Raw genomic sequence first — 49,693 nt, forward strand, 5'->3', positions numbered from 1 at the left:
CTGCTTCGCAAGGAGTACGACGCGCACGTCCGCAGGTACCTGTGGGGCGGACACTTCTGGTCCGGCTCCTACTTCGCCGGAAGCTGCGGCGGGGCGCCCCTGACCGTTGTGAAGCAGTACATCGAGAACCACAAGCGCCCCGTGGGCTGAGCTGAACACTGCGGACCCATACTCACGCGCGGGTCAGAGCAGTTCTGAGATGGCCTTCACCCCCGGCGTAAACGCCGGAGCACTGGCCAAGATCAAAGGTAGAAGACCGTCGACCCGGTATGGGCCACGGTCGGCGGGTTCTTCGCCGGCCGCAGCAGGTCCTCGCGGAGCTCCGCGCGCGGGAAGGCGTACAGCGGCACGGGTACGCCGGGCTCCCACACGAGTACGGGGCGGCGGCTGTCGACCACGGTGACATCGCCCTGCCGGCCGCGCACCCAGCGCTCACTGGGCTCCCAGAGAAGGCCTTCCGCAGTGGTGCGCAACGACTGGTCAGTGCTCAGCTTGGTCATGGCCGCATCTCCTTCTCCCCCGACCGCCCCGGGAGGCGGTTCTGGGCGGTGAGTGGCGGCTCCATGCTCGCGCAGACGGGGGTGGCCAGGCCAGGGGGATGGCTCATGGGAGCTGATGCAGGCGCGCGCAGTACGGCGGCGCCGGTCTCGGCTGCCGGCCCGCCAGGGCGATGACCTGGACCGGCTCGTCCAGCCGGAGACTCCGCGTCTTTTGTGGCAGCCCCCGGTGCGCATGCCGGCCCGTCGCGCTGCGCGGGGTGCGGGGCGGCGGTCTCGATCCGGCCCACCGGGCGAAGGGGGACTGTGGTGCGGCGGGTCGGCAGCGCGGCCGGCGTCGGCGGCTGGCGGGCCGAGGGGTCGAGAGAAGGGAATGGGCCGGTTGTGGGGCCGGGAGGGAGTGGAAGGGGCCGGTTGTGGAGCCGGGGGAGGGGACCGGTTGAGCCGGGGGAGGGGACCGGCTGTGGGCCGGTTGCGGGGTCGGGCTATGCATGGGCATGCGTAATGATGCATACTCTTCCTATGTCCAAGGTCCTCACTTCCCTTCCGGTCGGCGAGCGCGTCGGTATCGCCTTCTCCGGCGGTCTCGACACCTCGGTCGCCGTCGCGTGGATGCGCGACAAGGGCGCCGTCCCGTGCACCTACACCGCTGACATCGGCCAGTACGACGAGCCCGACATCGCCTCGGTACCCGGCCGTGCGACGACCTACGGTGCCGAGATCGCGCGCCTGGTCGACTGCCGTGCGGCCCTGGTCGAGGAGGGGCTGGCCGCGCTCACCTGCGGCGCGTTCCACATCCGCTCGGGCGGCCGTGCCTACTTCAACACCACGCCCCTCGGCCGCGCCGTCACCGGCACTCTGCTGGTCCGGGCGATGCTCGAGGACGACGTGCAGATCTGGGGCGACGGCTCCACCTTCAAGGGCAACGACATCGAGCGGTTCTACCGCTACGGCCTGCTCGCCAACCCGCACCTGCGGATCTACAAGCCCTGGCTGGACTCCGACTTCGTGACCGAGCTGGGCGGCCGCAAGGAGATGTCCGAGTGGCTGCTCGCGCACGGGCTGCCGTACCGCGACAGCACGGAGAAGGCGTACTCGACCGACGCCAACGTCTGGGGCGCCACCCACGAGGCGAAGACCCTGGAGCACCTGGACACCGGCATCGAGACCGTCGAGCCGATCATGGGCGTACGGTTCTGGGACCCCTCGGTGGAGATCGCCCCCGAGGACGTGACGATCGGCTTCGACCAGGGCCGCCCGGTGACGATCAACGGCAAGGAGTTCGCCTCGCCGGTCGAGCTGGTCATGGAGGCGAACGCCATCGGCGGCCGGCACGGCCTCGGCATGTCGGACCAGATCGAGAACCGGATCATCGAGGCCAAGAGCCGCGGCATCTACGAGGCCCCCGGCATGGCCCTGCTGCACGCGGCGTACGAGCGCCTCGTCAACGCGATCCACAACGAGGACACCCTCGCCCAGTACCACATCGAGGGCCGCAAGCTCGGCCGCCTCATGTACGAGGGCCGCTGGCTGGACCCGCAGGCGCTGATGATCCGCGAGTCGCTGCAGCGCTGGGTCGGCGCCGCGGTCACCGGCGAGGTGACCCTGCGGCTGCGGCGCGGTGAGGACTACTCGATCCTCGACACCACGGGCCCGGCGTTCAGCTACCACCCGGACAAGCTGTCCATGGAGCGCACCGAGGACTCCGCGTTCGGCCCCTCGGACCGGATCGGCCAGCTCACCATGCGCAACCTCGACATCGCCGACTCCCGTGCCCGCCTGGAGCAGTACGCGGGCCTCGGTATGGTCGGCACCGAGCACCCGGCCCTGATCGGCGCGGCCCAGGCAGCCTCCACCGGCCTGATCGGCGCCATGCCGCAGGGCGGCGCCGAGGCGATCGCCTCCCGCGGCGAGGTCTCGGAGGAGGACGAGGCCCTGGACCGCGCCGCGATGGAGTCCGGCACGGACTGACTCCGCTCACCGGCCGCACATCCTTGGGCAGCGGGCCCCGTCGGTTCACCTCCGACGGGGCCCGCCGTCGTACGCCGGCCGTCCGGGAACCTGACGGCGAGCCGGGGAGTCGCCACGACACGACCGCCTTGCCGGGGTTCGTGGCCAGGCCGCACGGGCAGCGGGGGTCGGAGCGGTGACCTACAGCAGGGACGGGCAGAAGTGCGAACTCGTCACACTCGACTCCGTGCGGCAGGGCGTCGGCGTGGGGACCGCGCTCGTCGATGCCGTGGTGCGGGCGGCGCGTACCGTGAGCCGGCACTCGAACTCCGCCACTCCTGCGTCAATCCCGACAGCGTCTCCTGAGCCTCTCGTACCCTGTGTCCGTGCCGTCCCCGTCCCCCCGTCTGCATCGCGTCGCCGTCCTGGTTCTCGAAGGCGCCAAGCCGCTCGATGTCGGGATCCCCGCGCAGGTGTTCACGACGCGGGCGAGCATGCCGTACGAGGTGCGGGTGTGCGGGGCGGAGCCCGGGCTCGTCGCGGGCGGTGACGGGCTGTCGTATCACGTCGCCCATGGGCTGGACGCACTCGCGTGGGCGGACATCGTCTTCATCCCCGGATACCGGTTTCCGGACCGCGAGGATCCGCCGCGGTCCGTCGTCGACGCGCTGCTCGCCGCCCACGCCCGGGGCACCAGGCTCGCCGCCATTTCGACGGGGGCCTTCGCGCTCGCGGCCACGGGACTGCTCGACGGCAAGCGGGCGACGACACACTGGCATTACACGCGGGCCCTCGCCGCGAAGCATCCGCTGGTCCGGGTCGACGAGAACGTGCTCTTCGTCGACGAGGGCTGCGTGCTCACGTCGGCCGGCGCCGCCTCCGGTATCGATCTGTGCCTGCACATCCTGCGCAAGGACCTCGGGGTCGCCGTGTCCAACCACGCGGCGCGGCGCCTGGTCGCCGCCCCCTACCGCAGCGGAGGCCAGGCCCAGTACGTGCCGCGCAGTGTGCCCGAGCCCCTCGGCGAGCGGTTCGCCGCGACCCGGGAGTGGGCGCTGCACCGCCTCGGCGAGCCCCTCACCCTGACGGTGCTCGCCCGGCACGCCGCGGTCTCGCCCCGCACGTTCTCCCGGCGCTTCGTCGAGGACACCGGATACACGCCCATGCAGTGGGTGATGCGCGCCCGCATCGACCTGGCCCGGGAACTGCTCGAACGTTCCGAGCGCAGCATCGAGCAGATCGCCGCCGACGTCGGCCTCGGCACCGGCACGAATCTGCGGACCCACTTCCAGCAGATCCTCGGCACCACCCCGAGCGAATACCGGCGCACTTTCACCCAGGGCGAATAGCCCTTGGCGCCCCCTGGCGCGATCCTTGCGAACCATGGCGCTCACGACACGGTCATGCGCGGCCGCGGCACGCGACGCTGGTGGGGAACCGAGGGGAACTGAAGGGACACCACTCGTGACTCGCATTGCCATCAACGGATTTGGCCGTATCGGACGGAACGTGCTGCGCGCACTGCTGGAACGCGACAGCGCCCTCGAAGTCGTCGCCGTGAACGACCTCACCGAGCCCGCGACCCTCGCACGGCTGCTGGCCTACGACACCACGGCCGGCCGGCTCGGCCGACCCGTGACCGTCGACGGGGACGCCCTCGTCGTGGACGGCCGTCGTATCACCGTCCTCGCCGAGCGCGAGCCGTCCCAGCTGCCGTGGGCGGACCTCGGTGTGGACATCGTCCTGGAGGCGACCGGCCGCTTCACCTCGGCGAAGGCCGCCCGGGCACACCTCGACGCTGGCGCGAGGAAGGTGCTCGTGAGCGCGCCGTCCGACGGAGCCGACGTCACCCTCGCCTACGGGGTCAACACCGGCGCCTACGACCCGGACCTGCACACGATCGTCTCCAACGCCTCCTGCACCACCAACGCGCTCGCACCGCTGGCCGCCGTGCTGGACGAACTCGCCGGGATCGAGCACGGCTTCATGACGACCGTGCACGCCTACACGCAGGAGCAGAACCTGCAGGACGGCCCCCACCGCGACGCCCGCCGTGCCCGCGCCGCGGCGGTCAACATCGTGCCGACGACGACGGGCGCGGCCAAGGCGATCGGCCTGGTCCTGCCGAACCTCGACGGCAAGCTGTCGGGCGACTCGATCCGCGTGCCCGTTCCGGTGGGCTCGATCGTCGAACTCAACACGACCGTCGCACGTGACGTGACCCGCGACGACGTACTGGCCGCGTACCGCGCCGCGGCACAGGGCCCGCTCGCCGGCGTCCTGGAGTACTCGGACGACCCGCTCGTGTCCTCCGACATCACCGGCAATCCGGCCTCGTCGATCTTCGACTCGGCCCTGACCCGCGTCGACGGCCGGCACATCAAGGTGGTCGCCTGGTACGACAACGAGTGGGGCTTCTCCAACCGCGTGATCGACACGCTCGAACTCCTCGCCGGGCACTGACCGAAGACCGGGAGCGGGCCTGCCGTCCGCTCCCGGTGCCCTGCCTCTCGAGAGAAGGTGCAGGTCAGCGGCTTGGACTGGTGGCAGCACCCTGGGCCGCCGTAGGGAAAGCCCCCCATCCCGTCCGGTGACTGACCGGCTGTTGCGGCCGAACGGGTGCGCACAGACTCGACGGCATGACGATCTCCACTCATGCCTTGGCCGCCGCCGAGGCGTCCTCCGTGCGTGCCCGTACGTCCGGCCCCGAAGCCGGCAGCGACTTCGCCCGGCTGTCCCGGCGTATCGCCGACGCGGGTCTGATGAAGCGGCGCCCCGGCTACTACACGGCACGGCTCACTCTGGTGACCGCGCTGCTGGCGGCGGGCTGGGGCGCCTTCCTCGTACTCGGCGACACCTGGTGGCAGCTGGCGGTGGCCGCCTTCCTGGCCTTCGTGTTCGGTCAAGTCGCCCTGGTCGCTCATGACTTGGCACACCGCCAGGTCTTCCGGCGCGGCCGGCCCAGCCAGACATGGGGCCGGCTCTTCGGAAATCTCGGCATCGGCATGAGTTACGGCTGGTGGATGAACAAGCACACCCGCCACCACGCCAACCCCAACCACGAGGAGCTCGACCCGGACGTCGCCCCGGACATCCTGGTGTGGTCCACCGCCCAGGCTCGCGAAAGCCGTGGCCTCGCGCGTCTCATCGGGGGACACCAGGCGTGGCTGTTCTTCCCCCTGCTGACGCTGGAGGGCTTCAACCTGCACGTCGCGGGCGTGCGGGCGCTGCGCTCGCCCGCCATGAAGCACCGGGTCCTGGAAGGCGGCCTGCTCCTCCTTCACCTCGCGGCCTATGTGTCCGCGCTGTTCCTGGTGCTCCCGCCCGGCAAGGCGGTCGCGTTCCTCTTCGTGCACCAGTGCCTCTTCGGTGTCTACCTCGGCTGCACCTTCGCCCCGAACCACAAGGGCATGCCCACCTTCAGCGGCGACGAACGGCCCGACTTCCTGCGCCGCCAGGTCCTGACCTCCCGCAACGTGCGCGGCGCTCGGCTCACCGATGTAATGCTCGGCGGGCTCAACTACCAGATCGAGCACCACCTGTTCCCGAGCATGCCCACACCCCATCTGCGCCGGGCCCGGGCCATCGTGCGCGAGTACTGCGCGGAGATCGGCGTGCCATACCACGAGACCGGCCTGATCCAGTCCTACCGTGAGGCCCTCACCCATATGCACCGGGTGGGAGAACCCATCAGGCGGCAGCGCGGGGCAAGTTGACGACAGCGCCCCGACGCCTCTCCGCCCGCCTCAGCCCGCGAACAGCATCGCGACCTCCACCACGCCGAGCAGCGCGAGGTAGGTCCAGGCGTAGATGCGGTCCGGGATCCGGGGCGGGCAGCGGCGCAGTACCGCGATGACGGGCAGGGCACCGACGAGCAGCTCCCCGGCGGCGCGGAGGTCGACCAGGCCGACCAGATGCGGGTGTGTGTCCGCGGCGAGCACACCCCTGTCGCCGCCCAGGGCGAGCGCGGTGGCGGGAAGGGCGATGGCGAGGGTGAGGGGATTGGCGAGTGCGGTAGCCATGCGCATGGGGTGTCCGGCGCGGCGTAGTGCGGGGACGGTCATCACGCTGCCGCCCACGCCCAGGAAGGCCGCCACCGCTCCGATCGGAGCGCCGAGGGCGGCGGGCAGCGGACGGGCCACCTCGCGGGACTCCTCGTCCGCTCCCTCGCCGCGCTCTCCCGCCTTGCCGCGCGGTCGCAGGAAGCCGGGGCGCAGGAGCAGATCGACGATGGTCAGAGCGACGTACCCGACAAACCCCCAGTGGGCCTGACCGGGCGGGATGTGGCGGGTGGCGAGCGCACCGCCCGCCGCGCCGGCCGCCAGCAGGAGCAGGAGCGTGCCGCTGCCGCGCAGGGCGGCCAGGACGCGCCGGGGTGTGACGGCCGTGGCGAACGCCGCGTTCACCAGCATCACCAGGGCCGAGGTGGCCGTCGCCACCCGCATGGCGTCCGCGCCGAGGGCCGCGTTCGCCCAGACCACCACCGGGACCGCGACGAAGCCGCCGCCGAACCCGAACAAGACGGTGGTCACCCCGGTCAGGAGGCCGATACCGAGAAGTGCCAAGAAGTCCACGGGGCAACCTCACCAGCCGCGACGATCTTCCCGCATGCGATGCCCGGCACCATTCCTTCGAGATCCGGCCACCTACAGTGGCCGCGTGAAGAACGTCTCCCTGGACGACCTCGACCATGTGGACCGCGCCGTCCTGCCCATCGGCACCGACTACCCGCCCGGCCGGGTCCTCGACTGGCACGCGCACCGGCGCGCGCAGTTCCTCTACGGCGCCACCGGCGTCATGGTCGTCGACACGCCCGAGGGCACCTGGACCGTCCCGCCGGAGCGAGCCGTGCTCATCCCGCCCATCACCCGGCACCGGGTCCGCATGCTGGAGGTGAGCACCCGCAGCCTGTACGTCGAGCCGGATGCCGTGCCCTGGTGGCCCGGCACCTGCACGGTCGTGGACGTTCCGCCCCTGCTGCGCGAACTGCTCCTGGCGGCCGTCGAGTTCGAGGCCGACTACGACCTCTCCGGCCGCGAAGGCTGCGTCGCGGCGCTCTTGCTGCACGAGATCGCCGCGCTCACCCCGCTGCCGTTCCATGTGGCGATCCCCGCCGCTGCCGGCCTCGCGGCGCTCTGCCGTGCGTATCTGGCCGCCCCGGACGCAGGAGCCACCAACGCGGAATGGGCCGCACGGACGGCCATGAGCGAACGGGCCTTCACCCGGCGGTTCCGCGCCGAGACCGGCGAGAGCCCGGCGGTCTGGCGCACCCGCGCGCGCCTGCTCGTCGCGGTGCCGCTGCTGCGTAAGGCGTCGGTCACCGAGGTCTCCGGGCGCCTCGGCTATGCCTCACCCGCCGCGCTGACCGCCGCCTTCACCCGCGCGTTCGGCATGCCCCCCTCCCGCTTCACGACGAGCGGAGCGCTCCGCCTCGAACAGTCCTGACAGGCGGGGCCGTAGCGGGCCCTCGGGGTGGTCGGTCCGCCTCTCCTGCTTCCTCTCCTGCGTCCCGGTCGGAAGGCTGCCTCAGCCCGCCAGATCCTCCTCGATGCCCCGCGCGGCAGCGCGCAGCATCGCCACCAGCTCCTGCAGCCGACCGGAGTCGTACCGGGCACCCGGCATGGACACCGACACCCCCGCCGGCACACCCCCCTCAGGGCCCCGCACCGGCACCCCGACCGCGACGAGACCCCGCTCGGAGCGGTTCTGGTTCACCGCGAACCCGGAGCGCCGGACCCGTGCCAGATCCTTCCGCAGTGCCACCTGGTCGGGACGCTCTCCCGGCCGGTCGCGATAGCGCTCGGCGGCGTACAGCGCCGTCAGCTCCTCCTCGTCCAGCTCGGCGAGCAGCAGCAGCCCGGCCGTCGTCCGGTGGGCCGGGAACACCATGCCCTCGCGGGAGCTCACCCGCAGCGCCTGCTCGCACTCGACGCTGACGATGAACCGGGCCGTGTCCCCGGTGCGGATCGTGAGATTCGCCGTCTCGTCCAGCGTGTCGACCAGCCGGCGCAGATGCGGCAGCGCGGCGGCGCGCAGCCGTGACACCAGTGACTGGGAGTGCGCGGCGAGTTCCAGGACGGGGCCGGCCCGGTAGACACGGTCGTCGTCCTGCACGGCGAAGTCCCGGTACACGAGCATCGCCAGCAGCCGGTGCGCGGTCGACCGGGCCACACCGAGGCGCTCGGCGACCTGCGAGACGGTCAGCCCGCCCTCCAGCTGGAGCATCGACGCAGCCCGCAGGGCGTGGTCCACGCTGGCGATGGCGTACGCCGGGGGGTTCTTCAGCGGCTTGTCCACGGCGCCCTCACCTCTCCCTACCGCAAGGGTTCTGCTCTCCAGAATCTACCTGCCCTCATGGTGAACACGAAGCCCCACCCCTGGGTGATCAACGACCGTACGGCGCTCAGCTCCACGGCGTGACCAGCCCCGCCTCGTACGCGGTGATCACGAGCTGCACCCGGTCCCTGGCATCGAGTTTGGTGAGCAGCCGGGAGACATGTGACTTGGCGGTGGCCACCGTGATGAAGAGGTCCTGCGCGATCTCCGTGTTGGACCGCCCGCGTCCGACCAGGGTCAGCACTTCCCGTTCCCGCTCGGTGATGCCGTCGAGCGGTCGGGTGGAGTGCCGCGGAGCGGCCGTCCGGCGTTCGACGAAGTCCGCGATCAGACGGCGCGTCACAGTGGGCGCGATCAGTGCGTCGCCGGCGGCGACCACGCGGATCGCGCCGAGGATGTCGTCCAGCGCCATGTCCTTGACGGCGAAGCCACTGGCCCCGGCCCGGAGCGCGCCGTAGACATGGTCGTCCTCGTCGAACGTGGTGAGGATCAGCACGCGGGTCGACATGTGCCCGTCCGTGATCCGGCGTGTGGCCTCGATGCCGTCCATGCCGGGCATCCGGATGTCCATGACCACCACGTCGGGGCCGGTCTCCCGGACCCGCTGGACGGCCTCCTCGCCGGTGGCGGCCTCGCCGACGACCTCCAGGTCGGGGTGGTCGGCCATGAGGACCCGCAGTCCGGACCGCACCAGCTCCTGGTCGTCGGCGAGGACGATCCGGACGCTCATCGGGTCTCCACCGCGACGCCGGCGGGCTCGGGCAGCGGCAGCCGGGCCACCACCCGGAAGCCGCCCTCGGGACGCGGGCCGGCACTGAACCGGCCGTGCAGCAGGGCGACCCGCTCCCGCATGCCGACGATGCCGAAGCCATGGCCCGAGCCCTCCCCGGGGACACCGCGCCCGTCGTCGACGACCTCCACGGCCAGTTCCTCGTCCCCGTAGTCGAGGGCGACCGTGCAGCGCCCGGTGCCCGCATGGCGGACCACGTTGGTCAGCGCCTCCTGCACGATACGGTAGGCCGACAGATCGACGTCCGCCGGCAGCGGCCGCCGCTCCCCGCTCACGCGCACCTCGACGCGTATCCCGGCCTCCGCCGTCGCCGCCGCGAGTCCATCGACGTCCGCCAGACCCGGCGAGGGAGCAAGTGGCGCTCGTCCTGCCGTAGTTGTGTCCGGCTCGGCCTGACGCAGCGCCACCAGGGTGCGGCGCAGGCCGGACAGAGTCTGTCTGCTGGTGCTCTCGATGGCCCGCAGGGCGTCACGGGCCGCATCGGGTTGTGTGTGGATGACTCGGCTGCCCACCCCCGCCTGGATCGCGATGATGCCGACGGAGTGAGCGATCACGTCGTGCAACTCCCGTGCGATCCGCAGCCGTTCGGCGGTGACCGCCTCGGCCACCTCCTGCGCGCGCAGCGCCACCGCGTGCTCACGGCGCTCGCGGCTCAACAGCCCGAGCATGTACGCCGCGGCCATCGCCAGAAGGCCGATCACACCGTCGACGACCAGGAACTCCGGGCCGTGTGAGAACAACCCGATCGTCATCGACTGCACGCCGAAAGCCAGAGATACGGCGAAGACGGAGACCCGGCGCCTGCAGGTGGCGACGATGTACCCGAGGACGAGGTCCGCCGCCAGGTACGACAGGAACTGGCCCTGGTAGAACAGGGTCAGGCTCGCCCGGGTGGTGCGGGGAGGGACGACCACCACGGCGGTGGCTGCGAAAAGCGCCAGCACCAGGGTTGTCAGCGGCCTGCGACGCAGCACCCCGACGAGCAGGGTCACCGCCGGCAGCGACCCGACGGCGACCAGAGGGCCCGAGTCCGTCGGTGCGCCCGACACCAGGACCAGCAGCAGGAGGACGTACAGAAAGCCCCCCACCCAGGCCGTGAGCGCCGCTCGCGTCATCGCCGTTCGGTCGTTCCGGCGATTGCGTCGCGCTGCGAAGGACGCGAGGGCAGCCCGGTGGTCGGTGGTGGTCATGGCGCGAGACTAACCAGCCGCCCCCGGCCGCGGCATCGGCCCAGGGACGTACACCCGTGGGCCAGTCCGCCACGTGCGTTTGCCGCCCACGGCCTCATGCCCGCACGGGCTCCGCCCTGCACCGTTGTCGCCGTGATCGAAGTCAACGAACTCACCAAGCGCTACGGCGACAAGACGGCCGTGGAGCGCCTGACCTTCACCGTGCGGCCGGGACAGGTCACCGGTTTCCTCGGTCCCAACGGAGCCGGCAAGACCACCACGCTGAGGATGATCCTCGGCCTCGACAGGCCCACCGGCGGCTCCGCCACGGTGGGCAAGGCCGACTTCCGCAGCCATCCGCGTGGCCTGCGGCACGTCGGTGCCCTCCTGGACGCCGGCCAGGTGCACGGCGGACGCAGCGCGGCGGCCCACCTGTCCGCACTGGCCCGCAGCAACGGCATCCCGCTGCGGCGGGTCGAGGAGGTGCTGCAGGAGGTCGGGTTGGCCGAGGCCGCGAGGCGGCGTATCGGCGGCTTCTCGCTCGGTATGAAGCAACGGCTCGGCATCGCCGCCGCCTTGCTCGGCGATCCGCCGGTGCTGATGTTCGACGAGCCGATCAACGGCATGGACCCGGAAGGCGTTCTCTGGGTACGGCGCCTCTTCCGCCGTCTGGCAGCCGAGGGGCGCACGGTCTTCCTCTCCAGCCACCTGATGTCGGAGATGGAGAACACCGCCGACCAACTCGTCGTCATCGGCCGGGGCCGGCTGATCGCCGCCGAGTCGGTCGAGGACTTCGCGGCCCGCGGCACGCGCCGCAGCGTCGTGGTGGCAAGCCCTGAGGCCACGGGGTTGGCGGCGGTACTGACCGCAGCCGGCGCATCGGTCGAGCCGCAGGGTCCGCAGGGTCCGGCGGGCGCCGGGCGACTCGCCGTGACCGGGTTGCCGGCGGACCGGATCGGAGCGCTCGCCCTGGCGCACCGGATCCCGCTGAACGAGCTGACCACGCGCACAGCCTCACTGGAGGAGGCGTTCATGGAACTCACCGCCGACAGCGTCGAATACCTGGCAGGACACTCCCGATGACCACACTCACCATCCCCTCGCGCGTCCGCTTCGGTGACCTGGTCGCCGCCGAGTGGATCAAAACGCGGTCGCTGCGCTCCACTTGGTGGACGATCGCACTCACGGCCCTGTTCGTGATCGGTTCCGCCGCCGTGGCGGCACTCGCCGACTGCCGCAATCTGGCGGCCGCCGGTACGACCGTGCGTCGCCCCGCCGGCTTCCTGCCCTTCGACGCCTATCCGCAGCCCGGCTACATGACGCTGATGCTCGTCGCCGGGAGCGTCGGCGCCATCACGATCGTGAGCGAGTACAGCAGCGGCCTGATCCGCACCACCACCATGGCCGTCCCCGCCCGCAGCTCGGTGGTCCTGGCCAAGGCGACCGTGACCGCCGCCCTGTGGACCGCCGTCGGTACGGTCGTCTCCACCGGTTCCTTCCTCGTCTCCCAGGCCATCCTGAACGAACGGCACGCCGGGGCCTCCATCACACACCCCGGAGTGCCGCGGGCGCTCGTGGCCTCCGCGCTGCTGGCCCCCGTGTGCGCACTGGTCGGGCTCGGCCTGGGCGTACTGATCCGGCACAGCGCCGCCACCATGGCGACCTGCGCCTTCACGCTGCTGATGCTGCCCACCGTCTTCTCGCAGAGCAAGCGGTGGTCCGCCGGCGTCAACCACACCATGGTCGTCACCGCCTGGCGGCGCCTGGTCCAGAACTGGGAACCGGAACCCGGCTCCCGCATGTTCAGCGCCACGGTCCCCGGTTCCTGGACGGTGTACGCGCTGTGGCCCCTGATCGCGGTCGTCGTCGCCGTGCTGGTCGTCAGGAAGCGGGACGTCTGACCTGACGAGGCACCGGCCGGCCTCGTCGGCGAGCGTGGACCGGGCTCGGAAAACCGGAGGAAGGGGACGTTGTCAGTGGCACGGGCTCGCAGAACCGGAGGACGGGGACGCCGTCGATGTGTCGTGCGGTGAGAGCCCCGCGCCTGGACCCGTCGCGGCGCACCGTTCGCCGCGGGAATGCCTGCGATGCCGGCGTGGTTTGCCCGATCGCGTCCGAGCCGCCTCGCTTGGCCGGCGGGCGGCAGGGTGACAGCCCCGGGAATGCCGGAGCGTCCCGGATGGTTACACACATTGCTGACATGATCGGGTCAATCCCGGGATGTGGGTGAAGGGAGATTCCATGGCACGCAGCACCGTGCGTCCCGTCGTCAGGCTGAAGTCGACGGCGGGCACCGGCGTCACCTATGTGACGCGCAAGAACCGTCTGAGCGATCCCGACCGGCTCGTTCTGCGCAAGTACGACCCGGTCGCCGGCCGGCACGTCACCTTCCGCGAGGAACGCTGAGGCACGCCGCCGCCCGCTCGGGCGGCGGCCACAGAGAGGCACACCCATGAGGTCAGGCATCCATCCCGAATCCCGGCTCGTCGTCTTCCGCGACCGGGCCGCCGACACCCTCTTCCTGATGCGTTCGACCGCCACCGCGTCGAAGACCGTCGTCTGGGAAGACGGCGCCACCTATCCGCTGATCGACGTGGAGATCTCGTCGGCCAGCCACCCCTTCTACACCGGCACCGCGCGGGTCGTCGACACCGCCGGCCGCGTCGAACGCTTCCAGCGCCGCTACGGCCGTCCTGCCACGACCCGCGGCTGACCGCACCGCCGTGTGCTCCCGAGCACGAGGAGAACCCAGTCATGAAGGTACGCAAGTCCCTGCGCTCACTGAAGTCCAAGCCCGGTGCCCAGCTGGTGCGCCGCCGCGGGGTGGTCTTCGTCGTGAACAAGAAGAACCCGCGCTTCAAGGCGCGCCAGGGCTGACCGGCCGCGCGGAGAAGAGCGGACAGGACACGGCCCGGTCCTGCCCCGCGCAGGGCCGGGCCCGGCCGGTGGGGTTCGACATGTCTTCGCCGGCTCAGCCCACCTCCTGCGCGTAACGCGGGGCCGCGGACGGATGCGATCCCGTACAGCGCCCCGTGCGGCGGGTCCCGCACGATCTGAACCAGCTTCTCCGCCGCCCACTTCCGCAGGCTGTCCCGCTGTGTGTCCGCCTCGGCGATGACCGTGCGCAGCCGCAGCTCCAGTAGCCCGGTCAGGTACCGCGACGGGGACTCGCCGCAGTCCAGTGCATCCAGAGCCGGCCTGGTCTCGCGGTACTTGGCCAGCCCGCTCTCGTCGGCCGGCCTCCGCATCTGCTTTCGCGCCGCCTCGGTCACGCGTTCTCGCGGCAGGGCGACGACCAGCGCGCCGAGTTCCTGCGTCCCGACCAGACGGACCCGCAGGAACCGGTCCCGTCCTGGATGCGGACGGGTTCAGCGGCGGCAGTTCCGATCCGCCCCGGGAAGGGGATCGTCGGCGCTGCCCCAGCCCGGCCGGGGGCATGTGCGCGGATTCCCGGATCAGCCGGCCGCTGAACGTCACCGCCCCGGCGGAGGTGCCGTGTTCCAGCCGATCCGCCACATCCGCGAGATAGGCGCCCAGCGAGTCGGCCTGACCGAAGTCGGTCCCGGTCTAGTCGAAGAACCGTCCGATCGCGCCGAAGGAGTCACGTCCCCGGGGCGACAGTCGACGGTCAGACCGTCGGCGGTCACCTCGTACGAACCGATCTTGAGGTACCCGTGGTGCCGGTAGGAGTCGGCCGCCTCGTCGTCCAGGTCGGCGGCTATGACCCGCGTGCCGGCGCTCATGTCGCAGATGTCGCGCACGCCGAGCATCCGGTCGGGCGACGGGGAGCGGACACCTCCGCGCCGCCGCGCGCCCCGTTGTGCCGGCACAGCGACGCGACCAGGTCCGGATGGAACGTGAGGCCCAGTTCCGTCTCCGCCGCCCGTATCTGCGCGGCGCCCTCGGGCCTGTGGCGCCCGGCCATGGCATCCGGCATCTGCGTGGGCTACAGCGACAAGGCGCCACCGTGTCCCGGCTCGCCCCCGATTCTGGATGATCTCTTACCGCGGTCTTCACGGCCGCGGACGGTCCGCTGCATACGGTTGCCGTCGTGGGTGGCTGTCGGGGGTGACGGCCTTCGATCAGGTCCCTGGGGGAACGGATGACGGCTGGTCGCCGTGCCGTGCTGGCCGTCATGGCGGGAGGACTGCTCGCCGGTTGCGCGGGCCCGAAGAACGGCGGCGGCGCCTCCGCGGCCGCCGTCTCCGGTTCGCCGGCGACAGGTGCGGGCACGGCAGCACCTGCCACCCCCGGTGCCGGCCCCTCGACCACGGCCTCCACCCGGCCTCCCGTCACCCGCGCGGAGATCGTGGCCCGCTACGGGCGCAGCGTGCCGCACACCTGGGGCTTCGACGCCCCGGGCGTCGTGCACTCCATACCGCACACGACACGCGACATCGCGCTGACCTTCGACGCATGCGGCGGCCCGGGCGGCAGCGGCTATGACCGGGCGCTCATCGACTTTCTCCGCGCACGGCACATCCCGGCGACGCTGTTCATCAATTCCCGCTGGATCGGCGCCAACCCGGCGGAGTTCCACCGCCTGGCCGGCGACCCGCTGTTCGAGATCGCCAACCACGGCACCCGGCACCGCCCGCTGTCCGTCACCGGCCGCTCCGCGTACGGCATTCCCGGTACCCGTGGCGCCGGCGAGGTGTACGACGAGATCGCCGGGAACCGGGCCAAGCTGACGCGCCTGCTGGGTGCCCCGCCGCGCTTCTTCCGGTCCGGCACGGCGTACTGCGACGATGTCGCGGCCCGCATCGTCACCGACCTCGGGGAGCGCTTCGTCAGCTTCTCCGTCAACGGTGACGGTGGCGCCACCTTCACCGCCGAGCAGGTGCACGCCACCGTCGCCTCGGCCCGGGCCGGTTCCATCGTCCTGTGCCACATGAACCACCCCGAGGGCGGTACCGCGCGAGGCATCGCAAGCGCCGTCCCGCACCTGCTGGGCACCGGCCACCGCTTCGTCCGCCTCTCGGACGCCCTGCATGGGACTTGATGTGACACGGAGCGGGCCGGCGGTGGCGTACCGAACGTGACCGGTCATCGCGCACGGTGACCGCACACGCGGACATCGCACCCCACGGCGGCCGCGTGCACTCCGCTGCCGCTCACAGGCTTTGCCGCCCGTGTCGCACCACTCGTCACGGCGGCCACGTCGGATCACAATGTGTCCCACAGGCAGACCGGCCACCAGGAGGCGTCATGAGCACATCAGCCGAGCCGAGGGTGTCCGGCCTCGAGGTCCGGTCCATCGACTACGTCCCGCTGGACGAGCGGCACGGCAAGCTCTGGCATCTGGGCCCGCTGTGGTTCATGTCCAACGCCCAGATCGCGACCCTGGCCGTGGGACTCATCAGCATCACCGAGGGTGGCAACCTGATCTGGTCCCTGCTGGCCATCGTCGCCGGCACCGTCATCGGCACCTTCTTCATGGCCTTCCACTCGGCACAGGGACCCCAGCTGGGCCTGCCGCAGATGATCCAGTCGCGCCCCCAGTTCGGTTACGTCGGCGCCCTCCTGGTGTGGCTCTTCGCGTATGTGCAGTACGCGGGCTTCAACGTCTTCAACAGCATCCTCGCCGCCGACTCCCTGCACACCACCCTGCACGGCAGCGTCAAACTGTGGGTGGTCGTGGTCACCGTGGTCGCCCTCGTCATCGCGCTGGTGGGCTACGACATCATCCACAAGGCCGAGCGGATCCTCACGTACACCTTCCTGATCGTCTTCGGGATCTTCACCGTCGGCGTCCTCGTCACCCTGCACTATCCGGCGGGCTCCTTCGACCTCGGCGCCTTCAAATGGACACCGTTCCTCGCGCAGTTCGGCGTGGTCGCCGGCTACCAGATCAGCTGGGCCATCTACGTCTCCGACTACTCGCGCTATCTCCCGCCGGACGTGACGGTCCGCAAGACCTTCTACTGGACGTACTTCGGCTCGGCGCTCGGCGGCATCTGGCTGATGGTGCTCGGCACGCTGCTCGCCGCCTGGGCCGGCAAGAACTTCGAGACGATCAAGTCGATCAACGCGGCCGGCGACAAGGTGTTCGACGGCTTCGGCGCGATCGTGCTGCTCTTCGCCGCCCTGGGCCTGGTGTCCGTCACCGCGCTGAACATGTACGGCGGTTCGCTGACCCTCATCAGCGGCATCGACTCGTTCAAGCGGGTACGACCGACCCTGGGCGTACGCCTGCTGACCATCGGACTGACCGCGGCTCTCTCCCTGGTCGGCGCACTGGCCGCGACCTCCAACTTCCTTGAGAACTTCAACAACTTCCTGCTGCTGGTGCTCTACCTGTTCATCCCGTGGACCGCGGTGAACCTCATGGACTACTACGTCGTGCGCCGCGGACACTACGCCATCGCGGAGATCTTCAACCCGCACGGCATCTACGGCCGTTGGGGCTGGCACGGCATCATCTCCTACCTGGTCGGCTTCGCCGCCATGATCCCGTTCTTCTCCGTGGGCACCCTGTACGTGGGTCCCGCCGCCGAGGCGCTGGGCGGAGCCGACATCTCGCTGTTCATCGGCCTTCCCGTCGCCGCGCTGCTGTACTGGTGGCTGACCCGCTCGATCGACGTGGCCGCCGAGACGCGCATCGCCCTGGCCGAGGCGGAGGCGCTGGAGCAGGCGGCCCACGAGCACCGCGAGCCCTGAACCACGCCGGGGTTCTAGGACTGGGGGGAGTGCTGGGCGACCGCGTGCCCGAGGGCGTCCCGGCAGGCGAGGATCGCGGGATGCCTGCTGCTGCCGCGCCGTACGACGGTGAAGATGCGGCGACTGCCTCGGCCGCGGGGGAGTTGCCGCAGGGGCACGGTCGGCGGCCGGCCGTCCCAGACGAGGGCCGGCAGGAAAGCGGCGGCGTGTCCCTGCTCGACGAGGCGGAGGTGGAGCAGGAGGTCGGTGGCCTCGAACCGTACATCGGGTTCGAAGCCGGCGCTGCGGCACAGGGTCACGGCCCAGTGCCGGGCGGTCGTGCCCTCGGGCTCCATCACCCAGGGATGGCTCTGGAGGGAGCGCAGCACCGCCAACGAGCCCCTGGTGTCCGGTGTTTCGGTGGGTCCGGGCAGCGCGAGGTGGAGGGCGTCGGCGAGCAGGTCCTCCTGCTCAAGCTCGGCGGGCCGTGGATTGGGGTTGCCGGGGTATTCCTCGGCGAGGACCAGGTCGAAGTCACGGGCCTGCAGGGCGGGAAGCGCCTTCTCGGGTTCCATGTGGGTGACGTGGACGCGCAGGCGGGGATGCCGCTCGCGCAGCAGGCCCAGGGCGGTCGGCACCAGGGCGAGGGCCGCGGTCTGGAACGAGGCGATGCGCAGGGTGCCCGTCAGCTCGGACAGCGAGGCGGCGATGTCCGCCTCCGCGCGCTCCAGGCGCTCCAGGACCGCTTCGGCGTGGGCGACGAGGATCTCGGCCTGCTCGGTCAGCCGCACGCGCCGCCCCACCGGTTCCAGCAGCGGTACGCCGACGTCGGCCTCCAGCTGGGAGAGCTGCTGGGAGACGGAGGAGGGCGCGTACGACAGCGCGGCGGCGACGGCGGCCAGCGTGCCGCGGTGCTTCAGCTCGCGCAGGAGGCGCAGCCGGTGCAGGTCGAACATCGCCGGCTCACCCTCCTGGCCACCGTCGAGATCTGCGAACCACTCGGTTTCTCCGACGACTATAGGTCGGAAACATTCGCTGGACCGATCGTAGGGCGGCATCGGACCCTGTTCACGTGCCCGAGAACGCTTCCTCCCTCCCGGCGCTGCGGTGGACCGTGCGTCCTGGTGTCCGCACCTGGCGATGCGCGCCGGCACCCGCCGAGGTGCGGGACTTCCACGCCGCGCTGCCCGGCTACGCGCCCACGCCGTTGACCGAACTTCCCCCGCTCGCAGCAGAGTTGGGGGTCGGCAGGGTCTTCGTGAAGGACGAGTCGTGCCGTCTGGGCCTGCCCGCGTTCAAGGCGCTCGGTGCCTCGTGGGCGGTCCACCGCGTGCTCGCGGAGCGGACGGCCGCCGGCTCGGGGCCGGGCCCGGTCACCCTGGTGACGGCCACCGACGGCAACCACGGCCGCGCGGTCGCCCGCACCGCCCGCTTGCACGGGCAGCACGCCCACGTCTTCGTGCCGCGCGGAGTGCATCCGCGGGCCGTCGCGGCGATCGCCGGCGAGGGAGCGGAGGTCACCGAGGTCGCGGGACCGTACGACGAGGCGGTGCGCCGTGCGGCCGAGGCTGCCGTCACGCCGGACGCGATCCTCGTCCAGGACAGCGCGTGGCCGGGCCACGAACGGATCCCTGGGTGGATCGTCGAGGGCTACTCGACCCTCTGCGCCGAGATCGACGAGCAGTTGGCGGCCCGGGGCGTGCGAGAGGGGCCCGACCTCGTCTCCGTACCGGTGGGTGTGGGCTCACTGGCGCAAGCCGTGGTCACCCACTACCGCAGCCCCGACCGGGGACGCGCCCCGGCGCTGCTGTCGGTCGAGCCTGAGGCCGCGGCCTGTGTCCTCGCGAGCCTCGTCCAGGGCGAGGCCGTCAGCGTCGCCACCGGCGAGACCGCCATGGCCGGGCTGAACTGCGGTACCCCGTCGAGCCTCGCCTGGCCTTACCTGTACGGCGGGCTGGACGCCGCCGTCGCCGTCCCCGACTCCGCCGGCGCCCGCGCGGTCGCACGCCTCGCGGCCCTCGGGGTCTCCTCGGGCCCTTGCGGGGCGGCCGCGCTCGCCGGTCTCCACGCCGCGCTGACCGGCGCCGGCGCGGACGAGCGCCGTACGGCACTGGGGCTCGACGCGACCTCGGTGGTCGTACTGCTGAGCACCGAGGGCACGGCCGCCAATCCCCACCGCACCGCTGAGTGAGCGACACCTGAAAGAACTCCGAGTTGATCCACCGCACTTGTACGACACGCCCGCAGACCGCTCTCCCCGCGAGGAGGGCGGCAGCATGCTGACCCACCTCGCGGCCGCCATCGGTGTCCTGGGCCTGCTGACCCTCGTGCCCGGCCCCGACATGGCGGTCGTCACCCGCCGGGCCCTGATGGCCGGCGCCGCGGACGCGCTGCGGACCGTCGCCGGGATCGCGAGCGGGCTGCTGCTCTGGGGCGCGCTGACCGTGGCCGGGCTCGCGGCCGCCCTCGCCGCGGCACCGGCGGCCTACCTGGTCGTCAAGCTCCTGGGCGCCGGCTACCTGGTGCTGCTCGGCGTCCAGGCCCTCCGGCAGAGCCAGCACGAACCCTCAGCGGTGCCCGGGACCGGCGCCCCGCACGGGGCGGGGAGCCCATGGCGGACGGGACTGATCAGCAACGTCCTCAACCCGAAGATCGCCGTGTTCTACACCGGGCTGCTCCCGACCCTGGCCCCGCCGCACCTGCCCGCCGCCTGGGCCATGGCCCTCCTCGTCCTCCTGCACGTCGTACTCACCGTCGTCTGTCTGGGCAGCTACACGCTGCTGCTGGCCAAGGCAGTGCCACTCCTGGAGAAGCCACGGGTCCGAGGCGCGCTCGCCCGTACGACAGGCGTCGTACTCATCGGCTTCGGCCTGGTCGTCGCGACCACGGCCGGCTGAGCGTCCGGCGCGGTCTCGCCCAGTTCGCGGCGAGCCGGTTCGAGTTGCGCCGCGGCAATACGTTCGGCGCGACGGCGTTCTGCTCGTACGCCGCCTCCTGGCTGTCCTCCTGGCGGATCGCGCCGCGCCCGGCGTTCGCCGGTGACACGCACGACGCGGTCGGCCTGTTCCTGCTCGGGTGGGCGATCTTCACCGCCTTCATGGCCGTCGGAGCCTTCCAGGGCGGCGCGCAGCCGCAGGCCATGACCCAGCCGAGCCGCTCGTCCCGTGCCGGTCGGGCCGCACCTCCCGTGAGGATGCCGATCGATCCAGGCCGTCGCGGGAGGGCACCGGGTCCGCCTCGGCGGTGTCGCCGGGCAACACTTCGCACGAGCGTCTCATGGCAGTCCGGCTCCGGCCGCCGCACACCCGGCCGGGACAATCCTCGTCATGAACGACGACATGGCTGACGCCCGGAGCCGACTGGCCAGGATCGAGCGGCTGCTGGAGAGCGGCGAACGTGAGCTGGTCCCCGCCTGGCGCCGGGCGACACGTGGTGAGCCGCGCTGGACGGTGACGGCCGTGATCCTGGCCGCCGTCGCCCTGCAGCTGGCCCTGCCGCACCGGCTCATCCTCCTGCGCACCGTCTGGGCCCTGCCCGCGCTGGAGTTGGTGCTGCTGGCCGGACTGATCGCGGGCAATCCCCGGCGCGTGGAGCCCCGTACCCGTCTGCTGCGGTATCTGGGCCTGGCCCTGACCGGCGTCATCAGCCTGGCCAACGGCTGGTCGGCGGTCCGGCTCGTGAGGGACCTGGTGAGCGGCGCGGGCGGAGACAGCGCGGCCCCGCTCCTGCTGACCGGTGGTGTCATCTGGGTGACGAACGTCATCGTGTTCGGCCTGTGGTACTGGGAGTGGGACCGGGGCGGCCCCATGGCCCGGGTCCGGGGACAGCACGAGTTCCCCGACTTCCTCTTCGTACAGATGCAGAGCCCGGAACTGGCCCCGCCGGACTGGGAACCGGCGTTCCTGGACTACCTGTACCTCTCCTTCACCAACGCCACCGCCTTCAGCCCCACCGACGTCATGCCGCTCTCCCGCTGGTCGAAAACGCTGATGATGCTGCAGTCCTCGGTGTCCCTGGTGACGGTGGTCCTCGTGGTCGCCCGGGCGGTCAACATCCTGAAGTAGTCCGAGCACAGCCGTCGACGGTCCCTGGCGCCGCCCCGCTCGGTCTCCGTCGTCACCGTCGCTGTTCAGGCCCTTGCGCCGCTTCCGGTGCGCACTGCGCACCAGTCCGCCCGCGAGGAGCGCCTTCGCGACTCCACGAGCCCAGCGGGGTCCGCCGAGCTCTGCCCACACCACACAGGCCAGCCGCTCATCACCAATGCCAGGACACCGATGAGCAAGACAATGATCAGGTTCCCCCGCCTTTGTGTTCGTTCCTGCGGTCACCTTGATCATCGCAGCCGGGCGGGCAGGCGTGCCACCGCGGCGAGTTCGGCCGCGGCTGCCGCTCCTCGCGCCACGGCGTCGGTCGTCGACCAGCCGTCGTGCCGAGAGGGCGAGCCTCGCCCGGAGGAGTCCGGTGGGCCGGGTGAGGTCGATGTCCAGGCTCTCGCCGATCTGGTCCAGTCGGCGGGCGACACTGCTGTGGTGCAGGTGGAGCAGATCGGCGGCCCGGCGCAGGGAGCCGGTGGCGCAGTAGGCGTCCAGAGTCTCCAGGGCGTCCCGAGAGGCGGCGAGACGCTCGATCGCGGCCACGTCGGCGTTCTCGCGCACGGCGTCCGGCGGTGTCTCGGCGAGCAGCGCCAGGGCGCCCAAGTCGCCGTAGTGCACGACCGGTTCGCGCTCGCCGGCGAAGCGGAGGGCCGTACGGGCCTGTCGCCAGGACAGGTCGGGGCGGTCCGCCGCGGCCGCCCTGGACGACACCTACGCCGTGCTCGCCTGGACGGCCGGGCACGCGGCCGGACTCGGCATCGACCCGGCGCGGATCGCCGTCGCCGGGCACAGTGCGGGCGCCAACCTCGCGGCAGCGGTGGCCCTGCGGGCGCGCGACCAGCAGGGACCCCCGATCCGCTTCCAGCTGCTCAACCAGCCCATCCTCGACGAACGCGAGCAGACCTGGTCGGCGGTCAACTTCACCGACACCCCCTGGAACACCCGAAGCCAGGTCGGCGCGGCGTGGCGGCACTACCTGGATTCCGTGCCCGCCACGCCGTACGCCGCCCCGACGCGAGTCGAGGACCTCTCCGGCCTCCCCGCCGCCTACATCGGCACCGCGGAGTTCGACCCGAACCGCGACGAGGACATCGCCTAAGCACTCCGGCTGCTGCAGGCGGGAGTGTCGGTCGAACTGCACCAGTGGCCCGGCACCTTCCACGGTTCGCAGGCGCTGCTCTCCGCGGACGTGTCCCAGCGGCAGGTCGCCGAGATGGGCGCCGCACTGCGCCGCGCACTGGCTGCTGACGGTTCATCATGTGCCCTTGAGTATCCGCGCACCGGTCGAGAGGCGCGGTGTCGCGCGCTCCGGTGACAGGAGGTCCGCTCCGCCTGCACACGAACTCGCTGCCGAGTAGCCTGAATTGAGGCCACAGCGGGCGATGGGCCGACAGCGGGCGGGGGAGTGATGCGGGTGCGGTTCGGGGCGTGGGTCGTGGAGGGGGAGCTGGGGCGCGGCGGGATGGGCGTGGTGTACGCGGCCGTTCACCGGGAGAGCGGAGAGCGCCGCGCCCTCAAGGTCGTCCACGCACCCGCCGGGGCCGAGCAGGAGGTGGCCCGCTTCTCCCGCGAGGTGCGGGTCTGCATGGCGCTCAGTCACCCGCACGTGGTGCGCGTGGTGGGCGTGGAGCGCGTCGGCCCCGAGGACGGCGCCCCGCCGGCGGGAACAGAACCGTGCTGTCTGGTGCTGGAGTTGTGCGACGGCGGCAGTCTCGCCGACCGGGTGGGCCGTGACGGCCCGCTTCCGGTGCGCCAGGCCCTAGAGCTCTTCGACGGTGTCCTGGCCGGGCTCGGCCATGTCCACCAGGAGCACGGCGTCGTCCATCGCGACATCAAGCCCCACAACATCCTGCTGAGTCACGGCTCCGACGGCCGGACCATGGCCAAGCTCGCCGACTTCGGCCTGGCCAAGGCCTACGACAGCGCGGGACTCAGCGGGCTGACCCACACCGGGGTGGTCATGGGCACGCCCGCCTTCATGCCGAGAGCCCAGCTGATCAACTACAAGTACGCGACCCCCGAGGTCGACGTATGGTCCACCGCGGCCTCCCTCTACTACGTCCTCACCGGTACGACGCCGCGAGATCTCCCGCCGGGCTGGGATCCCTGGCTGGCCGTCGCCGGCAGTCCCGTGGTGCCGGTCGGCAGGCGGGGGGCCGGCCTGCCGCCGGGCCTGTGCGAGGTCCTCGACCACGCGCTCAGCGACGAACCCGACGGAGGCTTCCGGACCGCCGGGGCACTGCGCGCCGCGCTCGACGGGAGCTGAGATGGAAGCAGGCAGCACGTTCCTGGGAGAGTTCACCGTCGAACGGCCGCTGGGCAGCGGAGGGTTCGCCGGTGTCGTACTGGTCCGCTCGCGCCGTACCGGGGAGCCGTACGCGGTCAAACGGCTGCACAGTGCCGATCCGGCGCATCAGGCGCGGCTGCTCGCCGAGGTGCAGCGCTGGATCGACCTGCCGGAGCACCCGTACATCACACCCTGCCGGTTCGCCCGCAGCCTCGGTGACGAGGTCGTCGTCTTCAGCGAGTACGCTCCCGGCGGCTCACTGGCCGACCGGCTCCGTTCCGGGGCGCTGTACGAGGGCGGTGAGCGAGCCGCGCTGCGGCGTGTCCTGACCGCGGCGGCCGAGTCCGCCTGGGGACTGACGGCCGCCCACGAGGCCGGCCTGCTGCACCTGGACGTCAAGCCCGCCAATCTGTTGGTCGGCGGCGACGGCAGGGTACGGCTGACCGACTTCGGGCTCGCCGCGACCCCGGCCTGGGGGCAGGACAAGCGCGGGCAACTCGAAGCGGTGATCCAGTACGTCACCGCCGTACCGGGCACCGACGAACGGCAGCGCGAGCTGATGCGCGGCATCCTGCGCCAGGAGCTGCACCCGCCCCGGCCCGGTTCCGAGGCCTCCCTCCAGGTCTCCGGCGCCGGCGCCGGAACGCCCGCGTACGCGTCGCCCGAGCAGGCCGAGGGACGTCGGGTCGGCGTCGGCACGGACGTGTGGAGCTGGGCGGTCACCGTTTTGGAGCTGTTGGTGGGCGAGCGCACCTGGCCGTCGGGAACCGTGGCCGGCCTCGTCCTGCAGGCCGCGCGGACCCGGCCGCTGACACCCTCGTCGCTGCGTGTGCCGCCCGCCCTGGCCGACCTGCTGGAGCGCTGCTTCCACAAGGAACCCGGCGAACGCCCCCACCCGCTCGGTGACCTCGCCGACGCGGTCCTGCGGATCGCGCAGCAGGAGACCGGCGAGCCCCTCGCGGCGCCCCCGCCGATCCGGGCCGTGGCCGAGCCGGGCGGGCGGGAGCCGCTGTACGAACGGCGTGTCCCCGGCGGCGGCCCCTGGCACGACCCGCGCGGGCTGCTGCACTACGCCTACCGCACGGCGGGCCTGGACGAGCGCGACGCCATGGACTTCTGGCCGCTCGACGCCGGTGGCCCGCGCGCCCAACTCCTCGGCGACCTGCGGGCGTTGCGGGAGACCCGGCGGGTGCTCGACGGCCTGCCCCCACAGCAACGGGACACTCCGGACACGGCGTTCGCGCGCAGCCGGTGCGTGGCGGAGGCCGGCCGGGTCCTCGAAGCGCTCGGCGACGTCGACGGCGCCCTCGCGCACTACCGCACGGCCGCGGACCTCGCCGCCCGTCTCGTGGACGATCAGGGCGGCCTGCTGTCGGCCGTCCTCGGCTCACTGTGCCGCCTGCAGCGCCGCACCGGCGACCTGGCCGCCGCCCTCGACACCGCCGAGCGCGCCGTCGCCCTCGCCCGGAGGCGGCCTGGCGAACCGGGGGAAGGGAACATCCTGGCCCACGCCCTGCTGCTGGAGGCCAACGTCCTGAGCGACAGGGCCGACGGGGAGGACGGGCCGCGTCGGGCCACGCTGCTGGCCCGGGCCGTGCAGCTGTACGAGGCCTCCGCCGAGGAGTTCCAGCGGTCCGACGACCCGCTGGACGTCGTACCCAGCCTGATGAACCTCGCCGCCGCCGAGCACACGCGCCGCGACGAGCGGCGTGCCGCCGAACTCTGGCACAAGGCCGACGCCGTGCTGAACGGGTACCTGGACCGCGCCCCGGGCAACCGGCGCGCCCGCGAGATGCGTGCCGCCCTGTCCGTCCAGCGGGCGCAGGCAGGAGCGCCGGGGCACGCGGCCGACGCCGTCGCGGTGCTCACCCCGATGGTGTGCGACGAGGGCGTGCATCAGCTGGCCGGGCGCCTGGGGGAGGCGCTGATCCTGCGCGGCCGGGACGAGGAACTCGCCGGCCGGGCGCAAGCCGCGCGCGACAGCTACGCCGAGGCGGTGCGCCATCTGGAGCAGGCCGTGCTGCTGGCCGGCGACGCGGCGGACGCCGACCACCTTGCCAGAGCCCATGACAACCTGGCCAACCTGATCGGGGTCCTGCAGGACCCGGCGCGCGGCCTGGAGCACGCGCGCACCTCGCTCGACCTGTGGCGCCGGCTCGTCGCACTGGACGGTGTGGCCGCCTGGGGACCCAGGTTCCTGCACGCTCTGTCCAAGCTCGCCCAGACCGCGCTCGACGCCGACGCGCCCGAGGAGGCCGAACGCTGTCTCACCGAGGCGCTGGAGATCCTGGCCGCGCCCGAGTACGCGGAGTCCGCGCCGGTGCCCGACCCTGAGGCGGCGGCCGTGCACCGCGGCCGAGCCGTGTGGCTGCGTCGCACCGGCCGGCCGCAGGAAGCGCTGGAAGCGTGCGGCCGGGCCCTCGACGCCCTGGGCGCAGCCGGGGACACGGCCGGTCGGACGCAGGACGCCGCCGACCCGGCCCTGCGGCCGGCGACGGCCGACATGTACGTGCTGACCCTGGAGACCCTCTCCGGGGCGTACGGCGACCTCGGCGCCTACGAACGAGCCCTGAGCGCGCAGGAGACGGCGCACGCCGCCCTCGCCCGCTCGCCCAGGGTTCCCGCGCCGTCGGCGGAGCTCGCACAGAGCGCTCAGCGTGTGGCCAACGCACGGCTGCTGTACGGCATCACGGCCGAGGCGGCCCATGCCGCCCGCGACGCCCTCGACCAGTACTCCACGCTGATCGCCGAGGGCCGGGACGACCTCGCCATGGAGGCCTCACGTGTGACCGCTGCGCTCGCCACCGCACTGGTCTGCCTCGGCGACATTGAAGGGGCCGAACGCGCCCTGGCGCAGGCGGTGTCCCGTCATGCCGCCCTGGCCACCGACGATCCGGCCCTCGGTCGCGCCGTCCGCTTCGCGAGCCGGTGGCTGCCCAACTCGCCGAAGCCCGCCCACCGCAGGGGCGGCGACCTGCACGCCTTCATGTTGGAGGCGCTCAGCGGGCAGCGGCAGGAGCTGCGCGCCCTGCTCGCCGTCACGCCCTCCCACGTGCCCGCTCAACTCGCCGTATTCGAGGGGGACATGCAGTCGGCCGTCGACATAGGGTCCCGAGGGGCGACACGCGACGCCTCCGTGCTGCTGGAGCAGCTCGTCGGCAAGCTCGCCTGGCTCACCGCCAGGTACCCCGGAGCGAGCGCCGAGCACCTGTGCGGGGAGGCCGCCCTGCGGCTCGGCATGTACGCCATGACGTGCCGTCGTGACGCGGTCGCCGTGAGCGGCTTCGCCCGGGGCGTGGCGGCCTACCGTACCCTCGTGGTCGAGTACCGGCGGAGCGACCTGGTGGAGCGGTACCTGCGGGCGCTGTCCGCACCGATCATGCTGCACGCCTCGCGCGGCGACACGGAGTCGTTGCGTGCCGCACTGCGCACACTGGAGGACGAGGCACTGCGCCACGATCGCCGCAACGCCCGGCGCTGGGTGGAAAGGGCCAACGCCGACCTCGCCCGCCTCGACGGGGCGGGCGGCTCCTAGGGACCGGTGGCCCGCAGCCACAGCGGGGCGCCCACAAGGATCCGCCGGGCGCCGTCCAGTTCGGGCTCGTGCCGGAAGTCCCAGCGGCCCGGGGTGAGTGTGACGTCCTGGTAGACCACGGCCGCGTACTGACAGGAGTCGATGCCCGCGACGGTGTAGGCGCGGGTCTCCGGGGGCCGGCGGTGGTCGGAAGGGTCGCCGGGCATGTCTTGATACAGCGCTGCTCTCAGCGCCTCGACCGCCACGGACTCGGCGTCGTACAACCGTGGGATCCGCGCTCCCCGGCTGGCGACGAACTCGTCGATCGCGGGAGCGGCCGACGACGTCCATCCCGTCGCCTGGTCGGCCGGCGCGGTGTAGCCGGTCAGATTGCCCAGGCTGCCGAACAGACACAGGTCGACCCGGCAGCCGCGCCTGCTGACCTGCCGGACGTGCACCAGACACGTCTCCTGACGGAGGCCGTCCTCCGTGACGGGCCGCCACCGCTGGAACTCGGTGACATCGGCCCGGCCCTCTCCCTGGACGAAGGGGAGCGGGCCGGGAGTGTCGAGGTCGGACACCAGCTGACCGCCCAGCTTCCTCGAGACCTTCTTCATGATCTCGAAGCGGGTCACCCTGCTTCGCTCGTGACCGCTGAGTTCGACTCCCGCGCCTCCGGCACCCACCTTGACGACGGACTTGAGACGGGGGTCGAGACGAATGCCGTTGGAGTCGATCACCTCCTCGACGAGGCGATCCGACCAGTACACGAATCTGCCCGCAGCCGTCCTGGGCATCTCTCGACCTCCGCGAAGCTCCGGCCTGCCACGCAGGGAGGCCGTCGGTAACAGGAAGACGACCGGAGCCGCCGCTGAAGTTCCCGCCGGCGAAGCCCCGTTGCCGGCCTCCTGCATCCGAAGATCGGCTCACCCATGTCACAGACGGCCGGGCTGTCTCGTCTCAGATCCCGGAGAACGACTTGGGATCAGGAAGGTGATGGTCATGCGGGTGTTCGTGGCGGGAGGAACCGGCGTGCTCGGGCGGCGGCTGATACCGCAACTCGTGGCCCGGGGCCACCAGGTGACGGCCACGACGACGAGCGCGACCAAGCTCGGACAGGCCGAGAGACTGGGCGCGAAAACCGTCGTCATGGACGGACTGGACGCGGCGTCCGTCGGCGAGGCGGTGGCGGCCGCCCGGCCGGACGTGATCGTGCACCAGATGACCGGTATCAGCGTCGCACACGCCGGCAAACCCGATCTGAAGGACTTCGACCGGTGGTCCCTGCCCACCATCAGGCTGCGCACCGAGGGAACCGACCACCTGCTGGCGGCAGCCGAGGCGACCGGCGTACCGCATGTCGTCGCGCAGGGCTACGCCAACTGGAACGGCATTCGCGAGGGCGGATGGGTGAAGACCGAGGAGGACCCGCTGGACCTGCACGAGGGGACGCCCGCGTACGCGGCGATGGTCGCGCTGCGGCACGTCGAGGACGCGGTCGGCAAGGCCGGCGGCGCGATTCTGCGCTACGGCGGGTTCTATGGTCCTGGCGCCACCGACGACCAGCTCGAACTCGTCCGCAAGCGGCAGTTCCCACTGGTCGGGGACGGCACCGGGTACGCCTCGTGGGTGCATCTCGACGACGCGGCGAGCGCCACCGTCCTCGCCGTGGAGCAGCAGGCGAGGGGCGCATTCAACATCGTCGACGACGAACCCGCCCCGGAGAGCGCATGGCTGCCGTATCTGGCGGCGTGCGCGGGTGCCAAGCCTCCGATGCGGGTGCCGAAATGGCTGGCCCGGCTGCTGGCCGGGGAGGTCGTGGTGACGATGATGACCGAGGGCCGTGGCTTCTCCAACGCCAAGGCCAAGCGTGAACTCGGCTGGCAACTGCGCTACCCCTCGTGGCGCCAGGGCTTCAAGGAGGGGCTGGCGTGAGCAAAGTCGAGGAGTTCGAGGAGCTGCGGCCCCTGCTGTTCTCGATCGCCTACCGCATCCTGGGCAGTGTGGCCGAGGCCGAGGACGCGGTCCAGGAGACCTGGCTGCGCTACGACCTCTCCACCACCCGGCCGACGTCGACCAGGGCGTTCCTCTCGGCCACCGTCACCCGCATCTCGATCGACGTGCTGCGCTCGGCCCGGGTGCGGCGCGAGGAGTACGTCGGACCGTGGTTTCCCGAGCCGCTGCTCACCGACCCCTACCAGGACCCCGAGCACGCGGCGGAACTGGCCGACTCGCTGTCCATGGCGTCCCTGCTCCTGCTGGAACGGCTCAGCCCGCTCGAACGGGCCGTCTTCGTGCTGCGGGAGGTGTTCGCCTTCGGCTTCCCCGACGTCGCCGCCGCCGTGGGACGCTCCGAGGCGGCCTGCCGCCAGCTCGCCGTACGCGCGCGCCGCCACATGGACGCCGGCCGGCCCCGCTTCGAAGCCGACCGGAAGGAACGCGAGGAACTCGCGGAACGGTTCTTCGACGCCTTGAAGGAGGGCGATGTCGAGGGGCTGCGGCAACTCCTCGCCGCCGACGTGCAGATGGCCGCGGACAGCGGTGGCAAGGCCCCGCGGTGGGCCGAAGGAATCCGCGGCGTCGACCAGATGTGCCAGATGCTCGACCAGCTCCTCCTGCCGTTCCTCAGCATCGGCGGCGCGGTGGAACCACGCCAGGTCAACGGCCAGCCGGGCGCGGTCTTCCGCGACCGCGACGGCAAGGTCGTCAACACCTGGACCCTCGACATCCTCGACGGGCGGATCCAGGCGATCCGCACGGTCAGCAATCCCGACAAGCTCGGCCACATGGGCCTTGTCGCGGATGCCTGGGCCCTGCTGCGCGAGGCACAGCAGGCCCACCGGGACATGGCCGGCCCGGAACCGACAGACCCGGCCACCACACGAAAGTTCGTACCGGAACTCGTACGGGAAGCGGAACAGGAGAATCGGACGTGATCAGGATCGGCATCATCATCGGCAGCACCCGCCCCGGCCGGAAGGGTGACCGGGTGGCCGAGTGGGTACGGGATCTCGCGGCCGAACGCGCGGCCGAAGCTGCGGACTTCGAGGTCGTCGACGTGAAGGACTACGCGCTCCCGTTGCTCGACGAAGCGGTCCCGGCGCTCATGGCGCCGGGTGAACGACCGCACACCAGGCGCTGGGCCGAGCGGATCGGCTCGTACGACGCCTTCATCGTCGTCACACCCGAATACAACACCGCCCCTCCGTCCTCCCTGACCAACGCCATCGACTACCTCCACGCGGAGTGGGGCGGCAAGCCGGTCGGCTACGTGGGCTACGGCATCTTCGGCGCGGTCATGGCGGTGCAGAAGCTGCGCGCCCAGGCGGGCGTGCTGCGCATGGCGGACATCGGACCGCAGGTGGCTCTGTCGCTGCGCGAGGACTTCGTGAACTTCACCGACTTCCGTCCACAGGAGCTGCACGTGCCCGAGGTGCACGGCCTGGTCGACGAACTGCTGATGTGGGCGCAGGCACTCGCCCCGCTGCGGGCGGCGTCTTCGGCGACGGCCTGAACGGATGCCGACGGCCTGGCCCCGACTCTGCTGATCCCACCAACGGTTCGGGCATCCCCGACCACGGTTCGCATCCGCCGGTGAGGACAAGGAGCCCGGCGGTCCCGGGATCGGGACCGCCGAGTGCTCGCTCCGCGGTGCCGGATCAGTCGAGGAGCCGGAGCAGAACCGCGGCCTCCGCGCGGAGTTGCGATGCCCGGTCGGCCTGCGCGGGCGCGGTGAACTGCGCCGCCAGCGCGAGCCGTTCGTCGGCTTCGGCGCGCACGATGTCGTTGATGTGCTGTTCGCTCAGCTCACGCCGGGCGGCCTCGGTGGCGCCGACACCGACCGGTGCCTGCTCGATGGCCAAGCCCCGGAGCTCGGCCGAACCCACCGGTACGGCCTCGGCGTTGTCCACCGCGGCAAGGGTGGAACGCAAGGCGCTCACCGCCACCTTGTCGCGGGCACGCATCGCTTCTCGCAGGGCTTGACGCATCTGAAGGCGCAGAGACATGCGGGTGACCCTATGGTCCGTCCACAAGGTCCTCAACGGAATATGGGTCAGCCGTTCGGGTCGAAGGGGATGCCCGAGGGCATGGAGTGCGCGAGCGCGTACTGGAAGTCGCCGTCCTTGATCTTGATGGTGGCTTCGCCGAAGTCGGCGCTCATCAGCTTGTCGCGGAAGCCGGCCGGGTAGCCGTTCCAGCCCACCAGGCGGGGGTAGAACCAGCCGCCGGTCACGTTCTCGGGAGGCTCGTCGTTGCTGTTGGCGAAGCGGAAGTCGTGAGTGGAGAGGCCGTCCTTGTGGTAGACGATCTTCGGGTGGGTGCCGTCGAAGCGGACCGAGGAGCGGGCGGCCACCTGGTAGCTGGTGTGCTGGGACACCGAGACGTACTGGACCTCGTTGTTGTTGATCCACACCACGACGTGCTCCCAGTCGTGGGTGTGCCCGATGGCCGCCGGGCCCAGGGTCGCCTGGTCCTTCTCGAAGTAGCTGGCGTACATGACGGCACACCAGCCGTTGTTGCACTTCTCGCGTGAGTAGGTGTTGGCGTTGGCGAGCTGGGCGTAGTCATGGCAGTGGCCGTTGACGTCGCCGCCGAGTTTCAGACCGGGGTTGATGGTGCCGTCGGCGCCGATGGCGGCGGTGGCGTAGCAGCCGTCACCGTCGTAGTCGTAGGCGGGGGAGAAGGTCTGCTCCAGGCCGTCGGCGTTCTGCGGCAGCAACTGCAGGACGTTGGCGTCGGCGCGGCCCGGCAGCGACACCAGGAGGGCCAGCGCGGCGAGGGCGGCGGCCGGGGCGGATCGTCGTAGCCGGCGCGGACGGTTGCCGCCGGAAGTCTTGGTGCGGAACGTCTTCGCGACGGTGTCGGTGGCCGTGAACGCGGCCGTGGAAGGGGACTTGGCCATGAGTGGGGGGTGCCCTTCACGTGGGGGAAACGGGAGCCACGAAACTAAAGGCGTGGACGGCTTTCGTCAAGTAGTGAAGTAAGTTGCCGAGCAAGGCAGTTGGTATCGATACCGGCCTGAGGAGAAGTCGTATGTCAGACGATGAGGCAACGCGCAACAAAGCGACGGCGGCGCGTTTTCATGACGCTCTGAGCACCAGGGATCTGGAGATCATCGCGAAGACGATCGATGAGCTCGTGGCGCCGGACGTTCTGTTCCACGCACCGGTGCCGATGGGGATGACGGGAGCGCAGGCACTCAAGCAGGTGTGGACGGTGCTCCTACGCGCGTTCCCCGACGTTCACGTCAAGGTCGAGGATGTGATCGCCGAGGGGGACAAGGTCGTGGCCAGGAACACGGTGAACGGGACCCACCGGGGCGAGTATCGGGGGATGCCGCCGACCGGCAGGCCCGTCACCTACGGCGAGATCTTCATCTTCCGATTCGAGGGCGGCCGGATCGCCGAGATCTGGGGCGTGGTCGATGTCTTCTCACAGATGCGCCAGCTGGGAGCCGTCTAGTCATCGATCCGGTCGGTTCACCGGCCCACGGCGGCCACACCGTCGATCTCGACGCGCACGCCGTCGCGCACGAGTTGCGTGACGACTGTCGTCCGGGCCGGAAACCGCGGGCAGTCCGCGAAGCACTCGCGGTACACCCTGTTGAAGGCCGCGAAGTCGCCCCCGTCATTGTGCTGTGCATGGCCTTCTTCACGGGAGCGGACATCCGTTTGCCCGGATTCGCCGCGCCATCCGGCGCCGGCCCCGGACCGTGTCCTCGAACCGCCCCGCCGTCAGAGGCTGGTCAGCAGGTCGTCGAGCGGGGCGGGTACGCGGTGCGGGGCGAGGGCCTCGACGAGCACGCGGCCGTAGTGGATCTTGCGCCCTTTCTTCGTGCCGAGGAAGCGCCGCAACCGCTGGTGCGCGGTGCGGCCCCGTTGCGCGGGCTGGCGCAGGAAGGTCTGCAGCGCACGCAGGTCGCCCTCCGCCCGGACGAGCTCCTCCACTCGTGTCACGCCCAGCGCCCGGATGAGCTCGTCCTCCAGATCCGCCGCGCACACGAAGAACCCGTGCTGTGCCGAGTCGGCCCCCTCCAAGGCGCGGGCGTAGTAGCCACGCTCCGCCTCGTCGCACAGTCCCGTGAGGCGCAGTCCCAGGCCGGATGGCCCGAGGAGCCGGGCGAAGCGCCCGACGCTCATCGCACCGCCGATCGACAGGACGCAGACGCCTTCGGCAGCCAGGTCCCGGTCGCGGCGCGCGGCCAGCGCATCGACCGCTGCGACGTCGCTCAGCCCTTCGAGCAGGACAGCGGTCCGGACGGACAGCCGCTCCGCCAGCTCGCGCGCCTGGTCGCCGGGGCCACCGGCCGCCCACGCGGTGACGGCTTCCCGGAACGACGTCATGTCAGCCATGAGATGAGTCTGCGCCCTTCCCGGCCACCGTGGTAGGGAATTTCCGCCGGCCCGTCGATCGGCGGTATGCAGGTGCCACTCCCGCAGCGTCCGATGCGAAACTGCCCAGAAGATCGGCGCCCACCATCCGTTGATCTTGGGTGGGTGTCCCCGGCTTCGGCAGGGGAGGGAGAGGATCCTTGTCGCGGAGGAGGTGTGCAGCGCTGGGGTTTGCTTCGTTGTCAGTGGTGGCCGGTAGCGTGATCTCACCGGCTTCGATTCTTGGGGAGGGGGTGGGCCGGGTGATCCGTGCGTACAAGTTCCTGATGCGTCCCACCGTGGGCCAGCAGGGCGCGCTCGCCGGATGCTGCGCGATCACTGCTCGCTCTACAACTCGGCGTTGCAGGAACGCCGCGACGCCTACCGGCACACCTCGAGGACGGCGATCCCGTACGGGCAGCAGTCCGCGCAGCTGAAGGAGATCCGGGCGTTCGACCCGGAGCGTCAGGGCCGCTGGTCGTTCAGCTCCCAGCAGGCGACGTTGCGGCGGCTGGACAAGGCGTTCGCCGCGTTCTTCCGACGCATCAGGGCCGGACAGACGCCGGGTTGCCCGCGTTTCAGGTCGGGCCATCGGTTCGACACGGTGGACTTCCTCAAGGACGGCGACGGCTGCCGATGGGACTTCACCCCGCACGACCCCGTCACCCGCGTCCGTCTCCAAGGTGTCGGCCACGTCAGGGTCCACCAACACCGGCCCGTCATCGGCAAGGTCAAGACGATCAGCGTGAAGCGGGAAGGGCGGCGCTGGTATGTGATCCTGACCGCCGAGCAGGCCCGGCCCGAGCCGCTGCCGCAGACCGGCAGCGCGGTCGGTGTCGACATGGGCATCGCCTACTTCCTCGCCGACTCGGGCGGCGCCTTCGTGCCCAACCCCGGCACGGGGCGGAGGCCGCGGCGAAGTTGCAGGCCGCACAGCAGGCGCTGAGCCGGTGCAAGCGCGGCAGCAAGCGCCGCCGCAAGGCCGTCGAGACGGTGGCCCGGCTGCACCGAAAGATCCGCCGTCAGCGACTGGACCACGCGCACAAGACCGCGCTCGGCCTCGTGCGGGAGTATGACTTCATCGCGCACGAAGACCTGAAGATCCGCAGCATGAGCAAGGCCCCGGCGCCCAGACCGGACCCCGATCGGCCGGGCAGTTTCCTGCCCAACGGGGCGAGCGCGACGGCCGGGCCGGGCTCAACCGTTCGATCGCCGATTCCGGATGGGGGGGTGTTCCTCGCGATCCTGGCCGCCAAGGCGGAAGGTGCCGGACGGGAAGTGATGGCGGTGGACCCCCGCCACACCTCCCGGCGGTGCCCCGCATGCGGGCACACCGCCAAGGAGAACCGGCCCACACGGGAGAACTTCCACTGTCAGGCGTGCGGCCACCACGCGCACGCGGACACGGTGGGCGCCCAGAACGTTCTACGGGCCGGGCTGGCCCGTCGCCAAGCCACACAGGCATAGCGAGAAGCCCCCTCGTCACTTACGAGGGGGGAGGAGTCACCTCGGGGAGGATCCATGGCCGTCACCTACCTGCTGCTTGCACGCCTGCCGGAGGGACGGCTGGACGCCTTCGACGCCTACGAGAGCGCCGTTCTGCCGCTCCTCGCCGAGCACGGTGGGCGACTCGAACGGCGGCTGCGCACTCTGGACGACCGCGTCGAAGCCCACCTTGTGAGCTTTCCCGGCGACGAGGAGTTCACCGCGTACCGGGCAGACCCCCGGCGCTCCTTCGCTGCGCCACTGCTGGAATCGTCGGGAGCGGCGATCGAACTCCTCGCTGTGCGCGACGTGAAGTGACGCTGCCGGCTGAACGAACGCCGCACCTTGGCACACTCACTCCAACCGACCCGAGGACGTGACGATGATTCTGGTGACCGGCGCGAGTGGGAACGTCGGCAGCGCTGTTCTCGGCCGCCTTGCCGCCGAGGGCGTGCCCGCGCGGGCGGCCTACCGCGATCCGCGGACGACGGCCCAGGTGGTCGAGCCGGGCGGTCACGCGGTGACGCTTGATCTGGCGGTGCCGGATACGCTCGCGCCCGCACTCGACGGCGTCGACACGGTATTTCTCGTCGGCGCCACCAGCCCCGCCCAGACGACACACGAACTCACCATGGTGGCAGCCGTCCGCGCGGCGGGTGCGCGGGTGGTCCGAGCTGTCGGTCTGGCGAGCCGACGAGGGCCTCACGCCGATTGCCCGGCTGCATCGGCCTGTTGAACAGGCGCTGGTCACATCGGGGCTGCCCTGGACCATCGTGCGCCCCAACTTCTATCTGCAGAACTTTCTGCGCCAGCCGTCGATCCGCGCGGCCGGCGAGTTCAGTCTGCCACTGATCCACGCACCCATCAGCTTCGTCGACGTCGGCGACATCGCCCACGTCGCTGCGCGGGTTCTCACCACTGAGGGCCACGACGGTCGCGTCCATGACCTCACCGGGCCCGAGGCACTGACCTACGCCGAAGTCGCGGATGAGTTCTCCCACGTCCTCGGGAGGCCGGTGCGCTATGTGGGCCTGCCCGACGACGAAGCGCGCGCGGCGATGCTGCGTGGCGGAATGCCGGAGTTCCACGTCGACGCTCTGATGGAAGTGGCCCGCGCGTACCGCGAGGGCGGCGCCGAGACCGTCACTTCGACCGTGCCCGATATCACCGGGGTGCGGCCCTCGGGTGTGCCGCATTCGTGCGCCGGAACCGCGGGTTCCTCGGCTGGCTCCCGAGGGAGCGGCGGACGGGCGGGTGAGCCCGCTGGGCCCCACCGCCTCAGCAGGGGGCGGGAAGAGCCTCCAGCATGGCCCGTGCCGTGACACTCGCGTCGTAGTCCTCGCTCACACCCGGAACCAGGATGATGTCGCCCTCGATGTGCCGGGAGCGCAGGGGTGCGATGGCCTGATACTCCTCGGAGTCCCACCAGGCGCGCGCCTGCGAGATCGACGGGAAGCCGATCACGACGACGTGCCCGGGCCATGCGCCCTCCTTCACCTCGTGCGGACCGCCGTGTACGAGGAACCGGCCGCCGTACGGCTCGAAGGTGGCGGTGACGCGCGCGATGTACTCGGCGATCTCCGGGTGCGGAGCGGCTTCCCGCAGATGAGCGATCGCGTAGGCGGTCATGGTGTCCCTCCGGTTGGCCGGCTGCTGTGCTGTTCACGATCCTGCCGCCGGTGCGTGCCGCGGTCGATGACCTGCCAGGTAATGCAGGCGGGGAGTTGAGCCGGGCGTGGCCGTGAGGTCTGGATCCAGCCACCGTCGGCGTCTCCGGCCCACTCTCCTGACGTGGTGTTTTACAGTGGCTGGCATCAGTTCCGGCGATACACCTGTGAGGAATTCGCGAACATGCCGACTGAAACGCTCGAGTTTCAGGTTGAGGCCCGTCAGCTGCTGCAGCTGATGATCCACTCGGTCTACTCGAACAAGGACGTCTTCCTGCGTGAGCTCGTCTCCAACGCTTCCGACGCGCTGGACAAGCTGCGTCTGGAGAAGCTGCGGGACGACTCGCTGGACGCCGACGTGTCCGATCCGCACATCGAGATCGACACCGACAAGGACGCCCGCACCCTCACCGTGCGGGACAACGGCATCGGGATGTCGTACGACGACGTCGGGAAGCTCATCGGCACCATCGCCAACTCCGGTACCGCACAGTTCCTCCAGGAGCTGCGTGAGGCCAAGGACGCGGCCGGGGCGGAGGGGCTGATCGGACAGTTCGGCGTCGGCTTCTACTCCGGCTTCATGGTGGCGGACGAGGTCACCCTGGTCACCCGGCGCGCCGGCGAGAGCCAGGGCACCCGGTGGACTTCGCGAGGCGAGGACACGTACACGCTGGAGCCGGTCGACGACGCGCCGCAGGGCACCTCGGTCACCCTCCACCTCAAGCCCGCCGACCCGGAGAACCAGCTCCACGACTACACCTCCCCGTGGAAGATCAGGGAGATCGTCAAGCGCTACTCGGACTTCATCACCTGGCCCATCCGGATGGTCCCGGACCAGGGCGAGGGCGACGAGGCGCCCGCACCCGAGACGCTGAACTCGATGAAGGCACTGTGGGCGCGGTCGCGTGACGAGGTGTCCGACGACGAGTACCACGAGCTGTACAAGCACATCGGGCACGACTGGCGCGATCCGCTGGAGACGATCCGGCTGCAGGCGGAGGGCACCTTCGAGTTCCAGGCCCTGCTGTTCCTGCCCGCGCACGCTCCGCACGACCTGTTCACCCGGGACTTCCGGCGCGGTGTGCAGCTGTACGTCAAGCGCGTCTTCATCATGGACGACTGCGAGGCGCTGCTGCCGCCGTACCTCCGCTTCGTCAAGGGCGTCGTCGACGCGGCCGACCTCTCGCTCAACGTGTCCCGCGAGATCCTCCAGCAGGACCGGCACATCGAGATGATGCGGCGACGGCTGACGAAGAAGGTCCTGTCCACGGTCAAGGACATGATGACCAAGGACGGGGACCGATACGCCACGTTCTGGCGGGAGTTCGGCACCGTCCTGAAGGAGGGGCTGGTCACCGACCCGGAGAACCGTGACGCCATCCTCGCCCTCGCGTCGTTCGCGAGCACGCACGACGACACCGAGCCGACCACGCTCAAGAGTTATGTGGAGCGGATGAAGGACGGCCAGGACGACATCTACTACCTGACCGGCGAGTCCCGGCAGAGCATCGAGAACTCCCCGCACATGGAGGCCTTCCGGGACCGGGGCATCGAGGTGCTGCTGCTCACCGACCCCGTCGACGAGGTGTGGGCCGACGCCGTCGGCGAGTACGACGGCAAGAAGCTGCGGTCCGTCGCCAAGGGGCAGATCGACCTCGACGCCAAGGACGACGACACCTCCGAGGGCGAGCGGGAGAAGCAGACCGAGGACTACGCCGGCCTGCTCGGCTGGATGCAGGAGCAACTGGACGAGGACATCAAGGAGGTGCGCCTGTCCTCCCGTCTCACCGTCTCCCCGGCCTGTGTCGTCTCCGACGCGCACGAACTGACCCCGGCGCTGGAGGACATGTACCGCGCGATGGGCCAGGAGGTGCCCCGCGCCAAGCGGATCCTGGAGCTCAACCCCGGCCACCAGCTGGTGAAGGGCCTCAACCAGGCGTACAAGGAGCGCGAGGACCGCGCGGGACTCACCGAGGCCGCGGAACTCCTGCACGGTCTGGCGGTACTCGCCGAGGGCGGCCAGCCCAAGGACCCCGCCCGTTTCGTCAAGCTGATGGCGGACCGCCTGGAACGCGCGCTGTAACGCGGGATCGCCAGACGTCCGGTGGCCTGTTCCGGAGAGCGGGGCAGGCCGCCGGCCGACTTGTCCAGATACGACAAACCGTCCTCACCGACCGACCACCGCTCGGCGCCGTCGCAGATAGCACAGCGCGCTCGCTGTGATGACCAGCGGCCACAGCAGGTACCAGCCCGTCATGACGAGGAGGGTGGCGACCGCGACGAGTGCGAGAAGCGCGCAGTGGTGCGCCAGGCCGCCTCGGGGCAGGAGCCGTAGAGCGGCGGCCGTGCCCAGGGTGTACACGGTCACGAACGCCCCGGTGGTGAGCAGCACGAGCGGCTGTGGCCCCACGCCGGCGACCGCGGTGGCGGCGAGGGCGAGGCCCGAGAGGCCCGTCACGACCCCCAGGCTGCGGCGTGGCACCTCGCCGACGCTGCCGCCCTGGTCGAGCCAGGCGGGCAGCGCGCCGTCGCGACCGAGTGCGGCGCCCAGTCTGGCCGCGCTGGCGAAGTAGGCGTTCATCGTGCCGAGGGTGAGCAGCACGGCGGCGGTCGCGGCCAGCACATGCACCGTGCCGCCGATGCCGAGGGCGAGCAGTTCGGCCAGCGGGGCGTCGGATGAGCCGGCGGCCTGGCCCAGCACCAGGACGCTGGTGGCGGCGACCGCGAGGTACAGCACGCCCACGACGGCGACCGCGATGGCGGTGGCGCGGGGCAGGTCGCGTGACGGGCGGCGGAAGTCGGCGGCGAGGTGGGTGATGGCCTCCCAGCCCGCGAAACTCCACACCAGCAGTGCCGCGGCCGAGCCGATCGCGGGCCAGCCGTGCGGCGCGAACGGATGCAGGTTCCGCAGGCGGGCGTGCGGCAGCGCGGACACCACCGCAGTCAGCAACAGCGCCACGAGCAGGACGGCGAGCGCGAGTTGCAGACGGCCTGAGACCGTCAGACCGAATCCGTTGGCCACGGCCACCACGACCAGCAGCACCGCGGCCGTGGCCAGCACCGTGCGCCGGCCGCCGCCGAACGCGCCCGCGACATACGCACCGGCGAACATGCCCGCAGCGGGAGCGCCCGCGGGTACGGCGAAGTAGAAACACCAGCCGACCACCGCCGCCGCCCGCGCGCCGAAGGCATGCCGAACGTACGTGGACACACCGCCGCCGTCCGGGTAGCGGGCGCCGAGCGCCGCGAACGTGGCCGCGAGCGGCACCGACAACAGCACCAGCCCGAGCCAGGCGAGCAGTGAGGCGGGCCCAGCCGCCCGGGTGGCCAGCGCCGGAAGGGCGATCACACCGGTGCCGAGCACCGCGCCGACGTACAGCGCGGTCCCCTGCCAGACGGTCAGACTCCCGGCGGCCCGAGCCGGCAGGTCCACCGGGGCCGGAGCCCTGGTCATGCGGAGGTCTTCCCGGTCCGGCGGAAGTCCATGGTCCAGTTGGTCTCCCAGCTCCGCCCGCCGTCGGTGGAGAAGGCCTGCTCCCAGTGAGCCGTCGCCGACGTGACGTGCGACCAGATGAAACGGCACCGCACGGGGGTGCCCTCGTGCGCGTCGTCCCCGTGGAACTCGCCCCTGCCGCGCGCGTCGAACCGGCCCACCACAGGCGGTCGCAGCAGTCCCGTACGGCTGCTCACCCAGTTCAGCGACCACTCCTCGCGCCCGGGGTCGTACAGGCGCAGCGTCAGGCCGGTGAAGCCCTTGGTCGGGAAGCTGATCTCGTCGAGGTTCGCGGCCCCGCCGAACAGGGTGCCGTGACAGACCACGGTGGCCGGAAACTCGTCCCACTCGGCGATTCCGGTCAGCGGTGCCACCAGCCTCCGGTTCGTCACGTCCCAGGTGCCCACCAGGAAGTCGAAGTCCCCGACACCGGGCTCGCGGGTGGTTGCGTCGCTCATCTGCTCATGTCCTTTGCCGTGTCCGTCCGTGCGCGGGGCGCACGCCCGGCCGGGAAAGTAGCCCGGCTTCCCTGACAATCCATGTCAGTGGAGTGCGGCAGACTTCCGTCATGCGTGCGAGCCGACTGCTGTCCGTCCTGTTGCTGCTCCAGACCCGCGGCCGGATGACCGCCCAGCAGCTGGCCGACGAGCTGGAGGTGTCCGTCCGGACGGTGTACCGGGACATGGAGTCGCTCTCCGCGGCCGGAGTCCCGCTCTACGGCGACCCCGGTCACGACGGCGGCTACCGACTGCTTGACGGTTTCCGCACCCGCCTGACCGGACTGACCCGGGACGAGGCGGAGGCACTCTCCCTGGCCGGACTGCCCGGACCGGCCGCGGACCTCGGGCTCGGGACCGTACTCGCCACCGCCCAGCTCAAGCTGGCGGCCGCCCTGCCCGAGGAACTGCGCGACCGCACCGGTGAGATACGGCAGCGGTTCCACCTGGACCCCTCCGGCTGGTACGCCGAAGCGGATCCGACCCCGCACCTGGCCGCCGTCACCGACGCGGTGTGGCGACAGCGCCGCATCCACGTCCGCTACCGGCGGTGGACGGCGCCCCAGGAGGTGACCCGGACGCTGGACCCCTACGGGCTGGTGCTCAAGTCGGGCCGCTGGTACCTGGTGGCGGCCAGGCCGGCAGGCGTCCGTACCTACCGCGTCTCCCAGATCCTGCGGACCCAGGTGCTGCAGGACCGCTTCGAGCGCCCCCAGGACTTCGACCTGGCCGCACACTGGCGGACCTACCTGGCCGACTTCGACGCCCGCCGACTCCAGGGCGAAGCGGTCGTACGACTGACTCCACGGATCCTGACGAAGCTGCCCGACCTCATGGAACCGGCAGTGGCACGCGCCGCCCAGGACAGCGCCGGGCCACCGGGTCCCGACGGACGGGTTCAGGTCGTCGTGCCCATCGAGTCCGCGGAACACGCCGTCGGCATGCTGCTGCGCCTGGGAGCGGAGGCGGAGGTCGTGGCGCCCGCCGGATTGCGGGCCCAGATGACACAGACGATCAACGCCTTGGCCGACACCTACCGCCACCCGCCCACCGCGCCATGAAGGCCCGCAGCCCGGCTTCCGTTCGGTGGACAATCACGGAGTCTGCCCTAGACTACTCATCCAGAGATGGAAAATCGGTCTAAGAACTCGTGGAGGGACTGCCCGTGGACGAGGCGGCACACGGTCCCGTCAAGGGCGGCTCCACCGAGGCGGACGAGCACCTCATCCGTGAGGCCGAGAAGATCGCCGTAGCGTTGGGGCGCATGTTCCCGGGCCTGTGCGAGGTGGTGCTGCACGACCTGCGGGATCCGGAGCATGCGATCCGGGCGATCGAGAACGACCTCTCCGGCCGCCAGGTCGGGGACTCCGCCACGGAGCTGGGCCTGGCCCGCATCGAAGACCCCGACTATCCCAGCGTCATTCAGAATTACCCCAACCAGTTCCCGGACGGCCGCCCCGCGAAGAGCACGTCCATCGGCATCAAGAACGCCGCGGGGGAGTACATCGCGGCTCTCTGCCTGAACCTGGACGTGTCCGTGCTGTCGCCGGTGACCCTCACCCTGGCCAACCTGGTGGCCACGGACACCGAGCACCGCGAGCAGCCCCTGGAGACCCTGCGGGACCGCACCGCGCGCGAGCTGCGTCAGGCGGTGGAGACGCATGCCGCGGAGCGCGCCGCGACTCCCCGTTCGCTGAGCCGGGAGGACAAGAAGGCGCTCGTACGGCAGTTGCAGCGGGACGGCTACTTCGACTCGCGCGACGCCGCACAGACCATCGCGGACCTGCTGGGCGTCTCCCGGGCGACCGTCTACAACTATGCCAAGTAGGGGCAAATTTCTGTGAATCCTCTTGTGAACACCCAGGAGAGCACCGCTCCTTCGGCCCCGGCACGAACCCTGGCCGATCCGGACACTCCGTTCGCCGTCGTCGACGCCCACACGATGCGGCGGAACATCGCACGCCTCAGGGCCAGGGCCGACCGTCTCGCGGTCACCCTGCGCCCGCACGTCAAGACCGCCAAGAGCCTCGACGCCGCCGCCCTCCTGCACTCCGGCACGCCGTGTCCGGTCACCGTCTCCACCCTGGCGGAGGCCGAGGCGTTCGCCGACGGCGGCTACACCGACATCACGTACGCCGTCGGCATCGACCCGCACAAACTCCCGCGCGTCATCGCGCTGTTGCGCCGCGGCGTCGCCCTGCGCATCCTGCTCGACAGCGTCGACCAGGCGTCGTCCGTCGCCGAAGCCTCCCGCCGGGCGGGCACCGCCCTCCCCACCCAGATCGAGATCGACTGCGACGGCCACCGCGGCGGCCTCAAGCCCGGCGACCCCGCTCTCCTCGCCACCGGCCGCCTGCTGCACGACGCAGGCTGTCTGGACGGCGTCCTGACCCACGCCGGAGAGTCCTACTTCGCCCACACCGCCGAGGAACAGCGCCTCGCGGCGAAGAACGAACGCGACACCGCCGTCGCCGCAGCCGAGCGGCTGCGGGCGGCCGGCCTGCCCGTGAACGTCGTCAGCGTGGGCTCGACCCCCACCGCGCACGCCGCCGAGGACCTCACCGGCGTCACCGAACTGCGCGCGGGGAACTACGTCTTCTTCGACCTGGTCATGGCCGGTCTCGGTGTCTGCCGGGTCGAGGACATCGCCCTGTCGGTGGTCGTGACCGTCATCGGTCACCGCCCCGAGTACGGGTGGATCATGACCGACGGTGGCTGGATGGCCATGTCGCGCGACCGCGGGACGGCCGCGCAGGCCCAGGACCAGGGCTACGGCCTGGTCACCGACCTCGCCGGCACCCTCGTCCCGGGCCTGGTCATGACGGCCGCGAGCCAGGAGCACGGCACGCTCACGGCCCGCGACGGCGCCGACCTGCCCGACCTGCCGGTCGGCACCCGCCTGCGCATCCTGCCCAATCACGCGTGCGCCACCGCGGCCCAGCACCGTGGCTACCACGTCGTCGACGGCACCCACCACACCGACCGTGTCCCCGCGATCGAGACGTTCTGGGAACGTGTCACCGGCTGGTGAGCACCAGCCCCCGGGAAATTCGATGTCAGAGGCGCCGTCGGCTCCGCTAGCGTCGGCCCTGTGACTCCAGCAGATCTCGCGGCCGTCATCTCCGACGGCATCCACACGGCCATCCAGTCCGGACGCATCTCGGCTCAGGTGCCCGAAGAGATCCGCGTGGAGCGCCCCCGGCACCGCGGCCACGGTGACTACTCGACCAACGTCGCCCTGCAACTCGCCAAGTCCGCGGGCATGCCCGCCCGCGCCGTCGCCGACATACTGGCGCCACTGTTGAGCGCGGCCCCCGGAGTGGCGAAGGCCGAGGTCGCGGGCCCCGGGTTTCTCAACATCACGCTGGAGACCGCGGCGATCGGCGCCCTGGCCCGGGACATCGTCCTGGCCGGCGACGCCTACGGCCGCACCGACCGGCTGGGCGGCCTGCGGCTCAACCTGGAGTTCGTCTCCGCCAACCCCACCGGCCCGGTGCACATCGGCGGAGCCCGCTGGGCGGTCGTGGGCGACGTCCTCGCCCGGCTGCTCGAGGCCGCGGGCGCGGACGTGTCGCGGGAGTACTACTTCAACGACGCCGGCGTGCAGATCGACCGCTTCGTCCGCTCCCTGCTCGCCGCCGCGCAGGGCCTGCCGGTGCCCGAAGACGGCTACAGCGGCGCGTACATCCAGGAGATCGCGGACGCCGTGCTGCAGCACCACCCCGGCGCCCTGGACCTGCCGGACAGCGAGTCCTCCGCCGTGTTCCGGGCGGTGGGCACGGAGCTGATGTTCGACGAGATCAAGACGTCACTCACCGCGTTCGGAACCCACTTCGGCACCTACTTCAACGAGAAGGACCTGCACGACCGGGGCGACCTGGACGCCGCCGTCACCCGGCTGCGCCACGGCGGCCACGTCTACGAGTCCGACGACGCGGCCTGGCTGCGCACCACGGACTTCGGTGACGACAAGGACCGGGTGCTGGTGAAGAGCGACGGTTCCTGGACGTACTTCACCGCGGACTGCGCGTACTACTTGAACAAACGGTCCCGGGGCTTCGAGCGGGTCGTCATCATGCTCGGCGCCGACCACGCCGGCTATGTCGGCCGGATGCGGGCCATGGCGGCCTGTTTCGGCGACGACCCGGACCGGCATCTGGAGATCCTGATCGGCCAACTGGTCAATCTCGTCAGGGACGGCAGGCCGGTCCGGATGAGCAAGCGTGCGGGTACGGTCCTCACCCTCGACGACCTGACCGACGCGGTCGGCGTCGACGCCGCCCGGTACGCGCTGGCGCGGGCCAGTGTGGACGCGATGATCGACCTCGACATCGACCTGCTGACCCGGCAGTCGAACGACAACCCGGTCTACTACGTGCAGTACGCCCACACCCGGCCCTGCGCCGTACTGCGCAAGGCGAAGGAAGCCGGGATCGACAAGGGCGCCCCGGAGGAATTCGACCCGGCCCTCCTCACCCACGGACGCGAGGTGGACCTGCTGCGCATGCTGGCCGAGTTCCCGCAGGTCGTGACCACGGCGGCCACACTGCGCGAACCACACCGGGTGGCGTACTACCTGGAGGCGCTGGCCGGCACGTACCACCGCTTCTACGACGCATGCCGGGTCCTGCCGCGGGCCGGCGAGACCCCGGACGACCGTACCCGGGCCCGGCTGTGGCTGACGGAGGCCGCCAGGCTGGTGCTGCACAACGGGCTGCGCCTGCTGGGCGTGTCGGCACCGGAACGGATGTGAGCCCCCCCGGTTCGCAGGCCGGCACGCCGGAAGGCCGGGACGGAATCCGCCGTGTGGGTGATGGCCGCGCGCGAGGTCGAGGCGGTGCGCACCGCGTCCGCGTCGAACCGCGACGGGATCCTCAGCACGCGCACCGGCTTCACCTAGTGGAGGTCCGACAGTTCGCGGCGCGGAAGCGGGCAGCCCTCGCCGCTCATCGTTCACCGGTGTCGACCACGTGTCGGCCTGCTCCGGTGCTGAGGGTGCTGGTCCGTGGTGTGGGGCCGGCACCACCGCCGCCGAGGTGATCGACTGCGTCGAACACCACGATTTCCCGAGCACGCCGTGCCGGGCTGACCAGCGGTGAGACCACTACCGTTGGGCTGTATGAGCATGTGGCTGCCGCTGTCCGCGGTCCCCAGGCTGGCCGGCGCGGTGGTCGTCGGAGGGGCGGTCGGTGCGGTCGTCGGCGTGACGGCAGGCCCGCCACTGGGGATCTTGTCCGGAGCCGCGGTGACGGGAGTCGTCTTCGTCGTGGCGGGCTGGCTGGTGCTCTGGCCGATGGACGCCACGGCGACCCACCGCAACGCCCGGCGTGAGGACCTGCGGCCCGTCGCCGAGGAACTGGTCGTGGTGGCCGTCTCGCTGGGCGGACTGGTCGGGATCGTACTGTTGCTCCTCCTGAACGGTTCCAGGACGGGTCATGCCGCGGCCGTGACCGCGCTCGTCGGTGTGTTCCTGGCATGGGCGGCGCTGCACCTGATGTACGCCACCCGCTACGCCCACCTGTACTACGACGCCTCCCCCGGCGGCATCGACTTCAACTCCGACCAGCCACCCACGTACAGAGACTTCCTCTACTTCAGCTACAACCTCGGCATGACCTACCAGGTGTCCGACACCGACGTCTCCAGCCCCGCGATCCGTGCGATGGTGCTTCGGCACACGCTGCTGTCCTACGTGTTCGGCACCGGCATCCTGGCCACCACCCTGAACCTGGTCGCGAGCATGGTGAGCAGCTGATCGACCGCGGGCGACGACGCTCGGTCGTACCGGGCTCTACGACCGGTTCGGGGGACGCCTGTGTGGTGGTTCCACGACATGCGCGCACTGCCCGCACAGTGGCTACTCCCCGGTGATCCCTGCGACGGCGCCCCGTGCCTCGTCGAGCTGGAAGCCGAGATAGGTCCAGGACACTCCCGGGCGGCCGTGCGGGGTCCTCCCGCTGGGCGTGGTGGAGGACGTCCAGGCCGTTGCTGCAGGCGAGGTCGATCGTCTCCTGCGCGGTGACGGGGAACATGCGCCGGCTAGAGTCGAGGTTCATCGAGATCGTTCGCACAGACAACCGCTGTGCTGTTGCGCTCCAGCACGGACATACTGCGGGCATGGAATTCTTCTGCTACCACCGCGATCGGCGAGGCTCGCTGGCGCTGCGCATGGAGCTCCTGGAAGCACACTGGTCCTACATGGACCGGTTCGACAAAGGGATGATCGCCCGCGGTCCGACCCTCACCGGTGACGGCGAAGTGCCCACCGGCAGCGTGCACATCGTCGACCTGCCCGATCCCGCAGCCGCCCGCGCATTCGCCTTCGACGAGCCCGGGTACCAGGCCGGTGTGTACCGTGACGTGCTGCTGCGCCGATGGCGCAACATGCTGGGGCGCACCATGTGGGACTTCCCCGGCGGGCGGACCGGCGGCCGGCGGTACCTCGTGCTCGGCCTCGGCCAGGGACAGGCCGCCGACCTCGCCGTACCCCCGGACCGGAACGAGCTGATCGCATACGGACCGCTGCTGTCCGACGACGGCAACATCTGGCTGGGTACGGCAGCCCTGCTCCGGGCCCCGGACCCGGACACGGCACGTGCCGTGCTGACCGTGGACCGGTATGCCGAGATCGAGGTCCACAACTGGCAGTTCGGCGGTCGGCAGTCGTGAACCGCCGCTGAGGCGGTGACCACCGACCGCAGCGCCTGCAACCGTTGGAGGGCACACCGATCAGGAGCCACCGTTTTCTCTGCGTGACGACTGCGACGTGAGCGGCTGTCAGAAGGACGGAAGTCTTTGCCCCGGCCGATGCGTTTCTTGGGCTGGACACGGCATGACGGTCCGCCGGCGTACATGTTCCACCTCTCGGATGTCGGTGCACGACGCGCACCCGTTCGCCGGCTCGACACAGTCCGAGGAGAAACCATGTCCCGACGTCCGGCCCACCCCGCACGTTCCGTCACGGCGGCTGCGGCCGCGCTGGCCGCGGTCGGTGCGCTCACCGCTGCGGCCGCGCCCGGCTCCGCGCACCCGCACCCGGCTGCCCGGCATGTCCTGCTGCTGTCCGTCGACGGTCTGCACCAGACCGACCTGGCCTGGTACATCGTCCGTCACCCTCATTCGGCGCTCGCCGGGCTCGCCGCCGGCGGCGTGCAGTACACCCACGCGGCGACCACCAACCGTTCCTAGTCAGTGGGCAGGAGTGAGTCTTGGACCCACGCCTGGTCACTGCGGACACCCCGAACGGTTTTGGATGTCCTGGTCGCCCGCGTACTCGCCGCGTCCGGCGGCACGGATCGTGTCCGTGGTCCGGGGATGCGGGGGCGGGGTTCCTCACGCCCAGGGGCACGTCGGTCGGCCTGGACGGTCCGATGCCCGTGCGCATCCCTCTGGTGTGCACGGGGCGGTGTCGTCCGCCGCCGGATCGGGTGCCCCTGGGCGCGTCGTCCGATCGCGATGCTCGCCGCATCGTGCCGGGTCGTCTTACGGGTGGGGCCGGCCATCGGCTTTTGCCAGTGCTGGGCGCCCCACCTGCTGGTGTAGGCCGGGTCCACGGCGATGATCGCGATACCGGTGGCGTCGGCCATGGAGGTCAGCCGGGCGCGGAGCCTACCGGTCGGCATGCCGGAGATGAGCTGCCGGAATCGGCGGTTGCGCCCGTGCTTCTCTCTGCTCTTCTCGGCCTGGAAGTCGAGGTCTTCGACCGCGATGGCCTTGACGCCGCAGCTCTTGGCCCAGTTCAGCAGCCTTGTGAGAGCGTGCCGTACCTGGGCGTCGCGGTGCTGGGCGGTGCCGGACAGGTCATAGAAGATCCGGCGCGGCCGGCCGATCGGGTTGCCGTGTGTGTCCAGGCGCCATGCGGCGAGGTGGTCGGCATTGGTGTCCACGCCGATCACGCCATCGGCGAGGGCGGCTTGGAGTGGGGTGGTCCTGGTGGGAGGGATCTGCCAGGAGGCGTCCACGTACCAGCGCCCGCGCCCCGTGTCGTAGTGGATGCGGTAGGCCACGGCCCGGTTCGCCTCCACGCGGTCGGCCCACTCCTGCCCCCGGTGAGAAAACCGCGCCCGCGCGGCGAGGATGTACCGGCCGTGCTTGGCGTTCGCCAGGTCGGCGAGCGGGGCCGGGAGCTTGAGCGACACTTCGCCCTCAGGCGTGATGCGGATCGTCTCGTTGCCGAACCTTTTCCCCGACTCGCCGTCCGCCTGGAGGAACCAGCGCCCGGCTTCCCACCGCTCACGCCACTCGGCCTGGGTGAGCTGTGCCTTGTCGAGGTTGTGGCGGGTGCCCAGCAGACGTTTGCCGCCGCGCACGACATGCACCCGGCCCGCTTCCCGCTCGGCCCGAACCTTCTCGAGCCGGTCCTCCAGCACATGCAGCCGCCGCGTCTTGTGGAACCACTCGTGCGCGCAGCGGTAGCCGCCCGGAGCCCGCTTGGTGCCCTTCTCCCCGACCGGCAGCGACAGCCGGTGCCGGATCGTCGTGATACCGGCCTCGAGGGACAGCACGTGTGCGGCCTGGCCGCGCCGGGCGAGTGCCCACTGCTCATGCGTGGCCTTCGTGATCGACCCGGCCCACCTGGACGACGACTTCGCCGTCAGGTCCCTCTTACGGGCCGCCCATGACTCGGTGGAGTGCTCCAGGCCGTCCCTGCAACGCGCTGTGAGGTCCTTCGAGGCGAGCGAGCCCAGGTACGCCCCCACCAAGCGCAGAACCCTCTCATCCTCATCCTCGGGCGTGAGGCCCCCCAACCGGGCACGGATCGCCACACCGGACGGGCCGAGAGCCACGAACGGCGCGGCGATCGGGCGGAGGTCAGCCATGTTCGGCGGCCTCCAGTGCCTTGCGGGCGCGGTTCTTCGCCGACCTGCGCCCGTACAGGCGGGCGCAGAACGAGGTCAGCACCTC

At 71.0% G+C, this 49,693-nt stretch carries 51 protein-coding genes and 4 pseudogenes; 37 read left to right on the forward strand and 18 right to left on the reverse strand.

Annotated elements, in window-relative coordinates:
- Nucleotides 1-150 (forward strand): transposase (locus AB0M27_RS34505; RefSeq protein ID WP_365727806.1); only part of this gene is annotated, 150 nt, incomplete at its 5' end.
- Between the two features lie 98 nt (nucleotides 151-248).
- Here the strand turns inward: AB0M27_RS34505 and AB0M27_RS34510 are convergent.
- Nucleotides 249-500: pseudogene (locus tag AB0M27_RS34510) on the reverse strand (hypothetical protein); the annotation flags it as partial.
- 519 nt (nucleotides 501-1,019) lie between these two features.
- Between AB0M27_RS34510 and argG the strand changes: the two are divergent.
- The 4 genes from argG (at nucleotide 1,020) to AB0M27_RS34530 (ending at nucleotide 6,163) form a co-directional block, all read left to right on the forward strand.
- Nucleotides 1,020-2,468 carry an argininosuccinate synthase gene (gene argG, locus AB0M27_RS34515; RefSeq protein WP_365727711.1) on the forward strand — a complete coding sequence of 483 codons (1,449 nt, stop codon included), beginning with the start codon at nucleotides 1,020-1,022 and terminating at the stop codon, nucleotides 2,466-2,468.
- 359 nt (nucleotides 2,469-2,827) lie between these two features.
- Nucleotides 2,828-3,796, forward strand: a complete 969-nt coding sequence (locus tag AB0M27_RS34520; RefSeq protein WP_365727713.1) for a helix-turn-helix domain-containing protein — start codon at nucleotides 2,828-2,830, stop codon at nucleotides 3,794-3,796.
- 115 nt (nucleotides 3,797-3,911) lie between these two features.
- Nucleotides 3,912-4,910: a type I glyceraldehyde-3-phosphate dehydrogenase gene (gap, locus tag AB0M27_RS34525; protein WP_365727715.1), complete on the forward strand. Its 999-nt coding sequence runs from the start codon at nucleotides 3,912-3,914 to the stop codon at nucleotides 4,908-4,910.
- 176 nt (nucleotides 4,911-5,086) lie between these two features.
- Complete coding sequence (locus AB0M27_RS34530; protein WP_365727717.1) at nucleotides 5,087-6,163, forward strand: acyl-CoA desaturase; 1,077 nt, start codon at nucleotides 5,087-5,089, stop codon at nucleotides 6,161-6,163.
- 30 nt (nucleotides 6,164-6,193) lie between these two features.
- Here AB0M27_RS34530 and AB0M27_RS34535 read toward each other — a convergent pair whose 3' ends face one another.
- Nucleotides 6,194-7,021 (reverse strand): sulfite exporter TauE/SafE family protein, encoded by an 828-nt coding sequence (locus tag AB0M27_RS34535; RefSeq protein WP_365727719.1) that lies wholly within the window; start codon nucleotides 7,019-7,021, stop codon nucleotides 6,194-6,196.
- 85 nt (nucleotides 7,022-7,106) lie between these two features.
- Here AB0M27_RS34535 and AB0M27_RS34540 point away from each other — a divergent pair, with 85 nt between their 5' ends.
- A complete protein-coding gene (locus tag AB0M27_RS34540) occupies nucleotides 7,107-7,892 on the forward strand; it encodes a helix-turn-helix transcriptional regulator (protein ID WP_365727722.1) in 786 nt (261 codons plus the stop codon).
- 81 nt (nucleotides 7,893-7,973) lie between these two features.
- On the opposite strand, the gene AB0M27_RS34545 is transcribed toward AB0M27_RS34540, so the two are convergent.
- From AB0M27_RS34545 to AB0M27_RS34555, 3 genes are all read right to left on the reverse strand, one after another.
- Nucleotides 7,974-8,744 carry an IclR family transcriptional regulator gene (locus AB0M27_RS34545; RefSeq protein ID WP_365727724.1) on the reverse strand — a complete coding sequence of 257 codons (771 nt, stop codon included), beginning with the start codon at nucleotides 8,742-8,744 and terminating at the stop codon, nucleotides 7,974-7,976.
- A gap of 106 nt (nucleotides 8,745-8,850) precedes the next feature.
- Nucleotides 8,851-9,513, reverse strand: coding sequence for a response regulator transcription factor (locus tag AB0M27_RS34550; RefSeq protein ID WP_365727725.1), 663 nt, complete (start codon nucleotides 9,511-9,513; stop codon nucleotides 8,851-8,853).
- Complete coding sequence (locus AB0M27_RS34555) at nucleotides 9,510-10,763, reverse strand: sensor histidine kinase (RefSeq protein WP_365727727.1); 1,254 nt, start codon at nucleotides 10,761-10,763, stop codon at nucleotides 9,510-9,512. The genes AB0M27_RS34550 and AB0M27_RS34555 overlap by 4 nt, the downstream gene beginning before the upstream one ends.
- A gap of 132 nt (nucleotides 10,764-10,895) precedes the next feature.
- Between AB0M27_RS34555 and AB0M27_RS34560 the strand changes: the two genes are divergently transcribed.
- The 5 genes from AB0M27_RS34560 to ykgO all read left to right on the forward strand — a co-directional run bounded on the left by AB0M27_RS34560 (nucleotide 10,896) and on the right by ykgO (nucleotide 13,619).
- Nucleotides 10,896-11,825 carry an ATP-binding cassette domain-containing protein gene (locus AB0M27_RS34560; protein ID WP_365727729.1) on the forward strand — a complete coding sequence of 310 codons (930 nt, stop codon included), beginning with the start codon at nucleotides 10,896-10,898 and terminating at the stop codon, nucleotides 11,823-11,825.
- Complete coding sequence (locus tag AB0M27_RS34565; RefSeq protein WP_365727730.1) at nucleotides 11,822-12,643, forward strand: ABC transporter permease; 822 nt, start codon at nucleotides 11,822-11,824, stop codon at nucleotides 12,641-12,643. Before AB0M27_RS34560 ends, AB0M27_RS34565 begins: the two co-directional genes overlap by 4 nt.
- A 340-nt stretch (nucleotides 12,644-12,983) precedes the next feature.
- Complete coding sequence (rpmG, locus tag AB0M27_RS34570) at nucleotides 12,984-13,148, forward strand: 50S ribosomal protein L33 (RefSeq protein WP_153537563.1); 165 nt, start codon at nucleotides 12,984-12,986, stop codon at nucleotides 13,146-13,148.
- 46 nt (nucleotides 13,149-13,194) lie between these two features.
- Nucleotides 13,195-13,455: a type B 50S ribosomal protein L31 gene (locus AB0M27_RS34575; RefSeq protein WP_365727737.1), complete on the forward strand. Its 261-nt coding sequence runs from the start codon at nucleotides 13,195-13,197 to the stop codon at nucleotides 13,453-13,455.
- 41 nt (nucleotides 13,456-13,496) lie between these two features.
- Complete coding sequence (gene ykgO, locus AB0M27_RS34580) at nucleotides 13,497-13,619, forward strand: type B 50S ribosomal protein L36 (protein ID WP_153537567.1); 123 nt, start codon at nucleotides 13,497-13,499, stop codon at nucleotides 13,617-13,619.
- Between the two features lie 596 nt (nucleotides 13,620-14,215).
- On the opposite strand, the gene AB0M27_RS34585 is transcribed toward ykgO, so the two are convergent.
- Complete coding sequence (locus tag AB0M27_RS34585; protein ID WP_365727739.1) at nucleotides 14,216-14,485, reverse strand: hypothetical protein; 270 nt, start codon at nucleotides 14,483-14,485, stop codon at nucleotides 14,216-14,218.
- A 359-nt stretch (nucleotides 14,486-14,844) separates the two neighbouring features.
- On the opposite strand from AB0M27_RS34585, the gene AB0M27_RS34590 reads away from it, so the two are divergent.
- Nucleotides 14,845-15,744: a polysaccharide deacetylase family protein gene (locus AB0M27_RS34590; protein ID WP_365727741.1), complete on the forward strand. Its 900-nt coding sequence runs from the start codon at nucleotides 14,845-14,847 to the stop codon at nucleotides 15,742-15,744.
- A gap of 206 nt (nucleotides 15,745-15,950) precedes the next feature.
- Entirely contained in the window at nucleotides 15,951-17,402 is a 1,452-nt protein-coding gene (locus tag AB0M27_RS34595) for a cytosine permease (protein ID WP_365727743.1), read from the forward strand.
- 14 nt (nucleotides 17,403-17,416) lie between these two features.
- On the opposite strand, the gene AB0M27_RS34600 is transcribed toward AB0M27_RS34595, so the two are convergent.
- Nucleotides 17,417-18,337 (reverse strand): LysR substrate-binding domain-containing protein, encoded by a 921-nt coding sequence (locus AB0M27_RS34600; RefSeq protein WP_365727745.1) that lies wholly within the window; start codon nucleotides 18,335-18,337, stop codon nucleotides 17,417-17,419.
- 116 nt (nucleotides 18,338-18,453) lie between these two features.
- On the opposite strand from AB0M27_RS34600, the gene AB0M27_RS34605 reads away from it, so the two are divergent.
- The 4 genes from AB0M27_RS34605 (at nucleotide 18,454) to AB0M27_RS34620 (ending at nucleotide 21,445) form a co-directional block, all read left to right on the forward strand.
- Nucleotides 18,454-19,572, forward strand: a complete 1,119-nt coding sequence (locus AB0M27_RS34605) for a diaminopropionate ammonia-lyase (RefSeq protein WP_365727747.1) — start codon at nucleotides 18,454-18,456, stop codon at nucleotides 19,570-19,572.
- 85 nt (nucleotides 19,573-19,657) lie between these two features.
- The gene (locus tag AB0M27_RS34610) at nucleotides 19,658-20,278 is read left to right on the forward strand and encodes a LysE family translocator (RefSeq protein ID WP_365727749.1); all 621 of its coding nucleotides are present in this window, start codon (nucleotides 19,658-19,660) and stop codon (nucleotides 20,276-20,278) included.
- Nucleotides 20,275-20,727: an acetate uptake transporter gene (locus AB0M27_RS34615; RefSeq protein WP_365727808.1), complete on the forward strand. Its 453-nt coding sequence runs from the start codon at nucleotides 20,275-20,277 to the stop codon at nucleotides 20,725-20,727. The genes AB0M27_RS34610 and AB0M27_RS34615 overlap by 4 nt, the downstream gene beginning before the upstream one ends.
- Nucleotides 20,708-21,445: a hypothetical protein gene (locus AB0M27_RS34620; protein WP_365727751.1), complete on the forward strand. Its 738-nt coding sequence runs from the start codon at nucleotides 20,708-20,710 to the stop codon at nucleotides 21,443-21,445. The genes AB0M27_RS34615 and AB0M27_RS34620 overlap by 20 nt, the downstream gene beginning before the upstream one ends.
- A 378-nt stretch (nucleotides 21,446-21,823) precedes the next feature.
- Here the strand turns inward: AB0M27_RS34620 and AB0M27_RS34625 are convergent.
- Nucleotides 21,824-22,186 (reverse strand): annotated as a pseudogene (locus tag AB0M27_RS34625) (helix-turn-helix domain-containing protein); the annotation flags it as partial.
- A 7-nt stretch (nucleotides 22,187-22,193) separates the two neighbouring features.
- Between AB0M27_RS34625 and AB0M27_RS34630 the strand changes: the two are divergent.
- The 3 genes from AB0M27_RS34630 (at nucleotide 22,194) to AB0M27_RS34640 (ending at nucleotide 27,297) form a co-directional block, all read left to right on the forward strand.
- On the forward strand, nucleotides 22,194-22,574 hold the full coding sequence (locus tag AB0M27_RS34630; protein WP_365727754.1) for an alpha/beta hydrolase fold domain-containing protein: 381 nt from the start codon (nucleotides 22,194-22,196) through the stop codon (nucleotides 22,572-22,574).
- A gap of 309 nt (nucleotides 22,575-22,883) precedes the next feature.
- Nucleotides 22,884-23,741: a serine/threonine-protein kinase gene (locus tag AB0M27_RS34635; protein ID WP_365727758.1), complete on the forward strand. Its 858-nt coding sequence runs from the start codon at nucleotides 22,884-22,886 to the stop codon at nucleotides 23,739-23,741.
- Between the two features lies 1 nt (nucleotide 23,742).
- Nucleotides 23,743-27,297, forward strand: a complete 3,555-nt coding sequence (locus tag AB0M27_RS34640) for a serine/threonine-protein kinase (protein WP_365727761.1) — start codon at nucleotides 23,743-23,745, stop codon at nucleotides 27,295-27,297.
- Here the strand turns inward: AB0M27_RS34640 and AB0M27_RS34645 are convergent.
- Entirely contained in the window at nucleotides 27,294-28,073 is a 780-nt protein-coding gene (locus tag AB0M27_RS34645) for a hypothetical protein (protein ID WP_365727763.1), read from the reverse strand. The two genes, AB0M27_RS34640 and AB0M27_RS34645, sit on opposite strands and share 4 nt — an antisense overlap.
- A 199-nt stretch (nucleotides 28,074-28,272) precedes the next feature.
- Here AB0M27_RS34645 and AB0M27_RS34650 point away from each other — a divergent pair, with 199 nt between their 5' ends.
- The 3 genes from AB0M27_RS34650 to AB0M27_RS34660 are packed head-to-tail and all read left to right on the forward strand — an operon-like array spanning nucleotide 28,273 to nucleotide 30,790.
- On the forward strand, nucleotides 28,273-29,211 hold the full coding sequence (locus tag AB0M27_RS34650) for an NAD(P)-dependent oxidoreductase (RefSeq protein ID WP_365727764.1): 939 nt from the start codon (nucleotides 28,273-28,275) through the stop codon (nucleotides 29,209-29,211).
- Nucleotides 29,208-30,212 carry an RNA polymerase sigma-70 factor gene (locus AB0M27_RS34655; protein WP_365727766.1) on the forward strand — a complete coding sequence of 335 codons (1,005 nt, stop codon included), beginning with the start codon at nucleotides 29,208-29,210 and terminating at the stop codon, nucleotides 30,210-30,212. Before AB0M27_RS34650 ends, AB0M27_RS34655 begins: the two co-directional genes overlap by 4 nt.
- Complete coding sequence (locus AB0M27_RS34660) at nucleotides 30,209-30,790, forward strand: NAD(P)H-dependent oxidoreductase (protein WP_365727767.1); 582 nt, start codon at nucleotides 30,209-30,211, stop codon at nucleotides 30,788-30,790. The genes AB0M27_RS34655 and AB0M27_RS34660 overlap by 4 nt, the downstream gene beginning before the upstream one ends.
- 145 nt (nucleotides 30,791-30,935) lie before the next feature.
- Here the strand turns inward: AB0M27_RS34660 and AB0M27_RS34665 are convergent, their stop codons facing one another.
- A complete protein-coding gene (locus AB0M27_RS34665; RefSeq protein WP_365727810.1) occupies nucleotides 30,936-31,241 on the reverse strand; it encodes a hypothetical protein in 306 nt (101 codons plus the stop codon).
- Nucleotides 31,242-31,330: 89 nt separating this feature from the next.
- Nucleotides 31,331-32,179: an NPP1 family protein gene (locus tag AB0M27_RS34670; RefSeq protein ID WP_365727769.1), complete on the reverse strand. Its 849-nt coding sequence runs from the start codon at nucleotides 32,177-32,179 to the stop codon at nucleotides 31,331-31,333.
- An 83-nt stretch (nucleotides 32,180-32,262) separates the two neighbouring features.
- On the opposite strand from AB0M27_RS34670, the gene AB0M27_RS34675 reads away from it, so the two are divergent.
- Nucleotides 32,263-32,739, forward strand: a complete 477-nt coding sequence (locus AB0M27_RS34675; protein ID WP_365727771.1) for an ester cyclase — start codon at nucleotides 32,263-32,265, stop codon at nucleotides 32,737-32,739.
- Nucleotides 32,740-32,756: 17 nt separating this feature from the next.
- Here AB0M27_RS34675 and AB0M27_RS34680 read toward each other — a convergent pair.
- A pseudogene (locus AB0M27_RS34680) lies at nucleotides 32,757-32,900 on the reverse strand (Rid family hydrolase); the annotation flags it as partial.
- A 111-nt stretch (nucleotides 32,901-33,011) separates the two neighbouring features.
- Complete coding sequence (locus AB0M27_RS34685) at nucleotides 33,012-33,629, reverse strand: TOPRIM nucleotidyl transferase/hydrolase domain-containing protein (protein ID WP_365727772.1); 618 nt, start codon at nucleotides 33,627-33,629, stop codon at nucleotides 33,012-33,014.
- A 343-nt stretch (nucleotides 33,630-33,972) separates the two neighbouring features.
- On the opposite strand from AB0M27_RS34685, the gene AB0M27_RS34690 reads away from it, so the two are divergent.
- From AB0M27_RS34690 to AB0M27_RS34710, 5 genes are all read left to right on the forward strand, one after another.
- Nucleotides 33,973-34,593, forward strand: coding sequence for a transposase (locus AB0M27_RS34690; RefSeq protein WP_365727774.1), 621 nt, complete (start codon nucleotides 33,973-33,975; stop codon nucleotides 34,591-34,593).
- Nucleotides 34,569-35,114, forward strand: a complete 546-nt coding sequence (locus AB0M27_RS34695; RefSeq protein ID WP_365727776.1) for a transposase — start codon at nucleotides 34,569-34,571, stop codon at nucleotides 35,112-35,114. The genes AB0M27_RS34690 and AB0M27_RS34695 overlap by 25 nt, the downstream gene beginning before the upstream one ends.
- A gap of 54 nt (nucleotides 35,115-35,168) precedes the next feature.
- On the forward strand, nucleotides 35,169-35,450 hold the full coding sequence (locus AB0M27_RS34700) for a hypothetical protein (protein ID WP_365727778.1): 282 nt from the start codon (nucleotides 35,169-35,171) through the stop codon (nucleotides 35,448-35,450).
- A 64-nt stretch (nucleotides 35,451-35,514) separates the two neighbouring features.
- A complete protein-coding gene (locus AB0M27_RS34705) occupies nucleotides 35,515-35,868 on the forward strand; it encodes an NAD(P)H-binding protein (protein WP_365727779.1) in 354 nt (117 codons plus the stop codon).
- Nucleotides 35,869-35,905: 37 nt separating this feature from the next.
- A complete protein-coding gene (locus AB0M27_RS34710) occupies nucleotides 35,906-36,454 on the forward strand; it encodes a hypothetical protein (RefSeq protein ID WP_365727781.1) in 549 nt (182 codons plus the stop codon).
- Here the strand turns inward: AB0M27_RS34710 and AB0M27_RS34715 are convergent.
- Nucleotides 36,411-36,761: a DUF1330 domain-containing protein gene (locus AB0M27_RS34715; RefSeq protein WP_365727783.1), complete on the reverse strand. Its 351-nt coding sequence runs from the start codon at nucleotides 36,759-36,761 to the stop codon at nucleotides 36,411-36,413. The two genes, AB0M27_RS34710 and AB0M27_RS34715, sit on opposite strands and share 44 nt — an antisense overlap.
- A gap of 222 nt (nucleotides 36,762-36,983) precedes the next feature.
- Here AB0M27_RS34715 and htpG point away from each other — a divergent pair, with 222 nt between their 5' ends.
- Nucleotides 36,984-38,882 carry a molecular chaperone HtpG gene (gene htpG / locus AB0M27_RS34720; RefSeq protein ID WP_365727785.1) on the forward strand — a complete coding sequence of 633 codons (1,899 nt, stop codon included), beginning with the start codon at nucleotides 36,984-36,986 and terminating at the stop codon, nucleotides 38,880-38,882.
- An 84-nt stretch (nucleotides 38,883-38,966) separates the two neighbouring features.
- Here the strand turns inward: htpG and AB0M27_RS34725 are convergent, their stop codons facing one another.
- Entirely contained in the window at nucleotides 38,967-40,253 is a 1,287-nt protein-coding gene (locus tag AB0M27_RS34725; RefSeq protein WP_365727787.1) for an amino acid permease, read from the reverse strand.
- Nucleotides 40,250-40,750, reverse strand: coding sequence for a hypothetical protein (locus AB0M27_RS34730; RefSeq protein WP_365727789.1), 501 nt, complete (start codon nucleotides 40,748-40,750; stop codon nucleotides 40,250-40,252). Before AB0M27_RS34730 ends, AB0M27_RS34725 begins: the two co-directional genes overlap by 4 nt.
- A 110-nt stretch (nucleotides 40,751-40,860) precedes the next feature.
- Here AB0M27_RS34730 and AB0M27_RS34735 point away from each other — a divergent pair, with 110 nt between their 5' ends.
- The 7 genes from AB0M27_RS34735 to AB0M27_RS34765 all read left to right on the forward strand — a co-directional run bounded on the left by AB0M27_RS34735 (nucleotide 40,861) and on the right by AB0M27_RS34765 (nucleotide 47,977).
- Nucleotides 40,861-41,850, forward strand: a complete 990-nt coding sequence (locus AB0M27_RS34735; RefSeq protein ID WP_365727791.1) for a YafY family protein — start codon at nucleotides 40,861-40,863, stop codon at nucleotides 41,848-41,850.
- 98 nt (nucleotides 41,851-41,948) lie between these two features.
- A complete protein-coding gene (locus tag AB0M27_RS34740; protein WP_365727812.1) occupies nucleotides 41,949-42,617 on the forward strand; it encodes a PAS domain-containing protein in 669 nt (222 codons plus the stop codon).
- A 12-nt stretch (nucleotides 42,618-42,629) separates the two neighbouring features.
- Nucleotides 42,630-43,820, forward strand: coding sequence for a DSD1 family PLP-dependent enzyme (locus AB0M27_RS34745; RefSeq protein WP_365727793.1), 1,191 nt, complete (start codon nucleotides 42,630-42,632; stop codon nucleotides 43,818-43,820).
- Nucleotides 43,821-43,880: 60 nt separating this feature from the next.
- The gene (argS, locus tag AB0M27_RS34750; protein WP_365727795.1) at nucleotides 43,881-45,542 is read left to right on the forward strand and encodes an arginine--tRNA ligase; all 1,662 of its coding nucleotides are present in this window, start codon (nucleotides 43,881-43,883) and stop codon (nucleotides 45,540-45,542) included.
- A 366-nt stretch (nucleotides 45,543-45,908) separates the two neighbouring features.
- A complete protein-coding gene (locus AB0M27_RS34755) occupies nucleotides 45,909-46,544 on the forward strand; it encodes a DUF1345 domain-containing protein (RefSeq protein ID WP_365727798.1) in 636 nt (211 codons plus the stop codon).
- 362 nt (nucleotides 46,545-46,906) lie between these two features.
- Nucleotides 46,907-47,458, forward strand: coding sequence for a YciI family protein (locus tag AB0M27_RS34760; protein ID WP_365727800.1), 552 nt, complete (start codon nucleotides 46,907-46,909; stop codon nucleotides 47,456-47,458).
- A gap of 255 nt (nucleotides 47,459-47,713) precedes the next feature.
- On the forward strand, nucleotides 47,714-47,977 hold the full coding sequence (locus tag AB0M27_RS34765) for a hypothetical protein (RefSeq protein ID WP_365727802.1): 264 nt from the start codon (nucleotides 47,714-47,716) through the stop codon (nucleotides 47,975-47,977).
- Here the strand turns inward: AB0M27_RS34765 and AB0M27_RS34770 are convergent.
- Entirely contained in the window at nucleotides 47,974-49,608 is a 1,635-nt protein-coding gene (locus AB0M27_RS34770; protein ID WP_365727804.1) for an IS200/IS605 family accessory protein TnpB-related protein, read from the reverse strand. The two genes, AB0M27_RS34765 and AB0M27_RS34770, sit on opposite strands and share 4 nt — an antisense overlap.
- Nucleotides 49,601-49,693, reverse strand: a pseudogene (locus AB0M27_RS34775) (IS607 family transposase); the annotation flags it as partial. The gene AB0M27_RS34770 and the pseudogene AB0M27_RS34775, both read right to left, overlap by 8 nt.

This window comes from Streptomyces sp. NPDC052107 (assembly GCF_040680215.1).
In the GTDB taxonomy this organism is placed as follows: domain Bacteria; phylum Actinomycetota; class Actinomycetes; order Streptomycetales; family Streptomycetaceae; genus Streptomyces.

What these genes read in the sequence shown, in the direction of transcription:
- argG (WP_365727711.1), top strand. Translation starts at nt 1,020, where the DNA reads ATGTCCAAGGTCCTCACTTCCCTTCCGGTCGGCGAGCGCGTCGGTATC.
- AB0M27_RS34530 (WP_365727717.1), top strand. Translation starts at nt 5,087, where the DNA reads ATGACGATCTCCACTCATGCCTTGGCCGCCGCCGAGGCGTCCTCCGTG.
- AB0M27_RS34550 (WP_365727725.1), bottom strand. Translation starts at nt 9,513, where the DNA reads ATGAGCGTCCGGATCGTCCTCGCCGACGACCAGGAGCTGGTGCGGTCC.
- AB0M27_RS34555 (WP_365727727.1), bottom strand. Translation starts at nt 10,763, where the DNA reads ATGACCACCACCGACCACCGGGCTGCCCTCGCGTCCTTCGCAGCGCGA.
- AB0M27_RS34565 (WP_365727730.1), top strand. Translation starts at nt 11,822, where the DNA reads ATGACCACACTCACCATCCCCTCGCGCGTCCGCTTCGGTGACCTGGTC.
- rpmG (WP_153537563.1), top strand. Translation starts at nt 12,984, where the DNA reads ATGGCACGCAGCACCGTGCGTCCCGTCGTCAGGCTGAAGTCGACGGCG.
- AB0M27_RS34575 (WP_365727737.1), top strand. Translation starts at nt 13,195, where the DNA reads ATGAGGTCAGGCATCCATCCCGAATCCCGGCTCGTCGTCTTCCGCGAC.
- ykgO (WP_153537567.1), top strand. Translation starts at nt 13,497, where the DNA reads ATGAAGGTACGCAAGTCCCTGCGCTCACTGAAGTCCAAGCCCGGTGCC.
- AB0M27_RS34585 (WP_365727739.1), bottom strand. Translation starts at nt 14,485, where the DNA reads ATGAGCGCCGGCACGCGGGTCATAGCCGCCGACCTGGACGACGAGGCG.
- AB0M27_RS34590 (WP_365727741.1), top strand. Translation starts at nt 14,845, where the DNA reads ATGACGGCTGGTCGCCGTGCCGTGCTGGCCGTCATGGCGGGAGGACTG.
- AB0M27_RS34595 (WP_365727743.1), top strand. Translation starts at nt 15,951, where the DNA reads ATGAGCACATCAGCCGAGCCGAGGGTGTCCGGCCTCGAGGTCCGGTCC.
- AB0M27_RS34600 (WP_365727745.1), bottom strand. Translation starts at nt 18,337, where the DNA reads ATGTTCGACCTGCACCGGCTGCGCCTCCTGCGCGAGCTGAAGCACCGC.
- AB0M27_RS34610 (WP_365727749.1), top strand. Translation starts at nt 19,658, where the DNA reads ATGCTGACCCACCTCGCGGCCGCCATCGGTGTCCTGGGCCTGCTGACC.
- AB0M27_RS34620 (WP_365727751.1), top strand. Translation starts at nt 20,708, where the DNA reads ATGAACGACGACATGGCTGACGCCCGGAGCCGACTGGCCAGGATCGAG.
- AB0M27_RS34635 (WP_365727758.1), top strand. Translation starts at nt 22,884, where the DNA reads ATGCGGGTGCGGTTCGGGGCGTGGGTCGTGGAGGGGGAGCTGGGGCGC.
- AB0M27_RS34640 (WP_365727761.1), top strand. Translation starts at nt 23,743, where the DNA reads ATGGAAGCAGGCAGCACGTTCCTGGGAGAGTTCACCGTCGAACGGCCG.
- AB0M27_RS34645 (WP_365727763.1), bottom strand. Translation starts at nt 28,073, where the DNA reads ATGCCCAGGACGGCTGCGGGCAGATTCGTGTACTGGTCGGATCGCCTC.
- AB0M27_RS34650 (WP_365727764.1), top strand. Translation starts at nt 28,273, where the DNA reads ATGGTCATGCGGGTGTTCGTGGCGGGAGGAACCGGCGTGCTCGGGCGG.
- AB0M27_RS34665 (WP_365727810.1), bottom strand. Translation starts at nt 31,241, where the DNA reads ATGCGTGCCCGCGACAAGGTGGCGGTGAGCGCCTTGCGTTCCACCCTT.
- AB0M27_RS34670 (WP_365727769.1), bottom strand. Translation starts at nt 32,179, where the DNA reads ATGGCCAAGTCCCCTTCCACGGCCGCGTTCACGGCCACCGACACCGTC.
- AB0M27_RS34685 (WP_365727772.1), bottom strand. Translation starts at nt 33,629, where the DNA reads ATGGCTGACATGACGTCGTTCCGGGAAGCCGTCACCGCGTGGGCGGCC.
- AB0M27_RS34690 (WP_365727774.1), top strand. Translation starts at nt 33,973, where the DNA reads ATGCTGCGCGATCACTGCTCGCTCTACAACTCGGCGTTGCAGGAACGC.
- AB0M27_RS34700 (WP_365727778.1), top strand. Translation starts at nt 35,169, where the DNA reads ATGGCCGTCACCTACCTGCTGCTTGCACGCCTGCCGGAGGGACGGCTG.
- AB0M27_RS34705 (WP_365727779.1), top strand. Translation starts at nt 35,515, where the DNA reads ATGATTCTGGTGACCGGCGCGAGTGGGAACGTCGGCAGCGCTGTTCTC.
- AB0M27_RS34715 (WP_365727783.1), bottom strand. Translation starts at nt 36,761, where the DNA reads ATGACCGCCTACGCGATCGCTCATCTGCGGGAAGCCGCTCCGCACCCG.
- htpG (WP_365727785.1), top strand. Translation starts at nt 36,984, where the DNA reads ATGCCGACTGAAACGCTCGAGTTTCAGGTTGAGGCCCGTCAGCTGCTG.
- AB0M27_RS34725 (WP_365727787.1), bottom strand. Translation starts at nt 40,253, where the DNA reads ATGACCAGGGCTCCGGCCCCGGTGGACCTGCCGGCTCGGGCCGCCGGG.
- AB0M27_RS34730 (WP_365727789.1), bottom strand. Translation starts at nt 40,750, where the DNA reads ATGAGCGACGCAACCACCCGCGAGCCCGGTGTCGGGGACTTCGACTTC.
- AB0M27_RS34735 (WP_365727791.1), top strand. Translation starts at nt 40,861, where the DNA reads ATGCGTGCGAGCCGACTGCTGTCCGTCCTGTTGCTGCTCCAGACCCGC.
- AB0M27_RS34755 (WP_365727798.1), top strand. Translation starts at nt 45,909, where the DNA reads ATGAGCATGTGGCTGCCGCTGTCCGCGGTCCCCAGGCTGGCCGGCGCG.
- AB0M27_RS34760 (WP_365727800.1), top strand. Translation starts at nt 46,907, where the DNA reads ATGGAATTCTTCTGCTACCACCGCGATCGGCGAGGCTCGCTGGCGCTG.
- AB0M27_RS34765 (WP_365727802.1), top strand. Translation starts at nt 47,714, where the DNA reads ATGTCCCGACGTCCGGCCCACCCCGCACGTTCCGTCACGGCGGCTGCG.
- AB0M27_RS34770 (WP_365727804.1), bottom strand. Translation starts at nt 49,608, where the DNA reads ATGGCTGACCTCCGCCCGATCGCCGCGCCGTTCGTGGCTCTCGGCCCG.